General features: G+C 62.6%; 51 protein-coding genes and 1 tRNA gene (2 of these 52 only partly in view). 6 read left to right on the top strand and 46 right to left on the bottom strand.

The window, feature by feature from the left end; translation table 11 throughout:
• From BUC24_RS15280 to BUC24_RS15365, 18 genes are all read right to left on the bottom strand, one after another.
• Positions 1–1,949, bottom strand: partial view of a secretin N-terminal domain-containing protein gene (locus BUC24_RS15280; protein ID WP_073217859.1) — the 5' portion only. The gene continues 139 nt to the left of window position 1, outside the view; the window shows 1,949 of its 2,088 coding nt (coding positions 1–1,949); it begins with the start codon at positions 1,947–1,949; its stop codon lies off the left edge, out of view.
• Positions 1,949–2,521 carry a hypothetical protein gene (locus tag BUC24_RS15285; RefSeq protein ID WP_073217862.1) on the bottom strand — a complete coding sequence of 191 codons (573 nt, stop codon included), beginning with the start codon at positions 2,519–2,521 and terminating at the stop codon, positions 1,949–1,951. Before BUC24_RS15285 ends, BUC24_RS15280 begins: the two co-directional genes overlap by 1 nt.
• Positions 2,518–3,090, bottom strand: coding sequence for a hypothetical protein (locus BUC24_RS15290; RefSeq protein ID WP_073220171.1), 573 nt, complete (start codon positions 3,088–3,090; stop codon positions 2,518–2,520). The genes BUC24_RS15285 and BUC24_RS15290 overlap by 4 nt, the downstream gene beginning before the upstream one ends.
• Positions 3,087–3,632, bottom strand: coding sequence for a PilN domain-containing protein (locus tag BUC24_RS15295; protein ID WP_073217865.1), 546 nt, complete (start codon positions 3,630–3,632; stop codon positions 3,087–3,089). Before BUC24_RS15295 ends, BUC24_RS15290 begins: the two co-directional genes overlap by 4 nt.
• Complete coding sequence (locus BUC24_RS15300; protein WP_073217868.1) at positions 3,629–4,438, bottom strand: hypothetical protein; 810 nt, start codon at positions 4,436–4,438, stop codon at positions 3,629–3,631. The genes BUC24_RS15295 and BUC24_RS15300 overlap by 4 nt, the downstream gene beginning before the upstream one ends.
• Positions 4,431–6,104, bottom strand: coding sequence for a GspE/PulE family protein (locus BUC24_RS15305; protein ID WP_073217871.1), 1,674 nt, complete (start codon positions 6,102–6,104; stop codon positions 4,431–4,433). The genes BUC24_RS15300 and BUC24_RS15305 overlap by 8 nt, the downstream gene beginning before the upstream one ends.
• Before the next feature lie 8 nt (positions 6,105–6,112).
• Positions 6,113–7,294 (bottom strand): type II secretion system F family protein, encoded by a 1,182-nt coding sequence (locus BUC24_RS15310; RefSeq protein ID WP_073217874.1) that lies wholly within the window; start codon positions 7,292–7,294, stop codon positions 6,113–6,115.
• Positions 7,295–7,321: 27 nt separating this feature from the next.
• Complete coding sequence (gspG, locus tag BUC24_RS15315) at positions 7,322–7,762, bottom strand: type II secretion system major pseudopilin GspG (protein WP_073217876.1); 441 nt, start codon at positions 7,760–7,762, stop codon at positions 7,322–7,324.
• 138 nt (positions 7,763–7,900) lie between these two features.
• Positions 7,901–8,656 (bottom strand): LuxR C-terminal-related transcriptional regulator, encoded by a 756-nt coding sequence (locus BUC24_RS15320; RefSeq protein WP_073217879.1) that lies wholly within the window; start codon positions 8,654–8,656, stop codon positions 7,901–7,903.
• The gene (locus tag BUC24_RS15325; RefSeq protein WP_073217882.1) at positions 8,653–9,378 is read right to left on the bottom strand and encodes a winged helix-turn-helix domain-containing protein; all 726 of its coding nucleotides are present in this window, start codon (positions 9,376–9,378) and stop codon (positions 8,653–8,655) included. The genes BUC24_RS15320 and BUC24_RS15325 overlap by 4 nt, the downstream gene beginning before the upstream one ends.
• Before the next feature lie 188 nt (positions 9,379–9,566).
• Positions 9,567–12,575, bottom strand: a complete 3,009-nt coding sequence (locus tag BUC24_RS15330) for an ExeM/NucH family extracellular endonuclease (RefSeq protein WP_073217886.1) — start codon at positions 12,573–12,575, stop codon at positions 9,567–9,569.
• Positions 12,576–12,798: 223 nt separating this feature from the next.
• Positions 12,799–14,226, bottom strand: a complete 1,428-nt coding sequence (locus BUC24_RS15335) for a mannose-1-phosphate guanylyltransferase/mannose-6-phosphate isomerase (RefSeq protein WP_073217888.1) — start codon at positions 14,224–14,226, stop codon at positions 12,799–12,801.
• Positions 14,227–14,245: 19 nt separating this feature from the next.
• Positions 14,246–15,391, bottom strand: a complete 1,146-nt coding sequence (locus BUC24_RS15340; protein WP_073217891.1) for a nucleotidyltransferase family protein — start codon at positions 15,389–15,391, stop codon at positions 14,246–14,248.
• An 18-nt stretch (positions 15,392–15,409) separates the two neighbouring features.
• Positions 15,410–16,408: a UDP-glucose 4-epimerase GalE gene (gene galE / locus BUC24_RS15345; protein WP_073217892.1), complete on the bottom strand. Its 999-nt coding sequence runs from the start codon at positions 16,406–16,408 to the stop codon at positions 15,410–15,412.
• A gap of 77 nt (positions 16,409–16,485) precedes the next feature.
• A complete protein-coding gene (locus BUC24_RS15350) occupies positions 16,486–17,766 on the bottom strand; it encodes a nucleotide sugar dehydrogenase (RefSeq protein WP_073217895.1) in 1,281 nt (426 codons plus the stop codon).
• A gap of 83 nt (positions 17,767–17,849) precedes the next feature.
• Positions 17,850–18,959, bottom strand: coding sequence for a non-hydrolyzing UDP-N-acetylglucosamine 2-epimerase (gene wecB, locus BUC24_RS15355; protein WP_073217898.1), 1,110 nt, complete (start codon positions 18,957–18,959; stop codon positions 17,850–17,852).
• A gap of 96 nt (positions 18,960–19,055) precedes the next feature.
• Positions 19,056–19,748 (bottom strand): CAAX prenyl protease-related protein, encoded by a 693-nt coding sequence (locus BUC24_RS15360; RefSeq protein ID WP_073217901.1) that lies wholly within the window; start codon positions 19,746–19,748, stop codon positions 19,056–19,058.
• A 6-nt stretch (positions 19,749–19,754) separates the two neighbouring features.
• Positions 19,755–21,650 carry an ATP-binding cassette domain-containing protein gene (locus tag BUC24_RS15365; RefSeq protein ID WP_073217904.1) on the bottom strand — a complete coding sequence of 632 codons (1,896 nt, stop codon included), beginning with the start codon at positions 21,648–21,650 and terminating at the stop codon, positions 19,755–19,757.
• A 175-nt stretch (positions 21,651–21,825) separates the two neighbouring features.
• Here BUC24_RS15365 and BUC24_RS15370 point away from each other — a divergent pair.
• A tRNA-Arg gene (locus BUC24_RS15370) sits at positions 21,826–21,900 on the top strand.
• Between the two features lie 23 nt (positions 21,901–21,923).
• Here BUC24_RS15370 and BUC24_RS15375 read toward each other — a convergent pair.
• Positions 21,924–22,352, bottom strand: a complete 429-nt coding sequence (locus BUC24_RS15375; protein WP_073217907.1) for a hypothetical protein — start codon at positions 22,350–22,352, stop codon at positions 21,924–21,926.
• A 184-nt stretch (positions 22,353–22,536) separates the two neighbouring features.
• On the opposite strand from BUC24_RS15375, the gene BUC24_RS26670 reads away from it, so the two are divergent.
• On the top strand, positions 22,537–22,725 hold the full coding sequence (locus BUC24_RS26670; RefSeq protein WP_143167539.1) for a hypothetical protein: 189 nt from the start codon (positions 22,537–22,539) through the stop codon (positions 22,723–22,725).
• Positions 22,726–23,158: 433 nt separating this feature from the next.
• On the opposite strand, the gene BUC24_RS15385 is transcribed toward BUC24_RS26670, so the two are convergent.
• The 19 genes from BUC24_RS15385 to BUC24_RS15475 all read right to left on the bottom strand — a co-directional run bounded on the left by BUC24_RS15385 (position 23,159) and on the right by BUC24_RS15475 (position 45,734).
• Positions 23,159–23,566: a hypothetical protein gene (locus BUC24_RS15385; protein WP_073217913.1), complete on the bottom strand. Its 408-nt coding sequence runs from the start codon at positions 23,564–23,566 to the stop codon at positions 23,159–23,161.
• Positions 23,567–23,620: 54 nt separating this feature from the next.
• Positions 23,621–25,423: a glutathione-regulated potassium-efflux system protein KefC gene (kefC, locus tag BUC24_RS15390; RefSeq protein WP_073217916.1), complete on the bottom strand. Its 1,803-nt coding sequence runs from the start codon at positions 25,421–25,423 to the stop codon at positions 23,621–23,623.
• Positions 25,413–25,988: a glutathione-regulated potassium-efflux system oxidoreductase KefF gene (locus tag BUC24_RS15395; RefSeq protein WP_073217920.1), complete on the bottom strand. Its 576-nt coding sequence runs from the start codon at positions 25,986–25,988 to the stop codon at positions 25,413–25,415. Before BUC24_RS15395 ends, kefC begins: the two co-directional genes overlap by 11 nt.
• Positions 25,989–26,045: 57 nt before the next feature.
• The gene (locus BUC24_RS15400; protein WP_073217923.1) at positions 26,046–26,618 is read right to left on the bottom strand and encodes a hypothetical protein; all 573 of its coding nucleotides are present in this window, start codon (positions 26,616–26,618) and stop codon (positions 26,046–26,048) included.
• Positions 26,619–26,705: 87 nt separating this feature from the next.
• Entirely contained in the window at positions 26,706–27,092 is a 387-nt protein-coding gene (locus BUC24_RS15405; protein ID WP_143167540.1) for a hypothetical protein, read from the bottom strand.
• 82 nt (positions 27,093–27,174) lie between these two features.
• Entirely contained in the window at positions 27,175–27,570 is a 396-nt protein-coding gene (locus BUC24_RS15410) for a RidA family protein (RefSeq protein WP_073217929.1), read from the bottom strand.
• 1 nt (position 27,571) lies between these two features.
• Complete coding sequence (locus BUC24_RS15415) at positions 27,572–28,738, bottom strand: acyl-CoA dehydrogenase family protein (protein ID WP_073217932.1); 1,167 nt, start codon at positions 28,736–28,738, stop codon at positions 27,572–27,574.
• Position 28,739: 1 nt separating this feature from the next.
• The gene (locus BUC24_RS15420; RefSeq protein WP_073217934.1) at positions 28,740–29,594 is read right to left on the bottom strand and encodes an enoyl-CoA hydratase family protein; all 855 of its coding nucleotides are present in this window, start codon (positions 29,592–29,594) and stop codon (positions 28,740–28,742) included.
• Positions 29,595–29,602: 8 nt separating this feature from the next.
• Complete coding sequence (locus BUC24_RS15425; protein ID WP_073217938.1) at positions 29,603–30,115, bottom strand: MarR family winged helix-turn-helix transcriptional regulator; 513 nt, start codon at positions 30,113–30,115, stop codon at positions 29,603–29,605.
• A 9-nt stretch (positions 30,116–30,124) separates the two neighbouring features.
• Positions 30,125–30,874, bottom strand: coding sequence for an SDR family NAD(P)-dependent oxidoreductase (locus tag BUC24_RS15430; RefSeq protein WP_073217941.1), 750 nt, complete (start codon positions 30,872–30,874; stop codon positions 30,125–30,127).
• Entirely contained in the window at positions 30,874–33,246 is a 2,373-nt protein-coding gene (locus BUC24_RS15435; protein ID WP_073217943.1) for a bifunctional salicylyl-CoA 5-hydroxylase/oxidoreductase, read from the bottom strand. Before BUC24_RS15435 ends, BUC24_RS15430 begins: the two co-directional genes overlap by 1 nt.
• On the bottom strand, positions 33,243–34,922 hold the full coding sequence (locus BUC24_RS15440) for an AMP-binding protein (RefSeq protein WP_143167541.1): 1,680 nt from the start codon (positions 34,920–34,922) through the stop codon (positions 33,243–33,245). The genes BUC24_RS15435 and BUC24_RS15440 overlap by 4 nt, the downstream gene beginning before the upstream one ends.
• Positions 34,923–34,986: 64 nt before the next feature.
• Positions 34,987–35,712, bottom strand: coding sequence for a response regulator (locus BUC24_RS15445; protein ID WP_073217946.1), 726 nt, complete (start codon positions 35,710–35,712; stop codon positions 34,987–34,989).
• 75 nt (positions 35,713–35,787) lie between these two features.
• Complete coding sequence (locus tag BUC24_RS15450; protein WP_073217949.1) at positions 35,788–40,686, bottom strand: two-component regulator propeller domain-containing protein; 4,899 nt, start codon at positions 40,684–40,686, stop codon at positions 35,788–35,790.
• A complete protein-coding gene (locus BUC24_RS15455; RefSeq protein ID WP_073217952.1) occupies positions 40,683–41,396 on the bottom strand; it encodes a response regulator transcription factor in 714 nt (237 codons plus the stop codon). Before BUC24_RS15455 ends, BUC24_RS15450 begins: the two co-directional genes overlap by 4 nt.
• Positions 41,397–41,410: 14 nt before the next feature.
• Positions 41,411–42,580, bottom strand: coding sequence for a patatin-like phospholipase family protein (locus BUC24_RS15460; protein ID WP_073217954.1), 1,170 nt, complete (start codon positions 42,578–42,580; stop codon positions 41,411–41,413).
• An 85-nt stretch (positions 42,581–42,665) separates the two neighbouring features.
• Entirely contained in the window at positions 42,666–44,435 is a 1,770-nt protein-coding gene (gene ggt, locus BUC24_RS15465; protein ID WP_073217957.1) for a gamma-glutamyltransferase, read from the bottom strand.
• 52 nt (positions 44,436–44,487) lie between these two features.
• Positions 44,488–45,246 (bottom strand): 3-hydroxyacyl-CoA dehydrogenase, encoded by a 759-nt coding sequence (locus BUC24_RS15470; protein ID WP_073217960.1) that lies wholly within the window; start codon positions 45,244–45,246, stop codon positions 44,488–44,490.
• Between the two features lie 86 nt (positions 45,247–45,332).
• Complete coding sequence (locus tag BUC24_RS15475) at positions 45,333–45,734, bottom strand: hypothetical protein (RefSeq protein WP_073217964.1); 402 nt, start codon at positions 45,732–45,734, stop codon at positions 45,333–45,335.
• Positions 45,735–45,884: 150 nt separating this feature from the next.
• Here BUC24_RS15475 and BUC24_RS15480 point away from each other — a divergent pair, with 150 nt between their 5' ends.
• Positions 45,885–47,165: an acetyl-CoA hydrolase/transferase family protein gene (locus BUC24_RS15480; protein WP_218606519.1), complete on the top strand. Its 1,281-nt coding sequence runs from the start codon at positions 45,885–45,887 to the stop codon at positions 47,163–47,165.
• Positions 47,166–47,168: 3 nt separating this feature from the next.
• Positions 47,169–47,978, top strand: coding sequence for a DUF4184 family protein (locus tag BUC24_RS15485; RefSeq protein ID WP_073217970.1), 810 nt, complete (start codon positions 47,169–47,171; stop codon positions 47,976–47,978).
• Positions 47,979–48,216: 238 nt separating this feature from the next.
• Here the strand turns inward: BUC24_RS15485 and BUC24_RS15490 are convergent, their stop codons facing one another.
• Positions 48,217–49,101, bottom strand: a complete 885-nt coding sequence (locus BUC24_RS15490; protein ID WP_073217973.1) for a LysR family transcriptional regulator — start codon at positions 49,099–49,101, stop codon at positions 48,217–48,219.
• Between the two features lie 78 nt (positions 49,102–49,179).
• Here BUC24_RS15490 and BUC24_RS15495 point away from each other — a divergent pair, with 78 nt between their 5' ends.
• On the top strand, positions 49,180–49,587 hold the full coding sequence (locus BUC24_RS15495) for a DoxX family protein (RefSeq protein WP_073217976.1): 408 nt from the start codon (positions 49,180–49,182) through the stop codon (positions 49,585–49,587).
• 130 nt (positions 49,588–49,717) lie between these two features.
• On the opposite strand, the gene BUC24_RS15500 is transcribed toward BUC24_RS15495, so the two are convergent.
• From BUC24_RS15500 to BUC24_RS15530, 7 genes are all read right to left on the bottom strand, one after another.
• Positions 49,718–51,883, bottom strand: a complete 2,166-nt coding sequence (locus BUC24_RS15500) for a sodium-translocating pyrophosphatase (protein WP_073217978.1) — start codon at positions 51,881–51,883, stop codon at positions 49,718–49,720.
• A 164-nt stretch (positions 51,884–52,047) separates the two neighbouring features.
• A complete protein-coding gene (adk, locus tag BUC24_RS15505; protein WP_073217981.1) occupies positions 52,048–52,704 on the bottom strand; it encodes an adenylate kinase in 657 nt (218 codons plus the stop codon).
• Positions 52,705–53,202: 498 nt separating this feature from the next.
• Positions 53,203–53,952 carry a 3-deoxy-manno-octulosonate cytidylyltransferase gene (kdsB, locus tag BUC24_RS15510; protein WP_073217984.1) on the bottom strand — a complete coding sequence of 250 codons (750 nt, stop codon included), beginning with the start codon at positions 53,950–53,952 and terminating at the stop codon, positions 53,203–53,205.
• A 3-nt stretch (positions 53,953–53,955) separates the two neighbouring features.
• Complete coding sequence (locus tag BUC24_RS15515) at positions 53,956–54,126, bottom strand: Trm112 family protein (protein ID WP_073217986.1); 171 nt, start codon at positions 54,124–54,126, stop codon at positions 53,956–53,958.
• Positions 54,107–55,141: a tetraacyldisaccharide 4'-kinase gene (gene lpxK / locus BUC24_RS15520; protein WP_073217988.1), complete on the bottom strand. Its 1,035-nt coding sequence runs from the start codon at positions 55,139–55,141 to the stop codon at positions 54,107–54,109. The genes BUC24_RS15515 and lpxK overlap by 20 nt, the downstream gene beginning before the upstream one ends.
• 36 nt (positions 55,142–55,177) lie before the next feature.
• On the bottom strand, positions 55,178–55,630 hold the full coding sequence (locus BUC24_RS15525) for an ExbD/TolR family protein (RefSeq protein WP_073220177.1): 453 nt from the start codon (positions 55,628–55,630) through the stop codon (positions 55,178–55,180).
• Complete coding sequence (locus tag BUC24_RS15530) at positions 55,630–56,235, bottom strand: MotA/TolQ/ExbB proton channel family protein (protein WP_073217991.1); 606 nt, start codon at positions 56,233–56,235, stop codon at positions 55,630–55,632. Before BUC24_RS15530 ends, BUC24_RS15525 begins: the two co-directional genes overlap by 1 nt.
• Positions 56,236–57,398: 1,163 nt before the next feature.
• Between BUC24_RS15530 and xseA the strand changes: the two genes are divergently transcribed.
• Positions 57,399–57,671, top strand: partial view of an exodeoxyribonuclease VII large subunit gene (gene xseA, locus BUC24_RS15535; RefSeq protein WP_073217998.1) — the 5' end (the start) only. It continues 1,080 nt past the right edge of the window; only the first 273 of its 1,353 coding nucleotides appear in the window; its start codon is at positions 57,399–57,401; its stop codon lies off the right edge, out of view.

Raw genomic sequence — 57,671 nt, forward strand, 5'->3', positions numbered from 1 at the left:
GCAGGCGACGACAGTGGCAGCGGCTGCGCTGGCGGCGCCACATTCACCGGCGTGGCGGCAGGCAGCGGCGCATTCAAGGGCGCGGCCGCCGGCAGCGGCGGCATGGGGGCGCGCATGGCCGGGCTGGATGGCATCACTGCCGGCTGGCGTACGGCCGTGTCGGGACGGCGCCGGAAGCTGCTCTCGGTACCGGCCGAGAACTCGGCGGCACCGGCAGCCGGACGCTGGATGTTGCGCACCAGGTGCGGCGTGATCGACAGCACGATCTCGGTCTTGTCGCTGCTGTCGCCCTGGGAGCCGAACAGACGGCCCAGGATCGGGATGCTGCCAAAGCCAGGGACCTTGCTGCCGCTGCTGCGGTCTTCATTGCTGATCAGGCCAGCGAGCACCTGGTTTTCGCCATCTTTCAGTTGCAGCATCGTGGTCGCTTCGCGCGTGCCGATCTGATACGCCTTGGTGCCCGACTTGGTGGTCGTCGAGCTGACCAGGTTACTGACCTGCATGGCGATCCGGATCGCGATCTCGTTATTCAGATAAATGGTCGGTTCCACGTTCAAGGTCAGGCCCACGTCCAGGTAGGTCACCGATTCCGAGGCAAAGCCGTTCGCGCCAGGGGAAATCGTGGTGGTGATGTTGGGGACCTTGTCGCCAATGACCACTTTCGCTTTTTCCTTGTTGCGCACGCGGATGCGCGGATTGGCCAGGGTATTCGAATCGATGTCGGTCTTGTTGGCGTTGAGCGAAGCCGACACGCCGGTCACCCCGATATTGCGCTTGTTAAGCCCTTTCAGATTGGCCAGCGTGACCGGTTCCGGCACGCCGTCGGCATCCAGGAAGGTCAGGGGCGCGAAGCCCAGCTTTTCGGGCCAGGCGATACCCAGCTCGAGCAGGCGGTTGCGCTTGATTTCAAGGATTTCCACTTCCAGCATCACTTCCGGTTCCGAGACATCCTGCAGCGCCACCAGCTTGGTGGCCAGCTTGATCGCTTCCGGGCTGTCACGCACGATCAGCAAGTTGAGCTTTTCATCGACCACCACATCGCGTGTTTTCAGAATCGTCTTGAGGGTGTTGGCCACCGACTTGGCTTCGGCATTGGACAGGTAGAAGGTCTTGATCGTCATCTCCTGGTATTCCTTGAGCTTGGCCGCCACGTTGGGGAACACCAGGATGGTATTGCCGTCCATGACCTGCTGCTCGAGCTGGTTAGTCACCAGCAGGAAGTGGATGGCCGCTTCGACAGTGCTGTTTTTCAGGAAGATGGAGGCACGCTGGTCCGACTTGACGTCCTTGTCGAACACGAAGTTCAGGCCCGAGCGGCGCGAGATTACCTCGAAGACCTGTTTCAGCGGCGCTTCGCGGAACTCGATGCTGATCGGCTGGCGATAGGCCGCCGACAAGGCCGTTTCGGCCACCGGTGCGGCGTCAATCTTGTCAGTGGCGCGATTGGCCAGAAGGCGCGCCTGCTCGTGGTTGGGACGCTCGCTCAAAATCGCGCTGGCCTTGCTGCGCGCCGCTTCAAACTCACCTTTCTGGAACAAGGCCTCGGCTTCGTCCAGCAAACGCACATGGCGCGCGTCCGATTCCACCGCGCGCATGCCCAGACGTGCGCGTTCGTTGGCCGGATCGATGGCCAGCACGCGCTGGTAATCCTGGGCCGCCAGTTCCACTTTGCCCAGCGCCAGGGTGCGGTCGGCCTGATCCAGCAAACGCAGGGCGCTGCGGTCGCGCGCTGAAATGAAGGCACTGCGGTACTGCGGATTGCGCGGGTCGGCAGCCATGGCCTGCTGGTACTTGACCAGGCCAGCTTCGACCTGATCTTTCTCAACCAGCGAGCGGCCTTCAAGGTAAGCCATCTGGCCGCTGCAGCTGGCCAGCAGCAGCGCCGCCAACGGAACGGCAAGGCGGCGCGACAGGTGCAGGCAACGGGTGCCGAACAGGTGACTAGGCATCAGTCGAGTACTCCAATGTTGAGCTGTTGAACCTGGTTCAACGGCAGATAGGTCAAGGTCAGGTTGGGCGGGGTGATGGCATCGACACGGTAGGTCCCTTCGATCACCATCTTGTCGCGCACGATATAGGTTTTGTCGCCGCGCGCCAGGAACACTTCCCAGTTGCCGTCGGCGACGGCCTTGCCCAGGAAAGTGAACGGCAGCGGCGGCGCCATGGGGGCCGGTGGCGGTGGCGCGGCCGCGGCGGCGGCGGCCAGTGCCCGCGCGTCAGGTGCAGGCGGGGGCGGGTTCCAGTCGCGCCGGCCGAACAGATCGCCCGGTGCCCCCATTGCCTCATCCTCGCTGCCGATCAGACGCTCGCGCGGCTGCAAGCGCAAAATGGCCGGTTCGGTACTGGCAGGGGTAACTGTCCTGGCCGCTGCCGGCGCGGCGGCTTTGACTGCCGCTGGCGCTGGCGCCGGCGCGCGTTCGACCGCTTCCACCACGCCGGTGGCGGGACGGTTGTCGCCGAACAGGACCAGCGCGGCCGCCGCCGTCAGCGCCACGCCGAGCGCAATGTGGCGCGGATTCATGGTGCACCGCCAGTGCTGCCAGCGGCCAGGAACAGGGTCAGGCGCACGCGTGCCTCGACCTGCGTTTCGCCAATGTTCTCGCGCTTGAAACTGAGTTCGTCAAGCGACGCAAATGGGATCGTGCGCAGCACCATCAGGCTGAATTTGGACACATCGTTGTAACTACCCTTCACTGGCAGCGTCACCTGGTAGGTGTACACGCGCGCGTTGCGGTCAAAGCCTGCCTTGTATTCGCCCTGATTGAGCACCACGCCCGCCTTGCCAGCGAGCGCGAACAAGGTCTTGACCTGCTGTTCGGCATAGCGCTTTTCGCCGAGCGCAGCGTAAAACAGGGCCAGGTTGTCGCTGGCTGTCACGGGTGCCGCGTGCACCACATCGGTATTGCCCTGCTTGATCAGGCGCAGCGCCACTTGCTGCTCGCGCGCATGCAGCGCGCGTTGCGGCAGCAGCCAGGCCAGCGCAGCCCCGGCCGCAAGCGCGAGCACGCAGGCGCCGCACAGGACTGGCCCGCGCGCCATCAGGAACAGGCGCGCCCGCAGTGCCATCGCCGACAAAGTCATGCTGCTCATGGCGCCACCCATTCTGCTTCGATCTGGAAGCGGATCGGGCGCGCCGGATCCTGTTCGTTCACTTCATGGCGGGTCAGGGACACGCTGCCGAACAACTCCTGCTTCTTGAGCTCTTCCACGTAACCGATCATGGCGTCGCTGGACTTGGCTTCGGCGGTGATCTTCATGCTGCGTTTGCGCGCATCCGGCTCCAGCGCCAGCATGGCGATTTCGGCAGGGGTGGCATCGGCAATGGCGTCATGCAGCGCGCGCCATGGCAAATTGAGCTGCAGGATGGCGGCATTGACGGCGCTGGCCTGCACTTCCGTGACAGGGGGCGTGGCCTTGCCGACCGGCGCCGGCGCCGGCACCGCAGCGCGCAGGCGTGCCGCCGCCAGGGTGGCCTGGTCTGCCTGCTGCTGTTGCAGCAGGCGCCAGCCGGTCCAGCCGGCAGCAGCGCACAGCAACAGCGCCACGGCCACCACGGCCCAGCTCAGGGCGCCAGTGCGATGCAGCGTGCGCTGCAAGCTGGGCGAAGAAAAATCGATGTGCAGTTGCTTCATGCGCCAATTCCAGTCAGAGCCAGGCGGGCCGCGTCCGACAGCTTGGCATCGTGCCCGTGCGCGGCGTCCAGCAAGGTGCACGCGAGCGCGCCGGCGCTGTTGTGCCAGGCGGTGGGCGCGGGACCCGCCAGTTGCAGGCGGGCTGGCTGGGCCAGATTCAAACGCAGCGCTTCGCGCGCCACATGGCCGGCCAGCCAGTCGGCACTGGCGCCTTCGGGCAGCGCGACCGCGCGCACGGCCTGCAGGCGCTGGCCGTCACTGGCGCCGAGCGTGAGCACACCCGCATGGACCTGGCCGAACCAGGCATCGCTCTTGAGCGCAGCGCGCCAGCGGTTGTAGCTGGCCACAAACTGCGGCGTGATACCCACCAGTGTCAGTTGCTGCGCCCTGGCGCCCTCTTCCAGCGCCGTCAGCAGCGGCAGCGGCAGCGCCGCCGCCAGGAACGGGTGCACGGCATCCCAGCCGGCTGCCATCTTCCAGCCACTGGCCGGCTCGCCATACAGTGCCTGAAAGCGCAGCGCAGCGGCGCCTTCCAGATCCGACAGACGCGCCGCGCCGGCCGGCGGCTGCACTTGCCACAGGCGTGCCAGCTCGTCGCCCACGATCACGCTGGCAGGCCAGTTGCGCACGCCCGTGTCGGCCAGCAGCTGGCGCAGGCTGGCGCCAAGCGCACCGGCGCCGGCGGCGCTGTCAATGGCCAGTTCGGCCAGCACGGTGGGCGCAGCGCCCCAGCGCGCGCAGGCAGCCAGTGCCAGCGCGCCGGGCGCCACGCCAATGCGCAAGGTTTGTCCGAAGCGTCTACGCATGCAAGGTCACCCGTTTGATTTCCGTGAGCGTGGTGGCGCCACGGCGCACCAGTTCCAGCGCAGCCAGGCGCAGACTACGGGTGCCGTTGTCGTAGGCGGCCTGCTTGATCTGCCGGATCGGGCGCTTGTCGACGATCAGTTCGCGGATCTCGTCGTTGAGCGTGAGGATTTCGGCGATCGAGCGCCGCCCCTTGTAGCCGGTACCGCGGCAATCACCGCAGCCCTTGCCCTGCATGAACAGGTAGCCAATCACGTCCTTGCGCTCCAGGTTGGCCGAGGCCAGCTCGGCGTCGGACGGGTCGTACTGGGCCGCGCAGTGGGGGCAATTCATCCGCACCAGGCGCTGGGCCCAGATGCCGTTCAGTGCCGACACAAATGCATAAGGGTCAATCCCCATGTGGGTAAAGCGGCCAAACACGTCAAACACATTGTTGGCGTGCACCGTGGTCAGCACCAGGTGGCCCGTCAGCGCTGACTGGACCGCGATTTCCGCCGTCTCGCGGTCGCGAATTTCACCGACCATGATCTTGTCGGGGTCGTGGCGCAAAATCGAGCGCAAGCCCTTGGCAAAGGTCAGCCCCTTTTTTTCGTTGACCGGAATTTGCAGAATGCCGGGCAGCTGGTATTCCACCGGGTCTTCGATGGTGATGATTTTTTCGCGGCCGTTATGAATTTCGGTCAGCGCCGCGTACAAGGTGGTGGTTTTGCCGGAACCGGTGGGGCCGGTCACCAGCAGCATGCCATACGCTTCCTGCGCCAGCGCGCGCAGCGACACCAGCGAGGCGGCGTCAAAGCCGAGCGCTTCAAGCGTGAGCGAGCCGTAAGCTTCGATCATGGCACGCTTGTCGAGAATCCGGATCACCGCGTCTTCGCCATGAATGCTGGGCATGATCGACACCCGCAAGTCGATCTCGCGGCCGCCCGACTCGACCCGGAACGAGCCGTCTTGCGGCACGCGCCGTTCGGCGATATCGAGTTCGGCCAGTACCTTCAGGCGCGAGATAATGTGCTCGGCCACTTCGATGCCATTGACCGAGGTGGCATGATCGAGCACGCCGTCAACCCGGTACTTCACGGCCAGCCCGCCGGCCGTGCTTTCCAGGTGAATGTCGGAAGCCCCTGCCTTGAGCGCGTCGTACAAGGTCGAGTTGACCAGCTTGACGGCAGGACTGGCCGCTTCCGATACCGAAGCGAATGACAGTACCGCCGCGGTTTTGCCGTCACGGCGGCCTTCACTGCTGCCGGCCACCAGCGAATCGACGGCACGCGCCGACTCTTCCTGCTTGGACAGGTAAGCCTGAATGTCGGACGCCAGCGCCAGGCGCAGCAGCAAGGGCGCGCCTGGCCGGGCGCGGGCCCGCGTTTCCACCCAGGTTTGCAGGTCCAGGTCGAACGGATCGGCAATCACGCCGGTCAGTCCGCCTGCCTCGTCGCGCAGCAGCACGCAGTGACGGGCCAGGGCCTGGGCCAGCGGCAGCAGGTCGAAGGCAGGCGACTGGGTCAGCATTTCGGCTGTTTCCATCACGGTCAGGCCAAACGGGCGCGCGATCTCGCGCACGATCACGCGCGCATCCAGGCCCGACATGGCTTCCAGTTCGGCCAGCAGCGGTCGCTGCGATTGCACGCTCTGGGCGCGGGCGCGTGCCAGCAAGGCAGCATCGATCATGACGGTACTCAAGACATGTCTCCGGCAAGGTCGAAAATAGGCATATACAGCAGCACCACGATGGCGCCCACCACCAGGCCGATGGCGGCCATCAGGAGCGGCTCGAAGGTGCGCGTGAAACGGTCAATCCAGCGGCTGATTTCACCGTCGTAGAAGGCGGCCGACTGGGTCAGCATGGGTCCCATGTCGCCCGTGCGTTCCCCCACGCGCAGCATGCGCAGTGAAATCGGGGTGGTCAGCTGGTGCGCTTCAAAGGCGCTCGACAGCGGCAAGCCCGATTCGATGTCGGCGCGGGCGGCCAGCAGCGAGCTGCGCACCGAGGCCGAGACCATGGTCTGCACCGTGTCGATCGCATGCAAGATGGTGATGCCGCCTTCGCTGAGCATGCCCAGCGTCAGGTACAGGCGCGACAGTTCATAAATGCGCACCCGCTCGCCAATGCCCGGCAGGCGCGCCAGCAGGCGGCCCAGGCCACCGTCGCGCGTCAGGTGGCGCCAGGCCAGCACGCCGCCCACGGCCGCCAAAGCCAGGGCCGCGGCCAGCAGCTTGCCATGGGCGCCGGCAAACTGGCCCCAGTTCAGCATCAGGCGCGACATCCACGGCAGATCCCGCCCGGCCCCCTGGTAGACCTCGGCAAAACGCGGCACCACATACGTAATCAGAAACAGCGAGACCCCGGCGCCCACGGTCAGCAGAATGACCGGATAGATGGCAGCACTGACGATCTTGCTGCGCACGATATCGATGCGCTGCTGGTAGTCAATGAAGCGCGAGAGCGAACGCGGCAGGTCGCTGGTGCCTTCGGCCGCGCGCACGATACCGATGTACAAAGGGGGAAACAGGTCAGGCTGCTCAGCTAGCACGCTGGAAAAGCGCTTGCCTTCGCGCAAACCGCCCAGCAAGCGTTCCAGCACGGCGCGGGTGGCCGGATTGGCTTCCTTTTCCAGCAGTGCTTCCAGGCCTTCGACAATGCCCAGCCCCGCTGTCAGCAAGGCCAGCAATTCCTGACTGAACAGCACCAGCGAAAGCTTGCCACCGCGTGCGCGCCGCCCTGCCCGCACCGGCTCGACCGCGCTGACAAACAGGCCGCGCGCCTCCACCTGGCGGCGGGCATCGGCCGCGTCAAGTGCGTCCACTGTCAGGCTGGTAATGGACAAGTCCGGCGCAAGGGTGCGCACTGCGAACTGCATGGAGAGGGCCGTTTCTGGAGAGACTGTTTACTGGGTGACGAGATCGGCGTTGTCGCCGCTGCCGCCCGGCTGGCCGTCTTTGCCGGTCGAGATGATTTCGTATTCGCTTTTGGCGCCAGGCGCGCGGTACTGATACGGGTGGCCCCAGGGGTCAGCCGGCACGCTTTTTTTCAGGTACGGACCGTTCCACTTGGTGGCCACTGCCGGCGGGGCCGTCATCAGCGCGCCCAGGCCCTCTTCCGTGGTCGGATAGCGTCCCACGTCCAGGCGGTAGGTATCGAGCGACTTTTCGAAGGACTCCATTTGCGCCTTGGCGATCGTCACTTCCGATTTGTTCAGTTGACCAAAATACTTCGGTCCCACGTAGGCGGCCAGCAGGCCGATGATGACGATCACCACCAGCAGCTCGAGCAGTGTGAATCCGGCCTGGCGCCTGCGCTGACAATGCATAGTTTGTGCTGCAAACATCCGACCGACTCCTCAATATCCAATTTGGCGTGCAAGGCTACCATAACGGATGCAATAACTTCAACTTTTGTTTCAGACTTGCGCCTCAGTTTCGCACACGCGATTATGCCGCGAAACCGGCCTTGGCGAGCGCATCTGTTACATGCGCCGCAACAGTTGCAATGCGTGACTGCGCGCCACCGCCGCGGTCCGGTTGCGCGCCCCCAGAACCGGGTAAATGCGCTGCAGATGGTTTTTCACGGTCAGGGCGCTGATGCCCAGCAGACTAGCGATTTCGGCATTTTTCTTACCGTCATGCAAATAGTTGAGTATTTGCAACTCACGCTCGCTCAGGGACCGCGCCAGTCGCGCCTGCACCGGCATGGGGGCGGGACGCGCCAGGGCCAGCCGGCCGAGCGCCAGATGAAAATACGGCAACAACAAGTGCAGACAATGGCGCGCACGCGCACTGGCGGTGCCGGCCGGGCCGAACAACAGGACGGCGCTGGCGCCACCCGCGGCCGGGCCACTGCCGTGCAGCAGCATTTCTGCGCACCCGCTGGCGGCGAGGGCGGCATCCAGCGCGGGCCCATGGGCCGCCCCGCTGCCTGCGTCAAACGCCAGCGGCGCGCCATGCCACTGCCGCGCAAGTGCCGGCACCAGAGCCTGCTGCGGATCGGACCAGCGCGCCAGCCAGTCCGCCGGCAGCGCGGCGGGGTGGACCGTTTCCAGCACCCGCAAGGCGCCACTGGCATCGAACTGCAGGCCGATCAGCAGCGTGTGCGGCAACAGGGCTTGCAAGTGGCCCTGGCACCACAAAAAGAAATCCTCGCTGCTGTGGATCGCCACCGCCGTTTCCACAATGCCCAGCAGGTATTCCTGCTCGCGCGCATTCAGGCCGGGAAAGGCGCTCATGCCGCTGCGGCGCCGGCGCCGCGCTCGCGCATGCTTTCGCCGCTGGTAAAACGGTAGCCGCTCCCGCGCACCGTTTCAATATGGTCCTGGTGGCCGCTGGCCTGGAGCGCGCTGCGCAGGCGCCCGACATGGGCATCGACAGTACGCTCATCGAGAAACGCATCGCGGCCCCAGACGCGGTCCAGCAGTTGCGAGCGGCTGTGCACGCGCTCGGGATGGTGCATCAAAAAATGCAGCAGGCGAAATTCGACCCGTCCCAACACCAGTTGGTGGAGTCCGGCCGTGACCCGGTGCGTGTCAGGGTCGAGCCGCAGTGCGCCCATCTGCAGTGCGGCGCCGCCCAGGTGCGGGGCGCGCCGGCGCAGCAACGCATGCACGCGCGCGATCATTTCGCGCGGCCCGAAAGGCTTGGTAATGTAATCGTCAGCGCCTGCTTCGAGCGCCATGATCTTGTCAGGTTCGCCGCAGCGGGCACTGACCACAATCAGCGGCAAGTCGCGCGTACCTGCCTGCGCACGCAGCGAGCGCAGCAGCGCCATGCCGGACTGGCCCGGCAAATCCCACTCCAGCAACAGCAAATCGGGCACGCCGGTGTGCAGGCGCGACCAGGCCGTTTCAGCGTCGGCGCACACGCTCACGGCGTAGCCTGCCCGGCTCAGGTTCAGGCACATCAGATCTTGGGCAGCGCGGTCGGGATCGACCAGCAGGAGTTGGGCGGACATGGCAGCGCATCCTCAGGGCAAACAATTGCATCGGAATAAACTATGCCCCAGGGGTGGAAGTGCTGGCTAATACAATTTTTTTGCGAAATTGATTCATTCGGCGACTAATTCTGCCAGGCATAAAAAAAGACACATCTGTCGTCGCCGGACAGATGTGTCTTTGCAGGCGGGCGCTGGGCGCCCTGGATTTAGAACTCGCCGCTGTAGACTTTGTTGCTGTAGAACATGGTCGTTGCGGCTGGCTTGGTGAAGACCAGTGGCACCGTCACCCGCGCACCAGGGGCGACCGGGCCATTGATGGTGATGTAAGGCGCACCGGCATGGCTGCCGGTGGCGTTGTCCAGCACCACGCCGGCAGGCAAACCGTCAAACTGCAGTTGCAGCGGGCCGCTCTGCGCCACGCCGCTGGTGTTCGTCACCAGGATCGAACTGCTGTACTTGCCAGTGGTTTTGTTCAGCAACAGCGGTGTACGCAGCAGACCAAAGCCGGCGCTGACGTCGGCAAAGGTCGGCGTCAGGTTCAGGCTGATGACCACCGGATCGTGGTCGGACGAGCGGTAAGGATGGTCGGCAATGAGGGCGATGCCGGCCGGGCTCTTGTCGTCGAGGTTGTAATCGATCACCACCGGTTCGTCGGCATTCACATGCCACTCGGCTGCGCCCGCCACCTGCGGATCGAGCGAGCTGCTCGCCAGCGCATGGTCCAGATAGCCTGCTTCGCCATCAAACACGTACGAGTACGGAATCTCGTTCGGACGCACAAAGCGCTCGAGCTCGTTGACCAGGCCGGCCTGGTTCATGATGTAGATCGGGTCTTCGAAGCCGTGGGCATTCATGTCGCCGATGACCAGCACGTCGCTGTCATTGGCGGCACTCTTGACTTGCGGGATGAAGTACTCGACCAGACGCGTGGCTTGCTGTTTGCGGCTCAGGTTGTTGCAACCCTGGCCATCGCCCAGGTCGCCATTGCCGCCGCTGCCGCAGCCAGCTTTCGACTTCAAGTGATTGACCACCAGCGAGAACTTGGCGCCATTGGCCGCCTTGAAGGTTTGCGCCATGGGTGGGCGGTTATTGACCGCGTCGCCATCGGACAGCGCGCCGCCCACCAGCGTGACCTTGGCCGGCTTGTAGATCATGGCCACGCGAATGGCGTCGGTGCCCGTGGTGGCCGGTGCCGGTACGTACGCGTAGGCATTGCTGCCGATGGACGCATTGATTTGCTTGACCAGATAGTCCACTGCAATGTCGCCATTGTTCTGAATTTCCATCAGGCCGACCACATCGGCATCAATGGCCTTGAGCTCATTGACGATCTTGGTCGACTGGCGCTGGAATTCGGCCAGGTTGTCGGCGCCGCGGCAGTTACCCTTGGTGGTGGTGTTGCCCAGCTTGCAGCCCTGTCCGGTCTGGCCCAGCACGTCGGTGCCGTTGGTGAAGGTGGTGAAGTAGTTGAGCACGTTGGCACTGGCCACGCGCAGATTGCCCGCCGCTACCGCTGGCGCGGCCGTGCGCGGATTGGTGGCCGAGAAGTTGGGCTCGACCGTGTACTGCAGCTTGAAGCCGGCGCCGCCACCGCCAATCGAACCATAATCGATCACGCCGGTCAGACCGCTGACGGTGTCGCCTGCGCGCACCACGCGGTTGCCGCCATCGACATACGGAATCACGGTCGGCACCGAGAACAGGCTGTCGTCCAGCACCAGGGCATTGCCGGCATTGGCCGCAGCCAGGGCAATGGCTTCCGGCGTGCCCGGACGGTAGCGGTTGGTTGGCGTTTCACGGCGGCCATTGGCCAGGGTCAGTTCGCCACGGTCGCCCAGGTAGGTGGTCTGGTTGATGGTCAGTGCATTGTTAATATTAACCAGCATCGCTTCGTAACGGGCCAGATCGGTGCCGCCTTCAAAGTTGATGTTGGTCGGCGTTACGCTATTGCCGCTCGACAGAACCAGGGTCGACACCACGTCCTTCATTTCGGTGTAGGTGCGCGGCGCGCCCGTTGGACGGTACTCGGTGATGGTGCCGCGCACACGCACGCGGTCACCCACATTCACCGCACCCGGGGTGAACACGAACAGCGCGTCCGAGGTGGCCGGGTCGCCGTCACCAGCCGGGTCTTGCAGGAAGTAGCCGTTCGAGACCTTGTGGGTGACCACGCCTTCGGTCAGCACCACGCTGTTGTTGAACGGGCTGGTCGGCCCGGCGCCCTGGATTTGAGGAATGGTGGCGGCGCCCGACACGGCCACGGTGACGCTGCAGCTTTCCTGCTGTTGAGCATTGTTGGTAAAGCGGATCACCACGGGGTAGCTGCCGGCAGCCACTGCGCTGCTCGCTTGCAGCTGGACCGTGGCGACGCCGCCATTGGCCAGCGCGGGCACGAAATTGGCCAGGCTGATGCCGCTCACGGCGGCGCTGGTGATGGTGGCGCCGTCAACGATGCTGTCGCTGTCGGTGGCGGACAGGCCGATCAGGCCGCCCACGCCCTGCTCGACGGCCAGCGCTGCCGGGCAGGACAGCACGATCGGCTGCGGCTGCGGATCGACGCCGCCGCAGCTGTGACGGGCCGAGGCGCTGGTGCGCGGCGCCGGCGCACCGGTGGCAAAGTCGCTGCTGTTGTTGTCGCTATCGGTGCAGCCCTCGGCCGCGCGGAACAGCGCCAGCGTGTTCGACGGCGCCGGCGCCGCCGTGCCCTCGGCCCCATTGGCGGTGCCAAAGCCGACCAGATCGACGATATTCGCGCCTGTCGGGCTGGCGCCGCTCAGGGTCACATTGTCGCGCACCAGGGCGACCTTGCCGTTGGTGCCGGACATATTAAAGGCGCCGCTGAGCGGCACGATGACCGGGCCAGGCAAGTCAGGCTGGGTGGTGCCGCCGCCGCTTTGCTGCTGGATCAGCACATATTGGCCAGGCTCGACGGTAAATGTCGGCAAGGGCGACTTGCCGCTCCAGGCCCCCGTGCTGGTGGCCGAGCCGTACTGCACGCTCCAGCCCGTGGCCGTGACGGCGCTGCTGCCGCGGTTGAAGATTTCGATGTAGTCGTTTTTATACAGCGTGGTGCCGGTATTGCCGCCGGCGCCGTAGAGCTGGCTGATCACCAGGTCCGGCGAGGCTGCCATCAGCGGTGCACACAGGCTGGCCAGCAGCGCGGCGAGCACGGTGCGCTTGCCGGGCGCTTGATTCATGGCTACGAGCTTTTTCATCGAAAATCCTGGAGTGAGAGGAAAAGGGAAAACGGTATTGTACGGATGACCACGCAAAACGTCAGCCAGGATTATCAAAATGTATTGGTAATCGGCAAAAAGACGAGTCTAAATGGAACAAGTGACAATATGATGACGTGCGATTGGTCCGAACGGACTAATCGAGCGTGGGCTTGAACAAAAAAAAGAGAGCCGCAGCTCTCTTTTTTGGGGACCGGGGCGATCAGGCGCGCTTGTAGATATCCTCGAAACGCACGATGTCGTCTTCGCCAAGGTAGCTGCCGGACTGCACTTCGATGATGTGCAGCGGCACCTTGCCTGGATTTTCCAGGCGGTGGTTCATGCCGATCGGAATATACGTCGACTCGTTTTCCGACAGCAGGCTCACTTTTTCGCCACAGGTCACGCGCGCGGTGCCGCTGACCACGACCCAGTGCTCGGCACGGTGATGGTGCATCTGCAGGGACAGTTTTTCGCCCGGCTTGACCGTGATGCGCTTGACCTGGAAACGGTCGCCGGCGTCAATGCCTTCATAGTGGCCCCACGGACGGTAGACCTTGGTGTGGTGCAGGTGTTCGGTGCGTTCTTTGTGCTTGAGGTGGTCAACGATCTGCTTGACGCGCTGGACCTGGCCCTTGTGGGCCACCAGCACGGCATCATTGGTTTCCACCACGATCAGGTCGTCCACACCGACCAGCGCCACGATACGGCTTTCCGCCCGCACCAGCGAGTTGGTCACGCCGTCCAGATAGACGTCGCCACGCTGCACGTTGCCGTGGGCGTCGCCAGTGCTGGCTTGCTGCACTTGCCACAGGGCCGACCAGGAACCGACGTCGCTCCAGCCGATGTCCGACGGCACCACCACGGCGTGGCTGGTGTGTTCCATCACGGCATAGTCGATCGAATCGGACGGGCAAGCAGCAAACGACGCTTCATCCAGGCGGCAGAAGTCCAGGTCGGAATAACCCAGGCGCACGGCCGCTTCGGAAGCAGCGGCAATGGCGGGCGCAAAGGTCGCCAGTTCCTGCAGGTAGTTCTCTGCGCGGAACAGGAACATGCCACTGTTCCAGTAATACTTGCCATCGGCGACGAATTGTTCGGCCGTCTCGCGGTTCGGCTTTTCGACGAAACGGTCTACCTGGTAGCCGCCTTCGGCGCCTTCGGCAACGGGGCCGCGGTGGATATAGCCGTAGCCGGTTTCCGGCGCGGTCGGCACGATGCCGAAGGTGGCCAGCGAACCGCCTTCGACCAGGCGCGCTGCCGTGGCCACGGCCTGCGCAAAGGCGGCGTTGTTTTCAATCACGTGATCGGCTGGCAGCACCAGCATCACCGCTTCCGGGTCGAGCTTTTTCAGGAAGTGGGCTGCGGCAGCAACCGCTGGCGCAGTGTTGCGGCCGACATGCTCCAGCATGATGCCCAGCGGCTTGACGCCGATTTCACGCAGCTGTTCGGCCACCAGGAAACGGTGTTCATTACCACAGACCACCAAGGGTGCCATCAGCTCCGGCCAGCCCGCCACGCGCAGGACGGTATCCTGCAACATGGTCTTGTCCGTAACAAGCGGCAACAGCTGCTTCGGCATGACCGCACGCGACAGCGGCCAGAGCCGGGTGCCGGCGCCGCCGGACAGGATGACTGGGTAAATTTTCATATCGGCCTTCTAAATTTTTTTAACGACTCGGTTCAGGTAGTAATTCGGTGCGACGGCTCTGGCGCCGGTCGCGGGCATTGGCCCAGGACTCGGCCGCGACTTCGGAGATGTGCTTCATCACACCGTCGCGGCCGACATTATAATCTTTATAAACTATCATTTCATGTAAGCTTACATCGTGCAACACACGTGTATACTCGAATAATACGCTACGCACGATGGTGGCCCCCGAAAGGATGTGGCTGCCATGGCCAATCCAGGTCGGCCCCACAATGTGCACACCGGCCTCGATTTTGGCGCCGGAACCGATATACACCGGTCCTTCAATGGTGGTGCCCTCCCAGTCGATGCGCGTGTTCAGGCCCACCCACAAGCCGTCTTCCACCTGAATGCCCGGCACATTGAGCTGCGACACTTCGCCCTGCAGCACGCTTTGCAGCACTTGCCAGTAATCGGACACGGTACCGATGTCGATCCAGTTGAAGGCGCGCTGCTGGGCATAGAACGGCAAGCCCTTGCGCGCCAGCAGCGGGAACAGCTCGGAGCCAATGTCGAACGGCACCCCGCTTGGGATCAGGTCGATCACCTCGGGCTCGAAAATGTAAATACCGGTACTGATGAAATTCGACTTGGCCGCGGCCTGATCGGGTTTTTCCTGGAACTCGGTAATGCGCCCGTCGGCGTCGGCCACCACCACCCCATAGCTCGACACCTTGTCCCACGGGACTTCGCGCGTGATGACCGAGGCCAGCGCACCCTTGCGGCGGTGCTCGAACAGGGCCGACTTGAGGTCCAGGTCGATCAGGGCGTCGCCGCACAGGACGATGGTGGTCTCGTCGAAGAAGTTGCCGAACTCCTGAATTTTCTTCAAGCCGCCGGCCGAGCCGATCGGCTGCGGCACCACCTCGCCCTGGTCGTTGGTATAGCCTTCAAACGAGTAGCCGATCTGGACCCCGAACTGGTGCCCTTCGCCAAAGTATTCCTCGATCTTTTCGTGCAGGTAGCTGACGTTGACCATGATTTCGGTGACGCCGTAGCGGGCCAGGTGCTCCACCAGGTAAGCCATCACGGGCTTGCCCAGGATCGGAATCATGGGCTTGGGGAGATCGTACGTCAGGGGCCGTACACGGGTGCCTTTGCCGGCAGCCAGAATCATCGCTTTCATCAACGCAGTCCTTTCGGTTTACTTTGGCATGGTTTGCCATCGCCAGGAATCGGCACACATTTGCGCGACATCACGCTCGGCCTTCCAGCCCAGCTCGGATTGAGCGAGGGCCGGGTCGGCATAGCACGAGGCAATGTCGCCGGGACGGCGTGCCACGATCTGGAACGGCACAGCCTTGCCGCTGGCGCTTTCGAAAGCTCGCACCATTTCCAGAACACTATTGCCACGCCCGGTACCCAAATTGTACGTAACTACGCCTGGGCCTGTCGCCAGCTTGGTGAGCGTTTTGACATGACCAATGGCCAGGTCAACCACGTGGATATAATCGCGTACGCCGGTCCCGTCCGGGGTCGGATAATCGCCGCCAAACACGGACAGATTGGCGCGCCGGCCTTCGGCCACCTGGGCGATGTAAGGCAGCAGATTGTTGGGAATGCCGTTCGGTTCTTCCCCGATCAGGCCGCTTTCGTGGGCGCCCACCGGGTTGAAGTAGCGCAGCAGCGCGATGCGCCAGCTGGGGTCGGCCACGGCCAGGTCGCGCAGGATTTCTTCGATGAACAGCTTGCTGCGGCCGTAAGCATTGGTCGCCGAGAGTGGGAAGTTTTCGCGGATCGGCACCGAGGCCGGGTCGCCATACACCGTGGCCGAGGACGAAAACACCAGCGTCTTGACGTTGGCGGCCGCCATGGCCTCGAACAGCTGCACGCTGCCGGTGACGTTGTTGTCGTAGTAGCGCAGCGGCTGGCTGACGGATTCGCCGACCGCCTTCAGACCGGCGAAATGAATCACCGCATCAAACTTGTGCGCGGCAAAGGCGGCGTCCAGCGCGGCGCGGTCGCGGATGTCCGCTTCAATGAACGGCAAGGTCTTGCCGCTGATTTGTTCGACCCGCTGCTGTACGGCGCGCGTGGTGTTCGACAAATTATCGAGCGCGATCGGCTCGTGGCCTGCGGCCAGCAATTCAACGCAGGTATGCGAACCGATATAACCCAAACCACCGGTAACCAGGATTTTCATGGAGAGTCTCGCTTAGGGAATGAAGCAGAAGAAAAAAGGCAGGCCGGGCGCCAGGCTGGCGCCGGCCGGAATGCAGATTATAAGCGCCAGACCTGGATGCCCGCTTCGGTCAGCGCGGCAGCGTCAAAGCAGGCCTTGACGTCGATGAAGCAGCCACCCTTGATCAGTTTTTTCTGGAAGTCTTCCGGCGCCAGCGCGCACAATTGGTTGTGCGACACCGCTGCCACGATGGCATCGGCACGCGGCAATTCTTCCCACGACGACAGGGTCACGCCATATTCGTGCAGTGCTTCGGCTGCATCGGCAAACGGGTCGTGCACGAACACTTCAACCCCGAACGACTTCAGTTCGGTGATCACGTCGGCCACCTTGGAATTGCGCAGGTCGGCGCAGTTTTCCTTGAAGGTCAGGCCCAGCACGTTCACGCGGGCGCCCTTAACGTAGCTGCCGGCCGCGATCATGTTCTTGATCGTGGTTTCGGCAATGAATTTGGCCATGCCATCGTTGATACGGCGACCAGCCAGAATCACTTGCGGGTGGTAACCCAGCATGCCGGCCTTGTGGGTCAGGTAATACGGGTCCACGCCAATGCAGTGCCCGCCAACCAGGCCCGGCGAAAACTTGAGGAAGTTCCATTTGGTGCCGGCCGCCTTGAGCACTTCGGTGGTGTCAATGCCGATCTTGTCGAAGATGATGGCCAGCTCGTTCATCAGGGCGATGTTCAAGTCGCGCTGGGTGTTTTCAATGACTTTGCACGCTTCGGCCGCCTTGATGCTGGAGGTGCGGTGCACGCCCGGCTTGACGATTTTTTCGTACATGACCGCCACTTTTTCCAGCGTCTCGGCCGTGTCGCCGGCCACCACTTTGAGAATGGTGGTCAGGGTGTGGTCGCGGTCGCCCGGGTTGATGCGCTCGGGCGAATAGCCGACAAAGAAGTCTTCCTTCCACTTCAGGCCGGATGCTTTTTCCAGTTCGGGAATGCACACTTCTTCGGTGGCGCCTGGGTACACGGTGGACTCGTAGACCACGGTGGCGCCCTTCTTCATGAATTTGCCGACGCTGCGCGAGGCGCCGATCAGCGGGCCGAAATCCGGGTTGTGGGCAATGTCGACCGGGGTCGGCACGGCCACGATGATCATGTCGCACTCGCCCAGCAGCGTGCCGTCGCTGGTGTAGACAGCGTGCACGGCCTCGGCCATCTGGGCGTCGGACAGTTCGCGCGACGGGTCCACCCCGCGCAGGCAGGCATCGACCTTGTTTTGCGCGATATCGAAACCGATCGTGCGGCCCAGCTTGCCGAATTCGATGACCAGGGGAAGTCCGACATAGCCGAGACCAATGACGCCGATTGTGCTCATGTTCACATTACCTTTTTTTTGTTGTTGCGCCACGCGCTGCCTTTCGACAGCGCGCTGGCATGACCGGTTTGCAGTGCTTGAAATTAGCGCAGTTCTTGGGTCAGCACGGCGACGATGCGCTCGGCTGCCTTGCCGTCCCACAGATGCGGACGGCGGCCCTGCTTGCCCTCGCCGCGCAACACCTTGCGCGCTTCCAGCACGATGCGAGCAGGGTCGGTACCGACCAGCACGTTCGAGCCTTCGTCGACAGTGACGGGACGCTCGGTGTTTTCGCGAATGGTGATGCAAGGCACGCCCAGGGCGGTGGTTTCTTCCTGCAAGCCGCCGCTGTCGGTCAGTACCACGGCTGCGTCTTTCCACAGATTCAGGAAGGACATATATGCTTGCGGGCCGAGCAAGGTGATGTTCGGACCCAGGTCGATGCCGAAGGACGCCAGGTTGGCGCGGGTACGCGGATGCACCGGGAATACCAGCGGCAGCTCGGCGGCGATTTCTTTGAGGGCGCCGGCAATGCGGGTCATCATGGCGGCATCGTCCACATTGCTTGGACGGTGCAGGGTGACCACGCCATAGCGCCCGCCCTTTTCCGCCTGCGCCGCCTTGAAGGGTGCGCTGTCAAAGGCCGAGGTATCTGTGGCGCTCAGCTTGTCTGCCTGGAACAAAACGTTGTCGACCATGACGTGGCCGACATAATGAATGGCCGAGGCAGCCTTGCCTTCTTTTTCCAGATGCTGGACGGCCGACGGTTCGGTGACAAAGAACCAGTCGGTGATGCTGTCGGTAACCAGACGGTTGATTTCTTCGGGCATGGACAGGTCGCCGCTGCGCAGCCCTGCTTCCACGTGCGCCACCGGAATATTGAGTTTTTTGGCAGAGATCGAGCAGGCCAGGGTCGAATTCACGTCGCCCACGACCAGCACCGCGGCGGGACGCTCGGCAATGCACAGTTCTTCGAAGGCGACCATGATCTTGGCCGTTTGCTGAGCGTGGCTGCCGCCGCCGGCGCCCATGAAGATGTCGGGCTGGGGAATGCCCAGTTCTTCGAAGAACACCTCGTTCATGTCGCGGTCATAGTGCTGACCGGTGTGAATGATCTTGAATGTCAGGGCGCTTTGCGCCTGCAGGGCACGCACGATCGGCGCGATTTTCATGAAATTCGGGCGAGCGCCGGCGACGAGGTAGATCAGGGACATGGCGAGAAGAAATTTATCAAAAGGATAATTATAATGCCAAAAAGTTCTTTAGTGCTTTGCTAAATGCTAGCGTGCGCCGACTTTATGACCTGCTAATTACCAAAATGACCAATTTGACGTCATGACAACCCAAATCCCCAGTACGCCGTTGGTGACGGCATGGGCAATGACGGCCGTCCAGAGGGAACGCGAGCGCATGTAGAGCCAGCTGTAAGCCAGACCCGCCACGATGCCGGCCAGCCAGAGATTGTGTTCAAAACCAAACAGAACGGCGGCAATGGCCACGCTGCGCAGACTGATGCGAGCCGGTTCCACTGCCTGAAAATCGAGCTGATCTAGCCAGCGCAGCAGGAAAGAGCGCCAGAATAATTCTTCCATGACGGGCACCACCAGCGCCGCGCCGGCAATGCGCACCACCACCAGCAAGGCCTCGAGCTGGCCATTGCTGCGCGGGTCGTAGCCGCCCGGCGTGCCGATCAGCATCCAGCTGGCCGTTAAATTGATCCACAGGAAAAATACCAGCAGCCCGACTGCCACGGAGCATGCGGCCCAGGCAGCGCTTGGGCGCGGCCAGTGCAGCTCGGTATAGTGACGCCAGAACAGCGCCAGCGTCGCCAGCACCGCGACGGTCTTGACGGGGTACAGCCAGCGCAGCGATTCGGCTGCCATGCCTGCCCTGCCCAGCACTTCGGCCAGCAGCAGAAAACCCAGATACACCAGGAACGGCGCCACCCGCACCCAGCCAGCGTGGCTGAGCAAAGGCGCGCTGGCCCGTTCCTGACCGGCCATGGCGGCTTAGGCTTTCGAGCGCGCTTCGATCAATTCCCACTTCTCGAGTGCCTCGAGCAGGAGCTGATCAATTTCTTCGTAGCGCGTATTCATGCGCTTGGCGTCGGCCGGGTTGGTCTTGTAGAAGTCCGGCGCGTTCAGCTGGGCAGTGATGGCCGACTGTTCATCTTCCAGGCTGGCGATCAGCAGTGGCAGTTCTTCCAGTTCACGCTGCTCCTTGTAGGACAGCTTGGCCTTCTTTGCTGCCGGGGCCGGGGCCGCTGCTGCAGCAGGCTTGGCGGCCGCTTTTGGCGCGGCCACTGGCGCCAGCGCCTTGACGCGCTCCCAGTCCGTGTAGCCGCCCACGAATTCGCGCCAGCGGCCCTCCCCTTCGGCGACGATCACTTCGGTGACCACGTTGTCGAGGAAGGTACGGTCGTGGCTGACCAGGAAGACGGTGCCTTCATAGTTTTCCAGCAATTCCTCCAGCAGCTCCAGGGTATCGATGTCCAGATCGTTGGTGGGTTCATCAAGCACCAGGCAATTGGCTGGCTTGGCAAACAGACGCGCCAGCAGCAGGCGGTTGCGTTCGCCGCCGGAGAGCGATTTGACCGGCGAGCGCGCGCGCTCCGGCGCAAACAGGAAGTCGCTCAGGTAGCTCATCACGTGCTTGCGCTGGCCATTGACTTCCACGAAATCGCTGCCGGGCGCGATGGTGTCCATCAGGCTGGCTTCTTCGTTGAGCTGGGAGCGCATCTGGTCAAAGTAGGCCACTTCCAGCTTGGTGCCGAGCTTGACCTTGCCGCTGTCGGCCGTTTCTTCGCCCAGGATAATTTTCAGCAAAGTGGTCTTGCCGGCGCCGTTGGCACCGATCAGGCCGACCTTGTCGCCACGCAGTACGGTACCGCTGAAGTTGTCGATGATGACCTTGTCGCCGTAGGCCTTGCTGACGTTTTCCAGGTCCGCCACGATCTTGCCTGAACGCTCGCCGCCGCCCACTTCCAGCTTGACCTGGCCTTGCTGATCACGGCGTGCCACGCGCTGCAGACGCAGGTTTTCCAGGCGCTTGACGCGGCCCTCGTCGCGCACGCGGCGTGCCTTGACGCCCTTGCGGATCCACACTTCTTCCTGCGCGAGGAATTTATCGAACTTGGCGTTTTCGACTTCTTCGTTTTCCAGCAGCTCGGCCTTGCGGCTCTGGTAAGTGGTGAAGTTGCCCGGGAAGGACAGCAGCTTGCCACGGTCCAGTTCGATAATGCGAGTGGCAACGTTGTCGAGGAAGGAGCGGTCGTGGGTGATGAACAGGACCGAGCCCTTGAAGTCGCGCAGCAAGCCTTCCAGCCACATAATCGAGCGGAAGTCCAGGTGGTTGGTCGGTTCGTCGAGCAGCAGCACGTCAGGGGCCGAGACCAGCGCCACAGCCAGGGCCACGCGCTTTTGCATCCCGCCCGACAATGTACCCATCAGCATCTCGCCCGTCAGATTCAGGCGATCAAGCGTGGTGTCAACCTTGTTTTGCATGCTCCAGCCATCGGTGGCGTCGAGCTTGACCTGCAGATCGTGCATGCGGTCCATCAAGGCTTCATCGTCGCCCTGGCCGAACTGGCCGGTCAGCGCTTCGTATTCCGCCAGCATGGCGGCCTGCTCGCCCATCCCGGCTGCCACCGCGTCAAACACGGACATGGCCGGATCGAAAGTCGGTTCCTGCTCGACGTAGGCGATTTTCAAGCCTTGCTGCTGGACCAGCAGGCCATCATCGAGCTTGAAGCGGCCCGAAATGACCTTCAGCAGCGACGATTTGCCGGTGCCGTTGCGGCCGATCAGACCGACGCGCTCGCCGGTTTCCAGGGAAAATTCCGCGTGATCGAGCAGCGCGACGTGGCCGAACGCGAGTTGCGCCGACGAAAGTGAGATGACAGCCATAGTGAATTCGAGTTGCGTCGGCCCGTTGCGAGCGGCCAAATTGATGAAAGAAGGCGGTATTGTACCGATACTGGGCGGGGAGCATCCATTTTCCGCCCGGAGGTCGGCTATAATTGCGCTCGATTCACGACACCGGGTCTGGTTTGACCAACGCCGATCGCCGAATCACAGCGTCCTCTCCGTAGCACAATGGATAGTGCACATGCCTCCTAAGCGTGGGATACAGGTTCGATTCCTGTCGGAGGGACCAGTCTGCTGCCTCCCGCGCTCTCCCTATAAATTCGCCTGTGCAAGAGGACGGTTTTCGCAAGTCTCCTGGAACTGCGCGACACGCTGCTTGTTTTCGCTTGCCATTGCATCAAGCACAGCGCCCATCTGTGTATGCTTCTCGACCAGCGCATTGTTCTTGACGATCATTGCGTTGAGAGCCTGCATGGCTGCGCTGTCGCGGCGATCGACCGCCGCCTTTTCCTTGTCCAGTTCGGCGTTGCGTCGATCAATCTCGGCCGCCAGCGCTTGAATCTCGTCCACCTTTGCGTTGAAGACGCGCGCCTGCTGGTTGATTTCGGCGAGCTGGGCCTCGCACTTCGCCTTTTGCGCCGAGTTCGGCGGATTCTTTGCCAACCTGGCATCGGCACATAGCGCATGTTGGGTGAGCATGAGCGAGAATGCAAAAACGGCGGAAAGTTTGAATCGCTTCATCTTGTTTTTCCTCCAGCGCGAAGCAGCATAAACGATGAGCCTGACCAGCACCTGTTTTCTCCACCAAGCACTTCCATTGCGCTGGTCACACACTTCCATTGTACTTGACCAACAACAGGCACCGCCGCGACCGCTGCGCGCTTGCAGTACGATGGCGGGACCCAGACGAACCAGGAACGCCGCCATGATGATGACGGCGCTAGATCCAGGCAACCCTGTTGAAGTTGCCAAAGAGGCTCTTTATCCCTCGGCTGTTGTCGACTTGAAAAACAAGTACGCTTCAACTCTGCGCCAGCAAGACCAGCGGCGCAATTACGCCCCCTACCAGGACAAAAATGATCAGGAAAATGGAAGCGTACCAACGCAATGCTGACTGTGCGATTGGCGGCAAGCGTCCGATAAAACGGTTACTGGACTGAAGCGTCCCGCGGGTCGGATGGAACCAGAAGCATAGACATAAAATCGCCCACGGAACGACCAAAGTCGGGCCCACGAACGTCATAGCGAGCTGGCTCGCATTTGCTGAAACGTAGATGCTCCCGACCATTCCGAAAAATCCAGCGGCAGATAGAAGAAAAAACCACCAGCGATAGGGATACAACTTCGCAGCGAGGCGGGTAAAAAAAGATGGCAACATGGGTGAATCCCTTACGTGAGATGGGGCTGAACTGACGGCAGTGATTTCAAGGCGGCGTCGGACAAAACCTACCGCTTAGTCCTAGCCAAACAGCGAAAGGTTTGAACTGATTCATTTCTCATTCCACGCACAACGCCTTCCCATTATTGAACACCCATCACGAAATCGATCAGGCGTGATCACGCCAAAAAGAAGCATCGCGGCTGAGGACGGCGAGTAAGCACACCACGCCGCCAGTGTCGGAGAAGAGCACAAGCAAACTGGCGCACGTGATCCAGATTTGGCCCCAGGCCAGCATCACCGCTAAGGTCACGAAAATGGATGCAACAACGGGCAATCCCGAGACGCGTGCATACCCCTGCAGCGATCCGCCATGGCGCCTCGCATACAAGGCAGGTCGAACAAATGCGACGTAAAGGTTCAGACCCACAATCACCAACGCCAAGGCAACCAGGACCCAGGCTACAACGGCCGATTTGACCAGGCCAGGATTCGCCAGCGCAGAGTACAGCGAACCCAGTGAAAGCGCGATTGGAGAGGCGAGAAAAGCGACGATGGCCAGATTCCTGATAATCACTGCGTCACCCTACAGGAATTGTCAACGCGCTTCGCAGCGATGCTAGCCTCAAAATCAATCCCAGCCATTCTGCTGCTCCGCTTCCAGTGCGGCCGCATCCTGGGCAAACATATCCTCCAGCTCGTCGCGCGCCTGCTTGGCAGCGGACATGAACTGCTCCTGGTCTTTATAGAAGGGATAGATCTTTTCCAGGCCGTTCAAATTGCGCTCTCTGAACAGCATGGCGGCCTGGCGCGCGCGATAGGCGCCAAAGCCCAGCTCGCGCAGCACCTGTCGCCCCAGCATCAGGGCAGCTTCGAAGGTTTCGCGCTCGATGATGGTCACGCCACGGTCCTTCAAGTCGAACAGGTGGCTCACATTGCGCGCCCGCGCCATGATGGGCAGGTCAGGGAAGGTACGGCGCACCGCGTCCACCAGTTTCAAACTGTCGTCAATGTCATCGATTGCCACCACCAGCGCGCGCGCGCTGGCCGCGCCTGAGGCATGCAGCAGGTCGATGCGCGTCACATCGCCATAAAACACCTTGTTGCCGAACTTGCGCAGCAGGTCGATCTGGTCGGGATCGTGATCGAGCACGGTCAGCTTGATGCCGTTGGCCTTGAGCAGACGGCCAACGATCTGGCCAAAGCGCCCGAAGCCGGCAATGATCACGTGACCGTCGTTCTGTTCGATCTGATCGGCCTCGCGCCGTTTGTCGGCGCGGTGCAGCGGGGCGATGAAGCGGTCATGCGCAATCAGCAGCAGCGGCGTGCAGACCATTGACAGCGCCACCACCACGATCAGAATCGCGCCCACGCTGTCGGTGAACACGCGCGCTGCCTGCGCCGCGCCGAACACCACGAAGGCAAACTCGCCCCCTTGCGACAGCAAAAACGCAAACAGCGCCTGCTGGCTGCGCGGGATGCCAATCAGCTTGGCCAAGCCATACAGCACCGCTGTCTTGATCACCAAAAAGGCGGCAACCAGTCCCAGAATCAGCCAGGGCTGGGCCATGAAAACCCCAAAATCAATCGACATGCCCACGGCGATGAAGAACAGCCCAAGCAGCAGCCCTTTAAACGGCTCCAGATCGGTCTCCAGCGCATGGCGGTACTCAGAGTCGGCCAGCAGCACGCCGGCGATAAACGCGCCCAGCGCCATCGACAATCCCACCCACTGCATCAGGAGCGCGATGCTGATTACCAGCAGCAGCGAGAACGCGGTAAAAATTTCGCGCAGGCCGCTTTTGGCGATGGCGCGCAGCGCCGGACGGATCAGATAGCGGCCACTGAGCAGCAGCGTGGCAATCACGGCGACGATCTTGAGCGCGTCGACCATGTCCATGCCGTCGCCCCGCTCCGAAGCTGCACCCAGCAGCGGGACAATGGCGATCATGGGAATGGCGGCAATGTCCTGGAACAGCAGGATGGCAAACGAGGCATCCCCGGTGGCTGTGCCCTTCAAATTGCGCTCCTCCAGCGTGGCCAGGGCAATTGCGGTGGACGACAGCGACAGGCCGAGCGCGGCGATGATCGCCACTTTCCAGCCTATGCCAGCGAGCATGGCAGCCAGCGTCAATGCGGTAGCCACGCCCAGCACCTGGGCTGCGCCGCTGCCAAAAATAGGCCGGCGCATCGCCCACAAGCGCTTCGGCTCCAGTTCCAGTCCGATCAGGAACAGCAGCAGCACCACGCCAAATTCGGAGAAGTGCAAAATATCTTCCACTTCGCCGATAAAGCGCAGGCCCCACGGGCCAATCGCAATGCCGGCGATCAGGTAGCCGAGCACGGCGCCGAGTCCCAGCCGTTTCGCCACCGGTACGGCCACCACGGCCGCCGCCAGATAGACCAGGGCGTTGAGCAGCAGGTTATGTTCCATCGCGATTCAAATCCGATTCAGTGTAAGGGGTCGCGTGCGCCAGGGCGCTCAGGCGTTGGCGGAACGCGTCAATGTGGGCGTCGACCGCGCTATTGTCGATCTTGTGGGCGCCGTACAAAATGAGCGGGTTTTCCCACACCATGTGGCACAGTGCGACGGTCTGGCGAAATGGCGGCAGATAGTCTTCCAGCGGCCGGCCGTGGGCGCCATCGGCGCTGTAGTCGGACTCGCTGCTGCCGCAGCTAAGCACCAGCCAGTAACGCTTGCCAGCCAGGGCACTGGCGCCAGCGCCATAGGCCCAGCCGGCCTGCAGGACGCAATCGACCCATTCCTTGAGCAGCGCGGGCATGCTGTACCACTGGAAGGGATGCACGAACACGATCACGTCGGCGTCCGCCAACAGTGCCTGCTCGGCCGCCACGTCGATATGAAAATCGGGATAGGTTTCGTACAGGTCGTGCACGCGCACGCCTGGGATCGTGCGCGCCGCCTGGGCCAGGCGGCGGTTCACGCGCGACTTGTGGGTCGTGGCGTGAGCATAAATAACGAGGATTTTTTCTGACATTCCCGGGTTATAACATAGAAACTTTCAATGTTGGCCCCCGGGAATAACTTGCGGCCGTCAGAAACGCAGTACGGGATTCGGACTGTCGCTCGGCAATTCGTCGAGGAAGGCGCTGCAGCACCCTTTCAGGCGGGTTTCCACTTTCGTGATCTGGGTGGCATGCAGTACACGCGAGCCGATCACGCCGACAATGATGGCAAGTAGCAGCAGGCCGCCGCCGGAGGCGCCGAACAGGCCGGCGTTGTCATTGTCGGTCATGCCAATTGCCGTGCCAACCAACAGCATTCCGAGGACGAAGATGACCCAAGCGACGATCTGAAAATTGCGCCGCTTCGCACGATGTTCCTCACACAAGGCAAACGCGACTTTGGCCTTCTTTTGCACCAGCATGGCAATGACTGCGTACAGAATCAAATTGGCCAGGATGAAAAGGTACCAGCCCGGGTGATGCCAGGCAAATTTGCGCGGCTTTTCCATCTCGGCCGAGGCATTGCATTTGACGCAGCGTGCGGGCAGATCATGGCCGTGGGGGACAACGACGACTTTGCCTTTGCGCCAGCAGTTGCTGAGCGCCTTGTCGAAGGAAACGGCCTTGGGCGCGGCGTAGGGATTGAAGGGGGCAGGATTCAAGCGATGGCTCCATGAATTGATCTGGCCATCTTATTCAAAAATAATTACGAATAACAATTTATCTATTGCAACTGTTGTTTTCCATTCTCATTGGCGTTGTTGTCGATGACTGTCGGGAACGGATACGGCAGGGGCAGGAGGTGCGTTCGTGAGCGCTGACGCAGACAGGAGCCGCATCGCGTTCAGCATCGAGTAATGCATGCCAAACAGACCGATGACGAGCGTGATGAACATGGCGATCATCCATTTTAATTGGTGATGGATTGCCTTGTGTAACTCCACCCGCAAGCGTTCCATCTCGGCGCGCATTTCCGCGCGCAACATGTCAACATCGTGCTTCGTCGCGAGGGTGGGCAAGATGGTATCGAAGCGCGTTTCCAGAATGGTGAGCTGCCTGTCCATGTCCGCATCATAGGACGGGCCTGCTCCTCCAGCAAGCAGGCTCGGGTCATTGGGCAAAGGACTTGGACTCATCGTTTCTCCACCAGGAACAGTCACTTTACGCCAATGCAGACATGCGCACGTTTGGCGCGCATCAAATTTCGAGGCCCCTGGATTATTCCGTTTCCACAACCGCAGTCACTTCGATTTCAACCCGGGCCCGGTCTTCGATCAAGGCGGCAACCTGCACCGCGGTCATGGCCGGGTAATGGCGGCCGATCACATCGCGGTAGGCCTGCCCGACTTCCTTGCTGGCGCCCAGATACTCCTTTTTGTCGACCACGTACCAGGTCATGCGCACGATGTGTTCCGGTCTGGCGCCGGCTTCGGCCAGCACGTCGACCACGTTCTGCAGTGCCTGGCGGACCTGGCCGGCAAAGTCATCCGTGTGGAACTGGCACTGGCCATCCCAGCCGATCATGCCACTGACGTGGATGCTGCGGCCACTGGCCGCTATGCCGTTCGAATAGCCGCGGGCGCGCGCCCACCCTGGCGGTTGAAGAAAATCCATGTCAGCCTTTCTGTGATGCCGGCGCTGTCTCGCGCAGCAGTTCGCGCGCGATGATCAGCTGTTGTACTTCGGTCGCGCCCTCGTAGATGCGCAGCGAGCGGATCTCGCGGTACAGGCGTTCCACCGGATGCTCGCTGACGACACCCAGGCCGCCGAACATCTGCACAGCGGCGTCGATGACCTTTTGCGCCGTTTCGGTCGCCGTCATTTTTGCCATCGCCGCTTCCTTGGTCACCTTGTGGCCCTGGTCGCGCTGCCATGCAGCGCGGTAAGTGAGGAGTGCGGCCGCGTCGATCCCGGTCGCCATCTCGGCCAGCTTGGCCTGGGTGAGCTGGAAGTCGGCCAGGGTCTGGCCAAACATCTTGCGCGTGGTCGCATGGGCCAGCGCTTCGTCCATGGCGCGCCGGGCGAAACCAAGCGCCGCCGCGGCGACCGAGGTGCGAAACACGTCCAGCGTGGCCATCGCCACCTTGAAGCCCTGCCCTGCTTCGCCCAACCGTGCACTGGCGCTGACGCGGCAATCGTTGAACGACAGGCGCGCCAGCGGGTGCGGCGCAATCACATCAATCCGCTCGGCGATGGAAAAGCCGGGCGTGTCGGCATCGACCACAAAAGCACTGATGCCGCGCGCACCGGGCAACTCGCCGGTGCGGGCAAACACGACGTAGAAATCGGCGATGCCGCCGTTCGAGATCCAGGTTTTTTCGCCGTTCAGGATATAGCTGTCGCCATCCTGCACTGCCGCGCACTGCATGGCCGCCACATCCGAACCGGCCTGTGGTTCGGACAGGGCAAAGGCGGCAATCGCCTCGCCGCGCGCCACGCGCGGCAGATACTGCGCCTTGATGGCCGCGCTGCCAAACAGCGAAATGGTGCCGGAACCGAGGCCCTGCATGGCGAACGCGAAGTCGGCCAGGCCGTTATGGCGCGCCAGCGTCTCGCGAATCAGGCAGATGGCGCGCGTATCAATGGCGTCTGCGCCCTTGCCCACGGCATGCTCAAGCCAGCCCGCTTCACCCAGCTGGCGCACCAGCGTGCGGCAGGCCGCGTCCACGTCGTGACCGTGGGCGCCCGCCACATGCTGCGCGGCCCACGCATCCAGCGTTTGCTCCAGTGCGGCGTGGCGTTCATCGAAAAACGGCCACGCAAGATAGGTTTTGTCAGGCATGTCAGTCGCCCTCGAATTGCGGTTTTTCCTTGGCCACGAAGGCGTGGTAGGCGCGATGGAAATCGTTGGTCGCCATGCAGATGGCCTGCGCCTGGGCTTCGGCCTCAATCGCTTCGTCGACACCCATGTTCCATTCCTGCTGCAGCATTTTTTTGGTCATGCCATGTGCGAAGGTGGGGCCGTCAGCCAGCGCGCGTGCCATGGCTTGCGCTGCCGGCAGCAGCGCTTCCGGCTCGTGCAGGGCATTGAAAAAGCCCCAGCGCTCCCCTTCTGCACCCGACATCGAGCGGCCCGTGTACAGCAATTCGGCCGCCCTGCCCTGGCCTATCACGCGTGGCAGCAGCGCGCAGGCGCCCATATCGCAGCCGGCCAGCCCCACCCGCGTGAACAGAAAGGCCGTCTTGCTGCGCGCGCTACCGAGCCGCAGGTCCGACGACAAGGCCAGAATCGCACCGGCGCCGGCGCAAATGCCATCGACAGCGGCAATGACCGGTTGCGGGCAGGCGCGCATTGCCTTGACCAGGTCCCCGGTCATGCGCGTAAACGCCAGCAGTCCAGGCATGTCCAGCTGCGTCAAGGGTCCGATGATGTCGTGTACGTCGCCGCCAGAGCAGAAGTTCTCGCCTGCGCCGGTGATCACAATCGCCTTGATGTCGTCGGCATACGCGAGCGCGCGGAACAAGTCGCGCAGCTCGGCGTACGAATCGAAGGTCAGCGGATTTTTGCGCTCGGGGCGGTTGAGCGTGAGCGTGGCCACGCCGCCACTGGCCTCAAAGCGAAAGTGAGTGGCCTGGTAGCTGCCCAATTGGGCGCGGTTGCCGGGCAGTTGCTGCGCCTGGCCTGGAAGATATCGCATGGTCGTCCTTACTCTTTCTTGTCGTCGGCAGCGGTCAGGTGCTGCTTCATTTGCGACAGCAGTGTAATCAGCTGCCCTTTGTCGTCACTTGACATGTCCTGCAGCAGTTCGGCGATCCAGCCTTCATGCACCACTGCCATGTCGGCAAAGGCGCGCCGGCCAGCCTCGGTCAGCTTGACGGTGTACACGCGCCGGTCCTTCTGATCGGGCACACGCACGACCAGCTTTTCCTGCTCCAGCTGGTCGGTGATGCCGGTGATGTTCCCGCCCGTGACCATCATGCGGCGCGACAGCTCGCCCATGCGCAAGCCTTGCGGGTAGCGCTCGAGCTGCGCCATCAAGTCAAAGCGGGGCAGCGTGATGTCAAACGTGGCGCGCATGCGGCTGCGGATCTCGTTTTCGATCCGCACCGTGCACGAGAGCATGCGCAGCCACAGTTTGAGCGACTGGTGATGATCCTGCGTCAGGCGGCTGGCCAGATCCAGGTCGGCGCCTTCTTTTTGTTCCAGAGTGTCGTGCATCGTCGTTCCTTACATTACCTCGCCGCCGGCCACTGCCAGCGACTGTCCATTCATGGCGCCCGATTGCGGCAGACATAGCCACACCACCGCGTCGGCCACTTCTTTTGTTTGCACCAGGCGCTGCTGCGGATTGCCGGCGGCAAGCTGGGCGCGCGCCTCGTCTTCGCTGCGGCCGGTCTTGGCCACAATAGTGGCCACTGCCTCGCGCACGATATCGGTGTCGGTAAAGCCGGGGCAGACGGCGTTGACAGTGACACCCCTGGCGGCTACCTCCAGCGCCAGCGCGCGCGTCATGCCGATCACGCCATGCTTGGCCGCGCAGTAGGCAGCCACATAACGGTAGCCCACCAGGCCCGCGGTGGAAGCGACATTCACGATGCGTCCCCAGCCCGCGTCGAGCATGGCGGGCAGCGCGGCCTGGCTGCAGTAGAAGGTGCCCGACAGGTTCACATCGAGCATGCGCTGCCACAGCGCCCCATCGGTCTTGCCGAACGGCGCCGAGCCGGCCTGGCCGGCATTGTTGATCAGGATGTCCACCGGACCGATTTGCGCGAATGCGGCGCTCACTGCATCGGCGCTGGCCACGTCCATCACCACAGTATCGGCGCCCAGCCGCTCCGCAGCAGCGGCCAGGGCAGGCTGGTCGCGGCCACTGATGGTCACGCGCGCGCCAGCGTCCCGCAGCGCAGTCGCAATGGCCGCGCCGATGCCGCGCGTGCCGCCTGTGACCAGAGCATGTTTGCCTTCGAGTGCTTTCATCAGCCCTCCAGCAGTCTGGCCGCAATCTGCTGCGGGCTCATGCCGGCAGCACCGGCACTGAGCTGGCGTTCGCGCTCCAGATTGCGTTCGAGCTGCTGCTTGGCGGGCCGGTACTGCTTGGGCCATTCCACCGCGCTGAAGCCGATTTTGGCCGCTTCGGTCAGCGTCCAGGCCGGATTGGCCAGATGCGGCCGGCCTACAGCACACAAGTCAGCCCGGCCTGCCGCGATGATGCTGTTGGCATGGTCGGCTTCGAAAATCGATCCAACGGCGATGGTGGGAATACCCGCCTCGTTGCGTACCCGGTCGGCAAACGGGGTCTGGAACATGCGGCCGTAGACCGGCTTTTCGCGCTTGCTGACCTGGCCCGAGGAGCAGTCGATCATGTCGGCGCCAGCCGCCTTGAACAGGCGTGCGATGGCCACCGCATCGTCGGGCGTGATGCCGCCCTCGACCCAGTCGTGGGCCGAAATGCGTACGCTCATCGGTTTGTCGGCGGGCCAGGCGGCGCGCATGGCGCGGAACACCTGCAGCGGATAGCGGCAGCGGTTTTCCAGGCTGCCGCCGTAGTCATCGCTGCGCTGGTTGGTCAGCGGTGAAATAAAGGACGACAGCAGGTAGCCGTGCGCGCAGTGCAGTTCGAGCCAGTCAAAACCGGCGTCGGCCGCAGCGCGCGTGGCCCGCACGAAGTCCGCTTCAATGCGGGCCAGGTCGTCCGCTGTGGCTGCGCGCGCCTGCTGCGACACACCAGCCAGATACTGCTGGGGCGAGCTTGAGACGAGCGGCCAGTTGCCCTCGGCCAGCGGCTGATCGATCCCCTCCCACATGACGCGGGTCGATCCCTTGGCGCCGGCATGGCCAAGCTGCATGCCAATATGGGCGCTGGTGTTGGCATGCACAAAATCGGTGATGCGCTTCCAGGCGGCGGTTTGCTCCGCGGTGTACAGCCCCGGACAGGCCGGTGTGATGCGGGCATCGGCCGATACGCACGTCATTTCGGCAAACACCAGCGCGGCGCCGCCCATGGCGCGTGCGCCCAGGTGTACCAGATGATAGTCGCCGGGCACGCCGTCCACGGCCGAATACTGCGCCATGGGCGACACCACGATCCGGTTTTTCAGCGTGACACCGCGCACCTTGTACGGCGTAAGCATCGGCAGCAAGCGCGCGTGCGGCGGCGCGGCCAGGCCGGTCTGCTCACAGGCGCGGCGGGCAATCCATTCTTCGAAGCCGGCCACGTAGGCAGCGTCACGCAAGCGCAGGTTTTCGTGCGACAGGCGCTGGCTGCGCGTGAGCATGGAGTAGGCAAACTGGGGTGCTTCCATGGCGCTGTAGCGCTCGACGTTCTCGAACCATTCCATCGAATTGCGCGCCGCACTTTGAATTTTAAGGACTTCAACGGCGCGCGCTGCCTGGCAGGCATCCAGTGCGCTGCGCGTGTTGTCGTGCGCGGCAAAGCAGCGCGCCAGCTCGATTGCGTCTTCCAGCGCCAGCTTGGTGCCAGAGCCGATCGAGTAATGTGCGGAGTGGGCTGCGTCGCCCATCAGCACGACCGGCGTGGCGCCATTCCAGTGCACCCACTGTTCGCACACCACGCGCGGGAAGGTGATCCACATGGCCGAGCCGCGCAAATGGCTGGCATTGGACATCAAAGCGTGGCCGTCCAGCTGGTCGGCAAACAGCTGCTCGCAAAAGGCAATACCTTCGGCCTGGCTCATGTCGGCCAGGCCGCTGGCACGCCACACGTCTTCCGGCGTCTCGACAATAAAGGTCGAAGTGTCGCCGTCGTACTGATAGATATGGGCCTGAAACCAGCCGTGCGCCGTCTGCTTGAAGGCGAAGGTAAAGGCGTCGAACTTCTTGCGTGTGCCCAGCCACACAAAGCGGCAGTGGCGCGGTTCGACCTGGGGCACAAAGGTGTCGGCGTAGCGCTTGCGAATGCGGCTGTTCAAGCCGTCGGCCGCAATCACCAGGTCGGCCTGGTAACTGAGGGCCAGCTGCTGATCGTCCTCGACCTCGCATTCAAACACCAGTTGTACGCCCAGTTCCTCGCAGCGCGCCTGCAGAATGTTGAGCAGGCGCTTGCGCCCGATTCCACAAAAGCCGTGGCCGCCGGAGGTGATTTTTTCGCCCTTGAAGAAGACGTCGATATCATCCCAGTGATTAAACGACTGCAAAATTGCGCGCGCTGTCTGCTCGTCCGCGCCCACCAGGTTACCCAGGGTCTGGTCGGAAAACACCACGCCCCAGCCGAAGGTATCGTAAGGACGGTTGCGCTCGACGACCACGATGTCGTGGGCGGGATTGTGCTTTTTCATGAGCAGGCTGAAATACAGGCCGGCCGGGCCGCCGCCGATGCAGACGATTTTCATGTGGGAGTCTTCAGGTCCGTGGTGGATGATGCGCGCAATTTGAAGCGCTGCAGCTTGCCGGTTTCGGTGCGCGGCAGCTTGTCGAGAAATCTGACTGCGCGCGGATACTTGTATGGTGCGATGGCAGCCTTGACGTAGTCCTGCAAGGCACGCGCCATCGCCGCATCGGGTGCAAAGCCAGGGCGCAGCACCACGTGGGCTTCGACCACCTGGCCACGCTCCTCGTCGGGGCGGCCGATCACGCCACATTCCGCCACCGCAGGGTGGCGCATCAGGACATCTTCCACCTCGGCCCCGGCAATGTTGTAGCCAGCCGAGATGATCATGTCATCGGTGCGCGAGCGGTAATAGAAATAGCCATCGGCGTCCATCTCGTAGGCGTCACCCGTGAGGTTCCAGCCGTCGAGCACATACTCGCCCTGGCGCGGATCAGCCAGATAGCGGCAACCGGTCGGTCCTTTCACGGCCAGGCGCCCGATCACGCCCGGCCCTACCGGCTTGCCGTCATGGTCCAGAATGCAGGCCTGGTAGCCCGGTACCGGCTTGCCGGTGGCGCCGGGACGAATCGCGTCGCCGGCGGCGGAAATGAAAATGTGCAGCAGCTCGGTCGCGCCGATGCCGTCGATCATGCGCAAACCCGTGGCTTCCTGCCATGACTGGCGCGTGGCCAGCGGCAGCGCCTCGCCGGCAGACACGCTGCGCGTCAGGCTGGACAAGTCGTAGTTTGCTGCCAGCGGCGCCATTTGCCGGTAGAAGGTGGGCGCGGTGAAGCATACTGTTGCGCGGTACTTGGCGATTGCGGCCAGCAGCGTCTCGGGCGTGAGCTTTTCAAGCAGCACGCCGGCCGCGCCAAATCGCAGCGGGAACAGCAGCAGCCCGCCCAAGCCAAACGTGAAGGCCAGCGGCGGCGTGCCAATGAAGATGTCGGCGGCCCCTGTCCCGAGCGTATGGCGCGGGAAGCAATCGCAAATGGCCAGCACGTCGCGATGAAAGTGCATGGTCCCTTTCGGAATGCCGGTGGTGCCCGATGTGAAGCTGATCAGGCAAACGTCGTCGGCAGCACTGTCGGCCGCGTCGAAGGGCGCATCGTACCGGGCCATGCGCGCCTCGAGCGCGGCGCTGTCGGCGTCGCCATTGAAGAACAGGACCCGCGCCGGCGCCGCAGGCATGGCGTCAATTTCGGCGCGCAAGCTGGCCGCGCACAATACCGCGTCCACCTGCGCCTTGTTGGCGATGGTCCCCAGTTCGGCCGCGCGCAGCAGCGGCATGGTGGGCACGGCAATGCAGCCGGCCTTGAGCACGGCCAGGATGCAGGCCGCCATCATCGGGTTGTTGGCGCCGCGCAGAAGCACCCGGTTGCCGCTGACCAGACCCAGGTCCTCGCGCAGCACGTGGGCGATACGGTCAACTTGCTGCTGCAACTGGCGGTAGCTCCACCTGGCATGCTCGCCAATGACCGCCACCCGGTCGCCGCCGCCGGCTGCCACTTGCGCATCGAGCAGCGCGGCCACGCAATTGAGACGGGCCGGGTAGGCCAGTTCGGGCAAGTCGAAGCAGAAGTCAGGCCACAGCGGCGCCGGCGGCAGGTGCGCACGTGCAAATGGATCCTGGTAGGCCGATGGCGACAGGGCCGCAGCCGTGGGGGCGCTCGCTGGCGCGGTGGTCAATCGTGTCATGGTCGCCCCACTCAAGGGTTGAGTCATCCGAAGGTGGATACTTTAGACCTAAACTATTGAACCATCAAGTAGATTCGTGTCCGTTTTGCAAACGGCGCAGCGCTTCGCTCTGGGCCATGACGGCGCGCACCGTTTCAGCCAGCACAATCTGGACCTGGGTCGCATCCAGCGGACCATCGGGGAAGTCGCGAATGGCGCTGGCCGCACTGTTCAGGCCCAGCGTCTGGCAACCGGCATGCAAGCGGTCCAGGCGCAGGCGCGCGCCGTCGTGATCTTCGTTGGCGAGCATTTGCGCCAGTTCGCCGCTGGCACCGGCCAACTGGGTATGAAAGCCGCCCAGATACAGCTGCAGGCGCTCACCGTCGATCCCCAGACGCGCCATGGTGGCCAGTGGTGCTTCCGCTTCCGGCTCGGGCGACGGCTCGGCCGTCAGCAGCGGCGCCAGAAAGGCATTGACCTGGTTGCCGTCGAAGGGTTTGATCAGGTAGCCGTCGGCGCCCAGGCCGTTGGCGCGCTCGATGGTGGCATGGTCGCTGGCCGAGGTGACCAGCACGAAGGGCATGGCCGCCAGGCGCGCATCGCCCTTCACGCGCTGCAGCAGTTCCATGCCCGACAGGCGCGGCATGCGTAAATCGCAAAAGCAGATGGCGGGATTGGCGCCGTCCACCAGTTGCTGCCAGGCGTCCTCGCCGTCGTCGGCCTCGAGGATGTCGAACTGGCCACAGGCGTCGACCAGATGCATGAGCACCATGCGCGAGACAATATCGTCATCGACCACCATCACTTTCATGCCTATCTCCGTTCGCCAATGTCAGCTGCGCACCGCGCCCATGTTACCGCAAAAAATCCAGCCGCCGACAGCGTTTCAGGCCGTCGACACCGAGAATTGGTCAAGCAGTTCGCGCAGGCGCGGCAGGCCGTCGGTGACGAGCGCCCATTGCGACTGATCGGCCGCCATCTCCAGCTCGCTGCACAGCGCGTGCAGCTCCGTTGCTTCGAGATAGGCGGCGCTGCCCTTGATCCCGTGCAGCAAACGGCCGGCCACGTCGCTGTCGCGCGCGGCCACTGCCGCCTCCAGGTCGGCGCGCCGCGACGGCACGTCATTGGCGAACGCGGCGCGCATGCGCGCCTTGAGTTCACCATTGCGGCGGTCGGCATTCTGGGCGGCAGCCACCGCCAATGGCGTGGGACCGGTGAACACCCCGAACATGGCATCGAGTTCGATCGTGCTCGGTGGCCGCGGGCGGGCCGGCTGCATCATCGGCACCATGGCCACGCCGCGCCGCAACTGGCGTTCAATTGCGCGCGAGAGCTGCAGGTGCAGTGCCGTTTCGTCAATCGGCTTGGACAGGAAATCGTCCATGCCGCTGGCCAGATAACGGTTGCGGTCTTCTTCGCTGGCGTTGGCCGTCAGTGCCACGATCATCAGGTCTGGGTCGCGCACCGGCGCTTCGGGCGGCCCGCCAGCCCGGATCAGGCGGGTAGCGGTCGATCCATCCATCTCGGGCATGCGTCCATCCATCAGAATCAGGTCATAGCGGGTGCGGGCGCAGGCTGCCACCGCAAGGGCGCCATTATCTGCGATATCGACCTTGTGGCCAAGGTCTTCCAGCATCATGCGGATGATGATCTGATTGGTCGGGAAGTCTTCCGCACACAGCACATTCAGGCAATGGCTGTGCGGTTCAAGTGAAACATGCTGCACTTCAGGCGGCGCCACCCCGTCGGCCAGCGGCAGCAGCACGGAGAAGATGCTGCCCTCCCCCTCGCGGCTGTGGACCGTGATTTCGCCGCCCATCAGTTCCACCAGCTGGCGGCAGATCGCCAGGCCCAGGCCGGTGCCGCCGTAGCGCCGCGTGGTGGTGCTGTCGGCCTGTTCGAACTTCTGGAACAGCCGCTCCAGCGCCGCCGGCGCAATACCGATGCCGGTGTCGCGCACCGAGAAGCGCACCATGTTGATGCGCGGCCCATCATGCGGCTCGCCTGGCAGCGATTCGATCGTCACCTGCACTTCGCCTTCGTTGGTGAACTTGAAGGCGTTGCCAACCAGGTTGACCAGCACCTGGCGCAGCCGGGTCGGGTCACCGACCACAAATTGCGGCAGATTCGGCGCCAGCTCGATATCGAAGGAAATGCTGTGCGCGGCGGCCTGTTCTTCAAACAGGCTGGCCACGTTTTCCAGCATCGGGCCAAGCGCGAAGTCGATGTTCTCGATGGTCAGCTTGCCAGCCTCGATCTTGGAAAAATCGAGCAGGTCGTTGATGATGGTCAGCAGCGACTGGGCGTTGGCCTGGCCGCGCAGGATCTGCTCGCGCGTGTTGTCCTGCAAGCGCGTATCGCGCAAGGCGAAATTGAGCATGCCGATCACGCCCGCGAGCGGGGTACGCATTTCATGGCTCATGTTGGCCAAAAATTCCGACTTCTGACGGGTGGCGTCTTCCGCCTTCTGTTTGGCCAGGCGCAGGCGCTCGTCATTTTCCTGGAGCGCGCGGTTGGCCAGCGCCAGCTCCTCGGTATTGAGGCGCACCTGCTTTTCCTGTTCCAGCAGCCTGGCCTGGGTTTCTTCCAGCTCGCGGTAGGCGCGCGCGTTGTCCAGTGCGACCGCCGCGTGGGCGGCCAGGGTCTGCAGCATGTCCAGATGCACGCGCCGATACGCGTTCTTCTCGACGCTTTGCACGCACAGCACCCCCATCATGCGGTCCTTCACAATCAGTGGCACGTACATCATGGCCACTGAATTGGAGCGCGGACTGCCGTCGCGCCGCAGCACCGGCGTGGGCGGCTTGCTTTGTGGCCCGCTCAGGTAGTTATCGTATTCCGCTTCCAGGTCGTTGATGAACACCTCGCGCCGGTTGCGCAGGCACCAGACGGCAAACTGGCGCTCATCGGCCAGGGAGCGATTGTAATGTTCACTGCGCACGCCCTGATCCATCGCGAACGGGAATTCGACCACGCCTTCTTCTTCGTTGTAAAAGCCAATCCCGAAAATACGCGCGTCCATCAGGTGGTGCACGTGGCGGTACACGGTCATCATGATGGTTTCCATGTCGAGCGTGGCAGTCAGCTCGCGTCCGATTTCGGACAGCACCGAAATATTGCGGTGGGCCTGCTCCACCTTCTCCTTCTGGCGCTGTACTTCTTCTTTCTGGCGTTCGGCATCGGCACGGCGCTGTTCCGCCTCGGCGCGCTGGTCAACGGCGTCGCGGCGTTTTTCTTCGAGTTCGCTCTTCTGGTATTCGAGCAGGCGGTTCTGCTGCTCGATTTCGAGCGTACGCGCGCCCACCTGGCGCTCGAGCAGCGCCTTCTGGCGGCGCAGGCCGGACAGGCGCAGGAAGTAGGCGCCATACGCGCTGCTGAGAATGAGCAGCAGCGCGCCAGTGCGGAACCACCAGGTCTTCCACCAGGGCGGCAAAATGGTGATCGAGAGTGTGGCCGCGGCCGTGTTCCAGACGCCGTCCTTGTTGGCAGCCTTGACCCGGAATGTGTACTGGCCCGGATCGAGATTGGTGTACGTCGCGAAGCGCTTGCCCGCATCCGTGTTGACCCAGCCCTCGTCGAATCCTTCGAGCTGATAGGAAAACAGGTTGCGTTGCGGTGCGGCGTAATGCAGGGCCACGAATTCAAGCGAGAACACCGAATCGGCCGCAGCGAGCGTGAGCTCGCGGGTCGATTCAATCGGCCCCTTGAGCAGGCCCGGATGGGTAAGGTGGGCCGGCTTGTTGAAAATTTCGAAGCCGGTGATGACGGCGCGTGGTGCGATCAGATTGTCGCTGATGGCGTCGGGTCGAAACGCGGTCACCCCATTGAAACCGCCAAAATACATGGTCCCGTCGCTTGCCTTCAGGGCCGAGCCGTCGAAATAGGCACCCTCGATGGTGCCATCGACGGCACTGTAATTGCGCCAGCGGTTGTTGGCCACATCCAGCCGCGAAATACCGGTATTGGTACTGATCCACAGATTGCCGCGGGCGTCTTCCAGCATGGCGGCCACGCCGTCGTCGGACAGGCCATCGCGCACCGTGTAGCGCTTGAAACGCACATTGCCACTGGCGTCGATGCTCATGCGGTTCAAGCCGCCCGCCGTGCCCACCCAGACGGTACCGCGGCTGTCTTCCAGCAGGAAGTGGATCTCGTCGTGACTGAGACTGGCATTGTCGGCTGCGTCATGCCGATAGTGGCGGAACTTGCCGCTGGCGCGGTCCAGCATGTCCAGCCCATCGAAGGTACCGATCCACAGCCGTCCCTTGCGGTCTTCCAGCAGCGGGCGCACCACGTTGTCCGCCAGGCTGGCCGGATCGGCGGGGTCATGGCGCCAGGTGGTGACCTTGCGCGTTTGCGGATCGACCCGGTGCAGGCCGCCGCGCGAGGCCACCCACAGCATGCCGCTGCGGTCGGCCAGCAAGCCACGCACATTGTTGCTGTCAGGGTCGCCGCTGGCAAAATTGACCGGGTCGAATTTGCCGCTGACCGGATCAAGCTGGCCCATGCCGCTGTTACTGCCGACCCAAAGCGTGCCATCGCGGCTGCGCGTGAGCGCGGTGCCAGGCGCGGTGGTCTGGCGCAAGCGGTAGTAGCGGACAGCGCCTGTTTCGGTGTTGTAGTGATTGAGTCCTTCGTTGGTGGCCAGCCAAAGATGACCGGGGCCATCCTCCAGAATGGCGCGCACCTTGTTGTCCGACAGCGCAGAGGGCCGGTCGGCCTGGCGCACGATGCGGGAAAAGCCGCCGCTGTTCAAGTCGACCCGGCTCACGCCCGCGTACCAGGTGCCGATCCAGAAGGTGCCCACACGGTCGCGGTACAGGGCTGACACCTGGTTGTCGGCCATGCCGTGCTCGTCGCCGGCCAGATGGCGGAAGGAAGCGAAACGCTGCTGCGGCGGCTGCCACAGGTACATCCCGTCATTGGTGGTGCCAACCCAGATATCGGCATCGACGTCCTGGTGCAGGACGGTCACCCAGCCTGGCTTGAACCCTTGTTCCGGCCCGAAACGGCGGCGGCTGTCCGAGGCGCTGCCAATGGTCCAGGTTTCCAGACCGGCGAGCGACCCAATCCACAGCGTCTTGCCGCCTTCGACCAGCAAGGCTTGCACGCTGTTGTACTTGCTCTCGCGGCCGGGCGCCGGGTGGTGGTCGAACTTGCTGGCGCCAGGTGCCAGGCTGTCCAGGCCACTGTGGGTGCCCACCCACAGGCGCCCGCTGGCGTCGCGCGCCAGTGCATTGATCTGGTCGTGCGACAGACTGGTGCTGTCGTCCGGTACATGGTGGTACACCTGAAAGCGCCCGCTCTCGGTATCGAAATGCTGCAAGCCGTCGCTGGTGGCCACCCACAATCCATTGGCGCCATCGTCAATGATGGCGCGGATGTGGCGGTTGCCGTTACCGCGCCGCTCATGCTCGTCCGGCACGTAATGGCGAAAGCGCTGTTTCACCGGATCGTACAGATCCAGGCCGCCGTCGGTACCGACCCACAAGCGTCCCTTGCGGTCCACGAACAGGACCCGCACCCAGTTATTGGCCAGCGTGCGCACATCATTGACGGCATTGCGGTAGGTGATGAAACGGTAGCCGTCAAAGCGCGACAGGCCGCCCTGGCTGCCAAACCACATGAAGCCGTCGGTGTCTTGCGCCACCGCCAGCACTGACTCCTGCGCCAGCCCCTGGTCGACGCTCAGGTGCTCGAAGCGCAGCATGCGCGCCGGCGCCGCCACGGTGGCGGCGCCAAGGCAGCACAACAGCGCCGCCAGCAGCAGGCGCAAGAGCGTCATGTGGCGCCGGCCGCGCACGCGCGTACGCGGCGCTCCTGTTGCGCCACCGTGAGTGCCACCGCCGCCAGGTCAGCGGCAAGGACGGCGGCATCGAGCACGGCGCCCGTGCCCAGCTTGAGCGAAGCTGCCGCCTGCCAAAGGCCCAGCGTCATGCAGCCATTGTGCATCGCATCGACGCGCAGCGTCGCTTCCTGGGTCCGTCCTTGCGCGAGCATCGCGCTCAGCTGGACCTGCGTTTCACTGACTTGCGTGGCGAATGCGGCCAGATACGTGAGCAGCCGCTCTGCGCCAATATTCAAGCGCGCCATGGTTGCGGCGGGCGCCTCGGCCAGCTTGTCGATGGTGAGTTTGAAGATCTTGTCCAGATGAGCACGTGCCTCGGCCGGCAGCAGCGGCTTGAGGATATAGCCAACGGCGCCCAGGCGCACCGCCTGCAGCACCGTTTCGCGGTCAGAAGCGGACGACACCAGCACCACCGGCAGCGCGCCATGATCGGGATGGGCCTTGATCTTCTCCAGCAGCTCGATGCCCGACATGCGCGGCATGCGCACGTCACAAAAACAGATGGCCGGGGCCAGGCCGTCTTCGATCAGGGTCCAGGCCGACTGGCCATCGTCGGCTTCGACCAGATCGAAAATGTCGTACTCGCCCAGCAGGTCCATGAGCGCCATGCGGGCCACCGCATCATCGTCAACGATCAGTGCTTTCATTCGTGTTTCCTTGTCTAGTGGCCGAAAAACGCCAGCACGTCGTTCTTGCGCGCATGGGTATCACGCTGACCCAGACGGATCAGCTCACAGGTATAGCTCGATTCAAACAGCAGGTACGAGGCCAGCGCCGCGCCGCGCGTCTCGGTCGCACCGATCCCCGACAGCATGGTGCGGATCGGCGCCGGGAGACTGGCCGTGTGGCGCGCCGCAATCGCATCGAGCCGCTCGGACGGCGCAATCACCAGCAGCTCGACCGGTTTCAAAGGGGTCTTGTCAAGATACTCCTGGGGCAGCATCGACAAGGTCAGGTTGATCCGGTTCAGGCGCTCGATATCGACCGCCAGCGAATCAAGAAAAATCGACGACATCGCGTGGCCGGCGATTTGCGCCAGGCTCGGATAGCGGGCCTGTTCGGCGCCAGCCTGCGCCGGTTCGTGCAAACGGCCGGCGCCGATCACCAGCACCTTGGTCGCGCCCAGGTGAATGGCCGGCGAAATCGGCGCCAGCTGGCGCATCGAGCCGTCACCGCAATACTCGCGCCGGCTGCCCATGTACAGGGGCACCGCCGGGAAGATGAAGGGAATCGCCGACGAGGCCAGCAAATGCTCAACGCCGATCTGGTCCTGCATGGCGATGCGCTGCATGCGCACCCAGGGCGCAATGTCGGCGGCGGTCTGGTAGAAGGTGACGTGGCTACCGGCCGTGTAGCTCGATGCCGTCACGGCCAGCGCATGCAGCAAGCCTTCGGACATGACGCTGTCGAGGCGGGGCAGATCGAGCATGCGGTGCAGCAGGCCGGCCAGCGGCGTGTTGTCCAGCAGCGAAGCCGGTGGCGCGGCGCGCCATTTGCGCAGCAGCCAGCCAAACGAGAGCAGCGACAGCCAGCGCGCGCCGGACCGCAGCACGCCAAGCGAATCGGCGCGGTAGACCTGGTCGACGGTGAAGTTCTCCCACACGTCGAGCAGCTTTTGCACGCCCTCGCCAAAATTATCGGCGCGGCAGGCCAGCGCGACGGCGTTGATGGCGCCGGCCGAGGTGCCGCAAATGATGTCAAACGGGTTGCGTGCGGGGCGCCAGCCCTCTTCCCACAGGATCTGCGAAATGGCTTGCAGCACGCCGACCTGGTAGGCCGCGCGCGCGCCGCCGCCAGACAGAATCAGCCCTGTTTTTTGTTCTATTCCCATACAGCAAGGGTATCAGGGTCCGGCCCGTTTGCGAAGGAAAAACCTTGCAGATTTTGCATTTTTTGACGGGTGTGGGCTGGCAGCCTCAGTCGCCTTTGCCCACGCCCTCGCGGCGGGGATCGGCGCCGCCAAACCACCACGGCTGGCCATGAATCAGGATCCGCTGCGCCCCCTGCGAGCCGGAATTCATTTCGTAGCTGCGCAGCTGGTGGCCACGCGCCTTGAGGGCGTCTTGCTGGGCCGGCGAAAAGCGCCCCGTTTCCAGTTCGGTGGGCCCATTGCGGCTGCCAAAATTGGGCAGGCTGATTGCCTGCTGCATGTTCAAGCCCCAGTCCAGCGTGCCCACCAGCGCCTTGGCCACATAATTGATGATGGTCGGCCCGCCTGCCGAGCCGACCGCCAGAATCGGCTTGCCACTGGCGCGGTCAAACACGATGGTGGGCGACATGGCACTGCGCGGGCGTTTGCCAGCCTGGACCCGGTTGGCCACCGGCCCATTCGCATCGCGCGAGTCAAACGAAAAATCGGTCAGCTGGTTATTCAGGATGAAGCCGCCCACCATCTGGCGCGAGCCGAAGGCGTCCTCGATCGAGGTGGTCATCGACAGGCCTGCGCCCTTGGCGTCGAATACCACCACGTGCGAGGTGGACGGGGTTTCAATCGCATTGTCGCTGCCCCAGGCCACTTCGGTGGCAAACGGCATGCCGGCTGGCGCCAGGCCCAGCGATTTTTCACCGATCATCCCGGCGCGCCGTGCCAGGTAAGCTTTGTCGATCAAGGCATCGATGCCGCCTTTGGGCAAAGGCACGAAATCGGTGTCGGCCACATAGCGGTTACGGTCGGCAAAGGCGAGCCGCCCCGCTTCCGAGAACACGTGGATCGCTTCGGTCCCGAGCACGCCGTCGACCGGGGCCAGCGCCGCCATATCGCGCGAAGCGAGTATGCCCAGCATCTGGGCAATGGCAATGCCGCCCGACGACGGTGGCGGCATGCCGCATACGCGGTAGGCGCGGTAATCGCTGCAGACAGGTTCGCGCAGTTGGGCGCGATAGGCGCCCAGGTCGGCAGCCGTCAGCAGGCCCGGATTGTCAGGATGGGTGGCAACCTTGCGCGCAATGGCGTCGGCCATCTCGCCTTTGTAGAAGGCATCGGCGCCGCCCTTGGCGATGGCGCGCAGCGTGCGCGCCAGATCTGGATTCTTGAGGATGTGGCCCCCTGGCCAGGGCTTGCCGTCGTGGTAAAAATAGGCGTTGGCGGCCGGGTCGCGGCGCAGGTGCTGCTCGCCATTGAGCAGCCGGTACAGACGCGGGCTGACGGCAAAGCCATTTTCCGCCAGCGCGATGGCAGGCGCAAACAGGGTTTTCCAAGGCAGCTTGCCGTGCTGGCGCTGCGCCATTTCCAGCATGCGCAGCACACCAGGCGCGCCCACCGAGCGGCCGCCCACCACACCGGTCACGCGCGAAACGGGACTGCCATCCGGGTTCTGGAACAAGGCTTCGGTGGCAGCAGCAGGCGCGGTCTCGCGCCCATCGTAAGCTTGCAGCTTTTTGCCATCGAAATACATCAGGAAAGCGCCGCCGCCAATGCCCGACGACTGCGGTTCCACCAGGGTGAGCACCATTTGCGCTGCCACGGCAGCGTCAATGGCGGTGCCGCCCTGGCGCAGCATCTTGTAGCCTGCCTCGACCGCATGCGGATTGGCAGCCGCCACCATGAAGGACTTGGCCGCCCAGCCGGATTTTTCGGCATAGCCGGTGGCCGCTTCCGGCGCCACCGCACCCGCGTCTTGTGCAAACGCGGGCGCCATGGCGCAGGCACTGGCCAACGCAAGCGCCAGCAACGTCTTCTTGGTCATGCTTTTCTCCCGCTCTTCCTTGCGAACAAGCGGGTATCGTACAGGAAAGCGCTTACTTCGGCTGCATGCGGATCGCGCCATCGAGGCGGATCGTTTCACCGTTGAGCATGGTGTTTTCGATGATGCACTTGGCCAGGTGCGCGTATTCGGTCGGACGGCCGAGGCGCGGCGGGAACGGCACCATGTTGCCCAGCGCAGTGCGCACTTCTTCCGGCATGCCCATCAGCATTGGCGTTTCAAAAATGCCAGGGGCGATCGTCATCACGCGGATACCGCTGCGGGCCAGGTCGCGTGCCATGGGCAGCGTCATGCCGGCCACGGCAGCTTTGGAAGACGCATACGCAGCTTGCCCGATCTGGCCGTCAAACGCGGCAACCGAGGCGGTGTTGATGATAATGCCGCGCTCGCCCGACTCGCCTGCGTCGAGCTTGCCCATGGCATCGGCCGCCAGACGCGCCATGTTGAAGGTGCCGACCAGGTTGATGTTGACGGTGCGCTGGAATACCTCAAGCGGGTGCGGGCCATCCTTGCCCACCGTTTTGACCGCAGGCGCCACGCCCGCGCAATTGATCAGGCCACGCACGTTGCCCAGGGCAGCAGCTGCGGCAACAACGGCCTGGCCGTCTGCTTCGGAGGTGACGTCGCACTTGACGAAAGTGCCCTTCAGTTCGGCAGCCAGCGCCTGCCCGGCTTCGACTTGCACGTCGGCCAGCACGACCTTGGCGCCCGCTTCGGCCAGCATGCGCGCAGTGGCTGCGCCCAGGCCCGAAGCGCCGCCGGTGATGATGAAGACATTGTTCTGGATTTGCATGGTGGGTCCCTTAAAGTTCTTTTATGACGTTTACGTAAACGTCAAGTAGCGCCATTGTAGCGAACTTTGGAAGGGAAAAACCAGCATTAAAAACATTGCACCGTGATGCCATTGTTGCTGCATAACTGGCCCTGGGGACCGATCAAGGCATTGCCGACACCGCCCTTGTAACTGCCGTCCTGGGCTTGCGGCGACGGGATCGGTTGCGGCAAGGCAGGCTGCGGGACGGTGTGCGCCGGCGGCACAATGCCCATCGCAGGCGGTGCAGGACGCACTGGCATGCCATCGACAATTTGCCGTACGGCACGCCGCTTGGGCGGGGTGTTACGCGGTGTCAGCTTGGGGCCGTACGGTTCGTTCTTGGCTTTGTCCTTGGGGGGCGGCTTTTCCGCGCCCACCCGCGGGGGCGGTTCAGTTGCCCAAGCATAATTGCAAACCAGCGTCGTGCTGAGGATCACCAGAATCAGTACAGGTTTCAGGATGCTCATGATCGGCCTTTCGTCAGCTACCAGCCTGTATTATTGTCCCCGGCGGCGCTTTGCGATAGGGTGACACGGCGAATTCAGTAAGCGCACGGTCAGCTTGGGCACTTACCATGGAAAAAAAGACCAGGAGACAGCATGCAAGCAGCCCAGCAAATGTACGAGGACAAATTATGTGATCCGTTTGCCGCCATTGCGCTCTTGCGCGATGGCGATACCATTGTGGTCCCCACAGGCGTGGGTGAACCGCCGTCCCTGCTGGGCGCGCTGTCCGAAGCGCGGCGCCAGTTTCAGGGCATCCGCGTCGCGCAGATTCTTGCCATGCGCAAATTCGGCTACTTCGACCAGGAAACGGCGCATCACGTGCGTCACGCCGCATTGTTTTTCGGCGGCGCCTCGCGCGCATCGGGCCAGGGCGGCTGGTGCGATTTCATTCCCAATTATTTCTCCGAAATTCCGACCCTGATCGAGCGCGGCCTGATGCCATCCGACGTGGTGTTTGCCCTCGCCTCGCCGATGAATGAGCAAGGCTTCTTTGCGCTGAGCCTGGGGGCGGATTACACCATGGCCGCCGTGGCCAAGGCGCGCGTGGTGGTGCTGGAATGCAACCCCAACGTGCCGTTCGCGCATGGACAGTGCCACGTGCATATTTCGCAGGTCAGCGCCGTAGTCGAAAGCAACGAGCAAGTGCTGGAAGTGGGCTTGCCCACCATCGGCCCGGTGCAGGAAGCCATTGGCAAATACGTGGCTGACATGATTGACGATGGCTCGACCTTGCAGATCGGCTATGGCGGCATTCCCGACGCCGTGGTGATGCAACTGAGCGAGAAACGCGACCTGGGCATCCACACCGAAATGCTGGGCGACGGCATTTTGACGCTGGTGGAATCGGGCGCCGTCACCAATCGCAAGAAGACTCTGCTGCCTGGCAAGATGGTGGCGACGTTCGCGCTGGGCTCATCCAAGCTGTACCGCTTCATGCATCACAACCCCATGATCGAGATGCATCCGTCCAACTTCACCAACGATCCTTATATCGCAGGGCAGAATGACAAACTGATGTCAATCAACGCCAGCCTGCAGGTGGACCTGCTGGGCCAGTGCGGGTCCGAAAGCATCGGTCACCTGCCCTATTCCGGCACCGGTGGCCAGGTCGACTTTGTGCGCGCAGCCAATCGTTCGCGCGGGGGCAAGTCCTTCATCGTGCTGCCGGCGACCGCGAAAGATGGGACCATCTCGCGCATTGTGCCAACGCTGGCGCCGGGCACGCACGCCACCACCAGCAAGAACGATGTGAATTATGTGGTGACGGAATTTGGCGTGGCGCAGTTGCGCGGCAAGTCGGCCAAGGAACGCGCGCAGGCCTTGATTGCGATTGCGCATCCGGACTTCCGCGCGGAGCTGAGGGCGGCGGCTAACAAGATGTGCGTGTTCTAGACGGTGCCGTTCACGTTTTCGCACCCGGCAGCGGTGCTGCCATTGCTGCGACCACTGGGGCGCTTTGGATCGCTGTCGGCGCTGGTGATTGGCAGCACGGCCCCGGATCTGTCCTTCATTGTGCCGATGGGTTTATCGCGGGCGCAGACGCATGCACCGGCAGCCCTGCTGACGTACTGCTTGCCGGCTGGCTTGCTGGCGTATCTGGCGTTTCATCTGATACTCAAGCTGCCCTTGCTGCGACTGAGTTCCGGTAGCTTGCACGACCGGCTGTGCCAGGTTGCCGCAGCGCCGCTGGCTACGTGGCGCGCGGTGGTGGCATCGCTGCTGTGCGGCGCTCTCACCCACTTGCTGTGGGATGGGTTCACCCACCAGGGCACGGTGATCGTCGCGGCCCTGCCGTTTCTGCGGCTGCCTTTGTGGGCCGGTGATGGCTACACATTTTACGTTTTCAGTGCCCTGCAGCAGCTAAGTTCCGTATTGGGATTGATCGTGCTTGCGGTCTGGCTGAAGCGCCGTTACGGCAACTCAACTGGACATGGCAGCGGCGCCCGCGATACAGAGATCGCGTTCGCCAGCCGGACGGCCGCGCCGCTGCGGCCACGGCTGCGCATGGCCATCCTGGCCGGGTTTGTCGTCATCCCCTTCATTGCCGGATTGCTCGTCGCATTCGCCGAGAACCCGGCGCCAGTCACCGCGAGCGATTTCAGGTTCTTTTTCGCATCGTTTATATTTACCGCCTTGCCAGCACTGGCAACGACGCTGTTCGCCTATGCGCTCGCGTGCCAGGTGTGGCGCCGTGCCGCGCCTTGAATACCACTTCGAGAACTTCTCACCCCAATTGATAGGCGGTATGAAGTCAATAAAACATTGCTGCTCGTCATCGGATAAAAAACACCATTCCTTGTAGCCGAAGTCGTAGTCGGTTTTGGCCAGCCAATGGGCTCAGCCACCTTCCTTGATGGTCATGTTGTGTTTATTCATTGCAGGTTCTATATTCATTCTCAACCTTTCATCGCGATCGTCGCTTTCGTGCGCATGGCGCCGTCATCTATTCCAGCGACAAATTGGCCGCCAAATATCCGAACACGGCCGACACGCGCCGCAGATGGCGCGACTCGGCGTGCGTCAGCAGCCATAACTCGGTCTGGCATTCATCGAGCACCTCGCTCAGTTGGGTCAGATCTTTGCGGCCGCGCGCCAGAAACATGGGCAGGACACCGATGCCCAGCCCGTTGCCGATCAATTCGGCGACGGTCAGAATGCTGCCGACCCGATAGGCTGGCTGCACTTTTGGATAATGCTTCTTGCGCCACAGGACCGAGGGATGCTCGGGCAAGCCATCGTCGGGCGCAATCCAGGTGGCACTTTCAAGGCGCTCGCGGCTGCCTGCCACAGCCTCTTGCGTTCGCGGGCCATACAGTGCCACGCGCACCGGTCCAATATGTTTGCCGACCAGGTGCGGCGGCGGACGACGTGTCGCGCGCAAGGCGATGTCGGCGTCGTGCCGCGTCAGATTGGCCAGCTCATTGCCGGCGTGCAGTTCAAAACCAAGCAATGGATGCAGCTTCTGCAGGCCGAGCAGACTGGGGCCAATCAGCGCGTGCAAAAACGTGTCCGTGGTCGTGATGCGGACTGTGCCGGCCACCTGCTCCGGCGCGCTCTGTGCAGCCGAACGTGCCAATTCCAGGCGCGCTTCCATCTGCTCCGCGTGAGCGGCCAGTTCCAGCGCCAGTTCAGACGGCAGGTAGCCCAGACGCGAACGCTCGAACAAGCGCTGGCCCAAGCCTTTTTCTACCCGCTGGATGGTGCGGAACACGGTGGACGCATCAACGCCCAGCCGCTCACCCGCCTCGGCCAGGGTCCCGCTGCGCACCAGGGCAAGCGCGACTTCCAGATCCAGTGCGCTGAGTTGGTATTGCGTTTTTGCATTCATAGTTTGCAGGGCCGCCTATTTTCATTGCGTTTTCGAAATACTATAGTGATTCCACTTGAACCTCAATGGAGAAACACAATGAAGACATCGAACCAGTCCGGCCTGACCCTGCTGCGTGTCAGCCTGGGCATCATGTGGATCGCTCACGCTTTGCTCAAGCTGCTGGTATTCACGCTGCCGGGGACGGCAGCTTACTTCGATAGCATTGGCTTGCCGGGCTTTCTGGCCTACCCGGTGTTTGCTGCCGAATTTATTGGCGGGGTGGCACTCGTGGTGGGACTGTATGCGCGCCAGGTGGCGCTGATGCTGGTGCCGGTCATGGGCGTGGCGGCGACGGTGCATCTGCACAATGGCTGGGTGCATACCAGCGCCGGCGGCGGCTGGGAGTATCCGGTGTTTTTGATTGCGGCATCGATTGCGCTCTGGTTGTCGGGCGACGGCGCGTGGAGCATTCGGCGCAGCGGCCGGTTTGTGCCGGGGGTGTAAACAGCAAGCTCCAAACAACATCGTCCCCGCGCAGGCGGGGACCTATTCCATACTAAGACTTCGGTAGCGTGGGATAGGGCCGGCGCACGCGCCGGCGCCTTCGCGAGGACGATGTTTGATGCGCTGCGTGTTAGTTGACTGGCGCAGGCTCCGCATTATCCTTCGGCACCAGCATCTCCGGCGACGAAGGCGTTGGCATGACTGCCGGCGGCATCACGGCCGCTGGCGCATGCACCGCAGCCGGCTGCGTCACGGCGATCCAGCCCACCGCGGGCAGCAGCGGCACCAAGAGCAGCGCCACAATGTTGATGATCTTGATCAGCGGGTTGACTGCCGGGCCGGCCGTGTCCTTGTACGGATCACCCACGGTGTCGCCGGTAACGGCCGCCTTGTGCGCTTCGGATCCTTTGCCGCCGAAATTGCCATCCTCGATGTACTTCTTGGCGTTGTCCCAGGCACCGCCGCCCGTGGTCATGGAAATGGCCACGAACAAACCTGTGATGATGGTCCCCATCAGCAAGCCGCCCAGTGCCGCAGGCCCCAGCAGCATGCCAACCACCACCGGCACCACCACTGGCAGCAGCGACGGCAGGATCATTTCATTGATGGCCGAGGCAGTGAGCATGTCCACCGCCTTGTCGTATTCCGGCTTGCCGCTGCCATCCATGATGCCCTTGATGTCGCGGAACTGGCGCCGCACTTCCACCACCACGGCACCCGCCGCGCGCCCGACCGCTTCCATCGCCATGGCGCCGAACAGGTAAGGAATCAGGCCGCCAATGATCAGACCCACAATCACCATCGGGTTGGACAGGTCGAACGACACCGTCTTGCCTACCGATTCCAGCGCGTGCGTGTAATCGGCAAACAGCACCAGCGCCGCAAGACCGGCAGAACCGATGGCGTAACCCTTGGTCACGGCCTTGGTGGTGTTACCGACGGCGTCGAGCGGATCGGTAATGGCGCGCACCGATTCCGGCATGCCCGACATTTCGGCGATGCCGCCGGCGTTATCGGTAATGGGACCGTAAGCGTCCAGCGCGACGATAATGCCGGCCATCGACAGCATCGAGGTGGCGGCAATCGCAATGCCGTACAGCTGCGCCATTTCGTAGGACGCCAGAATGGCCGCACACACGGCCAGTACTGGATATGCGGTCGACTTCATCGACACGCCCAGACCGGCAATGATGTTGGTGCCGTGACCGGTGGTCGAGGCTTCGGCGATATGGCGCACCGGCTTGAATTCGGTCCCGGTATAGTACTCGGTGATGTACACCATCAGCCCGGTCAGAACAATGCCGACCACCGCGCAGCCCATCATCTTCATGCGCATTGCTTCGTCGCCCCACATCAGCCAGGTGACGGCCGCAAAGCCGATCAGCGACAGGCCGGCAGCCCACCACAGCCCCGTGTACAGAGCCGACATGATTTTTTTGCCCGGCTTGGCCTTGACCAGCGAGCACCCCACGATGGAGCCGATGATCGAGACGGCGCCCAGCAGCAGCGGGTAGATGACCGGGGTGCTGCCAGCATTGGTGATCATCAGTGCGCCCAGCAGCATGGTGGCGATCAGCGTGACGACGTAGGTTTCGAACAGGTCGGCGGCCATGCCGGCGCAGTCGCCCACATTGTCGCCCACGTTATCGGCAATCACGGCCGGGTTGCGCGGATCGTCCTCGGGGATGCCCGCTTCAACCTTGCCCACCAGGTCGGCGCCAACGTCGGCGCCCTTGGTGAAAATGCCGCCGCCCAGACGGGCGAAAATGGAGATGAGCGAGGCGCCGAAGGCCAGGCCGATCAGCGGCTTGATCACATCATGCGCATTGGCGTTGGCCGGCGCCTGGGCGATGAGCATCCAGTAGAACAGCGTGACACCCAGCAGGCCCAGGCCGACCACCAGCATGCCGGTGATGGCGCCGCCCTTGAAGGCGACATCGAGCGCTTCATTCATGCCCTTGGTGGCTGCCTGCGCGGTGCGCACGTTGGCGCGCACCGACACGTTCATGCCGATGAACCCACAGGCCCCCGACAGGATCGCGCCAATGGCGAAACCAATCGCGGTGTTCATATCGAGGAGGAAGAAAATGGCAACCAGCAGCACCACGCCGACAATGCCGATGGTGCGGTACTGGCGCCCCAGATAGGCCGCGGCACCTTCCTGGATGGCTTGCGCGATTTGCTGCATCCTGGCGTTGCCAGGGTCCTGCTTGAGAATCCAACTGCGCGTGATCAGCCCATAGATCACGGCGATGAGGCCACATCCGATTGCGAATAGTAGAAACTTTGCTGCCATGTCGTCCCCTTAGCTTTTTTAATCAAGTAACACAACCACACATTCGAAAGACCGGATAGGTCAACCTTACTGCGTACTGCAAAACATTGAATCGAAAACTGGTGCGACGGATGGCAGCCATCCGCAATGAAAAAGCGGACCAGGAGGTCCGCTTCTTGCGATACTTATTCGGCCAGGGCCGCGAATGCCGCCTCGCGGACCGCGTCAACAGGTCCGACACCGGAAATGCGGCGGTATTTTGGCGCGCCAGGCTGGCCCGATTGCGCCCACTCGTTGTAGTAGCCGAGCAGGACTTCGGTCTGGTTGTGGTACACCGCCAGGCGTTTCTGGACGGTTTCCGCCTTGTCGTCTTCGCGCTGGATCAGCGGTTCGCCGGTGACATCGTCGATGCCTTCCACTTTTGGTGGGTTGTTGCGGATATGGTAGACGCGCCCCGATGCCGGATGCGAACGGCGCCCGTCCATGCGGTCGACGATGGATTCGTCAGGCACGGCGATTTCGAGCACGTAGTCGACATTGATGCCGGCTTCTTTCATGGCGTCGGCCTGCGCGATGGTGCGCGGGAAGCCGTCGAACAGGTAGCCGTTTTGGCAGTCAGCGTCTTTGAGGCGATTTTTGACCAGGCCGATCATGATGTCGTCCGAGACCAGGCCACCTGCGTCCATTACTTTTTTTGCCGCCATGCCCAGTTCAGTGCCGGCTTTGATTGCAGCACGCAGCATGTCACCTGTGGAGATTTGCGGGATATTGTATTTTTCCTTGATGAAGTTAGCCTGGGTGCCCTTGCCGGCGCCAGGCGCTCCTAACAGAATGAGACGCATGAAAATTCCTAAAGCAGATTTTAAAATTGGTGGTGATGCATATGCTGAACCTTGGTACGAAACTTACCACAAAAGTATGTGAAAACGCCAATTCCGACCCGATTTGCCCCATTTTTGCTTGATCCAGCGCAGAACAAGCTGTTTTTGTTATTCGGTAAGACTGCAGTAAGTACATTGCATAAAATTGCTGCTACATCGCGCTCGCGCAGGCGGGCGGCCATGCCACTTTACCGAATTCGGACAAGTGGTATGGGCCCCCGCCTGCGAGCCCGCCTTCGCGAGCTGCTACATCGCGCTCGCGCAGGCGGGCGGCCATGCCACTTTACCGAATTCGGACAAGTGGTATGGGCCCCCGCCTGCGGGCCCGCCTTCGCGAGCTGCTACATCGCGCTCGCGCAGGCGGGCGGCCATGCCACTTTACCGAATTCGGACAAGTGGTATGGGCCCCCGCCTGCGCGGGGGCGATGTTTTCGGGCCTCGTGCCAGCGCACGCGCTGTTTATGCGTAGTGCTTGCGGACCCGTTCCAGGTCTTCGGGCGTATCCACCCCTGCCGCTGGCGCGCTGTCCGTGATATGCACCGCGATCGGGTAGCCATGCCACAGCACGCGCAACTGCTCCAGCGCTTCGATCGATTCCAGCGGTGCCGGCTCAAGACCGGGATAGGTCTGCAAAAACGCATTCGAATACGCGTACAAACCAATGTGCCGCAGCGGCTGATACCCGGCCGGCAGCACCGCGCGCGAGGCGGCAAAGCCATCGCGGTCCCACGGGATGGTGGCACGCGAGAAGTACAGCGCGCGCTGCTGTTTGTCCAGCACCACCTTGACCACGTTGGGATTGAAGGCGTCGGCCGCCTCCGTGATCGGATGAGCGCAGGTGGCCATCGGCACACCGGCACCAATCCGGCTGGCGGTGGCCGCCAGCAAAGCGGGATCGATCAGCGGCTCATCGCCCTGCAGATTGACCACCACGTCTTCCGGCGCCAGGTTGAGCGTGCGCGCCACCTCGGCAATGCGGTCGGTGCCGGACGGATGGTCGGCGCGCGTCATGCACACTTCCACCCCGTGCGCCGTGCAGGCAGCGGCAATGTCAGCATGGTCGGTCGCCACGATAATGCGGCTGGCGCCCGACAGCACTGCCCGTTCGGCCACCCGCACCACCATGGGTTTGCCACCCAGGTCGGCCAGCGGCTTGTTCGGCAGTCGCGTTGACGCCAGACGCGCCGGAATGATGACGATGAATCCCATCGTTTACACCGGCTCGATCTTGCGCGCCTCGTCCGCCCACATGATGGGAATGCCATCGCGGATCGGGAACGCCAGCCGGTCAGGGCGGCAGGTCAGTTCCTGGGCCTTTTTATCGTAGTCGAGCGGGCCCTTGCACACCGGGCAGACCAGAATATCAAGCAGTCGAGCATCCACGACATTTCTCCACAATGAGTTCGGCCAGCGGCGCATCAAGCGTCGCCGTCACCGGAACGACCCACAAGCGCGGGTCATTTCTGAGTTGTTCAATTTGCCCACATTTTACTGCATCCTTCTCGGTGATCAGGATGATGTCGGCGTCGACCTGCGCGAACGGGTCGTCGAGAAAATCGTGGTGGTCCGGCAGCGCCAACTCGCCGATCTCCAGACCCGCTGCGCGCAGCATCGCAAAAAAGCGGCCCGGGTTACCGATGCCTGCGGCAGCGACCAGGCGTTTGCCTGCCAGCGCCGCCAGTGGCAGCTGCCGCGCCGGTTCCAGCAAGGGCGCGGCAGCCAGCCCGTCGAGCTGCATCCGAAACGGCGTGCCGCCCACTTGCGCGCGCAAGGCCGGCGTAATGACGGGCGCATTGATGATCGTGAAATCGCGCCGGCGCGAGGCCGGTTCGCGCAGCGGTCCGGCTGGCAGCAGCCAGCCATTGCCCGCACCGCGGCCATCAAACAGCACGATCTCGACGTCGCGCGCCAGCGCGTAGTGCTGCAGGCCGTCGTCGGAAATAAGAATGTCGACCTGGGGATGGGCCGCCAGCAGCGCGCGTCCGGCGGCGGCGCGGTCGCGCCCCACCACTACCGGACAGCCGCTGCGGCGCGCGATCAGCAGCGGTTCGTCACCTGCGTCCTGCGCATTTGATGAAGGCGTCACGGCCAGTGGCGCGTCGCCACTGCGGCCATGGCCGCGCGAGATCACGCCGGGCGTAAAACCGGCTGCGCGCAGCACCTCGGCCAGCCAGATCGTCAGCGGCGTCTTGCCGGTCCCGCCAATGAAGATGTTACCCACCACCACCACCGGCACCGGCAAGCGCGCTGATTGCTTGATGCCGACGCGGTACATCAGCGCGCGCACGCTGGACAGCGCGCGAAACAGCAGCGACAAGGGCCACAGCGCGCAAGCAAGCGCGCCGCGCGCGAGCCAGGCCCGCGTCAGCGTCGATTCGAGGGATGAGGGGGAAGGCATCAGGAAAAACGGGCGCAGCCTTGCCGCGCCCGCCGCTTACTTCTTGCCGCCGGTCTGGGCGGCGAAGGTCAGCTTGTCGTAACCGGCAATGCGCGCCGCTTCCAGCACGTTGATGACCATCTGGTGCATCGCGAACTGGTCGGCGTTGACGATCACGACCGGGCTTTGCGCCCCGCCGGCTGGCGCCTGGCCATTGCTGGCATTGGCAGCGGCCTGCTTGAGGTCCTGGGCCAGGTCGTCCACGGTGCGGAAGGCCACCGGCACATTGTTGACGGTGTAGTTGCCCTTGGCGTCAACGGTGACGTTGATCTCGAGCGGCTTGTCGAGCGCTTTTTCAGCGTCGGCCGTCGGCAGCGTGATCTGCAGCTCGGTGAACTTGCTGTAGGTCGTGGTGACCATCATGAAAATCAGGATCACCAGCAGCACGTCGATGAACGGGATCAGATTGATCTCCGGATCCTCGCGCTTCTGGCCACGGCGGAAGTCCATCATTTGCGCGCACCATGGACGATGTCGACGAATTTGACCGCCTGCAGTTCCATATCGATGATGAAGGAATCCACCAGCGCGCGGAAGTGGCGGTAAGCGATCAGGGCCGGCATGGCGATGGCCAGACCAAAGCCGGTGTTATACAGCGCCACCGAAATACCGTGCGCCAGAACGGCCGGGTTGGTGCCGGTGGCGTTTTGCGCGCCGAAAATTTCGATCATGCCGACGATGGTGCCGAACAGACCCATGAGCGGCGCCAGCGACGCGATGGTGCCAAGCGTGGTCAGGAAGCGCTCGAGCAGGTGGGCAACGCCACGGCCGGCTTCTTCAATCGATTCCTTCATCACTTCGCGCGGCGCTTCCACGTTGCGCAAGGCGGCAGCGAGAACGGTGCCAAGCGGCGAATTGTTCTTCAGCTTCTCGATGATGTCCGGGGTGATTTTGCCGTTGTGATAAACGCGGATGACTTCGTCGAGCAGAGCGCGCGGCAGCAGCTTGGAGCGGCGCAGATAAATGGCGCGTTCAATGATCAGGGCGACTGCGACGATCGAGGCAATCAGCAAAAGATAGATAGGCCAGCCTGCAGCTTGAAAAATGGCGAACAAAACGAACTCCTGAGTAAGGGGAAAAGCGGATCGAAGCGAACCCCGGCAATGTAACGTGTTGCCAGCGAGACGGCAAGTACAGTTCTGCACATCCAATGTGGATAAGATTGTGCGCAAGAATCATTAAGCCCACCCATGCCCTTGATTCTTAAGGAAAAATCGTCATTGCATAAAAACAAGGCAGGTAAAAAATTAAAATTGCTCAAAGAGTTCTGAACAGCTTCTGTGGATAAAACTGTGCGCAATGGCTGGGCCATGAGGGGAAGCACTTGATTCCAAACGACATTCTCCAGCTGCGCACTTTTGCATCAATAGCCCTGAAACCAGGGTCAGATCACTTTTGCCGCGCATCTTTATCCCCGAAAACAGGGTTCGCAGTGCATTTTCGGAGTTGTCCCCGCTTTTGCACACTTTATGTGGACAACATTGTGCGCAAGCGCAAGCCGTGTTCATCAAGTGCTTGTTTCCATTGGATATTCTCTCTGTGCGCAAAAGGAAGGCAGCACTCGACAGGCAAGGCTGTGCACAAATTATGTGGACAACTTTGTGTGCAAACAACGGGGCACTACGGTAAGTCATTGAATACAAAGTAAATTCTGAAGCCGCTAAAAAATAGAGCAGCACGCGCGTGCGCTTTTTTGCACAAGTTCTGTGGATAATACTGTGCGCAAGGGTGGTCAAGGCCCGTCAAGCGTCTGATTCTAAAAGGAAAAGTTTTCCTGCCCAAAAATCATGCAGCGCCACCGCCAGCGGCGCCACAGCTGTTCTTCAGATCTCTTTCTAGCGCACGGTTCCAACTTGGGCGCCGCCTAACTTTATCCGCGTTTTCTGCACACTTTATGTGGACAAGATTGTTAACAATCTTTGCAGCACCCATCTAAGCGCTTGATTTGACTCGATTAATTTCCACTGCTCAACTTTGATGCGCCAGTGCACAGGACCAGCAGCGTGCACTTCCCCACACATTCTGTGGATAACTTTGTGAGCAAGTCCCACCACCTTGCGCAAAGTCCTTGATCTGTAAGGCTTTTCACGCCGTGCCACTAAAACACGCACGCGCGTTTTTCTTTTATAATCAGATACTTAGATAAATTCCTTGTTGTTTCGCGCGATATGTGACATAAGCATGACCGCCGATTTTTTTTGTGGACAGATTCCAAAGCATGATTGAATCCGACAGCAGCTATACCGCGCCGCCCGTACTGACGGTCACGGCACTCAACGCCCAGGTCGCACGCCTGCTGGAGCGCTCTTTTCCCCTGACCTGGATTGGCGGGGAAATTTCCAATTTCACGCGCGCCAGTTCCGGGCACTGGTATTTCACGCTCAAGGATGACGCCGCCCAAGTCCGTGCTGTCATGTTCCGCGGCAAATCGCAGTACGCCAACTTCATCCCGCGCGAAGGCGACAAGGTCGAAGTGCGAGCCCTGGTCACC

Origin of the sequence: Massilia sp. CF038 (assembly GCF_900129765.1) — a bacterium.
Lineage (GTDB): Bacteria > Pseudomonadota > Gammaproteobacteria > Burkholderiales > Burkholderiaceae_D > Telluria_A.

Excerpts from the sequence above, each read along its gene's own strand:
- BUC24_RS26670 (WP_143167539.1), top strand. The coding sequence starts at position 22,537 with ATGATGATGACGGCGCTAGATCCAGGCAACCCTGTTGAAGTTGCCAAA.
- BUC24_RS15490 (WP_073217973.1), bottom strand. The coding sequence starts at position 49,101 with ATGAATGCAAAAACGCAATACCAACTCAGCGCACTGGATCTGGAAGTC.
- BUC24_RS15450 (WP_073217949.1), bottom strand. The coding sequence starts at position 40,686 with ATGACGCTCTTGCGCCTGCTGCTGGCGGCGCTGTTGTGCTGCCTTGGC.
- BUC24_RS15320 (WP_073217879.1), bottom strand. The coding sequence starts at position 8,656 with ATGAGCGCCTTTCCCGGCCTGAATGCGCGCGAGCAGGAATACCTGCTG.
- adk (WP_073217981.1), bottom strand. The coding sequence starts at position 52,704 with ATGCGTCTCATTCTGTTAGGAGCGCCTGGCGCCGGCAAGGGCACCCAG.
- BUC24_RS15430 (WP_073217941.1), bottom strand. The coding sequence starts at position 30,874 with ATGAAAGCACTCGAAGGCAAACATGCTCTGGTCACAGGCGGCACGCGC.
- BUC24_RS15395 (WP_073217920.1), bottom strand. The coding sequence starts at position 25,988 with ATGTCAGAAAAAATCCTCGTTATTTATGCTCACGCCACGACCCACAAG.
- BUC24_RS15340 (WP_073217891.1), bottom strand. The coding sequence starts at position 15,391 with ATGAAAGCGATGATTCTGGCTGCCGGCAAAGGCACCCGTGTACGGCCC.
- ggt (WP_073217957.1), bottom strand. The coding sequence starts at position 44,435 with ATGACCAAGAAGACGTTGCTGGCGCTTGCGTTGGCCAGTGCCTGCGCC.
- BUC24_RS15440 (WP_143167541.1), bottom strand. The coding sequence starts at position 34,922 with ATGACACGATTGACCACCGCGCCAGCGAGCGCCCCCACGGCTGCGGCC.
- BUC24_RS15455 (WP_073217952.1), bottom strand. The coding sequence starts at position 41,396 with ATGAAAGCACTGATCGTTGACGATGATGCGGTGGCCCGCATGGCGCTC.
- BUC24_RS15310 (WP_073217874.1), bottom strand. The coding sequence starts at position 7,294 with ATGCAGTTCGCAGTGCGCACCCTTGCGCCGGACTTGTCCATTACCAGC.
- BUC24_RS15300 (WP_073217868.1), bottom strand. The coding sequence starts at position 4,438 with ATGCGTAGACGCTTCGGACAAACCTTGCGCATTGGCGTGGCGCCCGGC.
- BUC24_RS15325 (WP_073217882.1), bottom strand. The coding sequence starts at position 9,378 with ATGTCCGCCCAACTCCTGCTGGTCGATCCCGACCGCGCTGCCCAAGAT.
- BUC24_RS15285 (WP_073217862.1), bottom strand. The coding sequence starts at position 2,521 with ATGAATCCGCGCCACATTGCGCTCGGCGTGGCGCTGACGGCGGCGGCC.
- gspG (WP_073217876.1), bottom strand. The coding sequence starts at position 7,762 with ATGTTTGCAGCACAAACTATGCATTGTCAGCGCAGGCGCCAGGCCGGA.
- BUC24_RS15365 (WP_073217904.1), bottom strand. The coding sequence starts at position 21,650 with ATGGCTGTCATCTCACTTTCGTCGGCGCAACTCGCGTTCGGCCACGTC.
- BUC24_RS15435 (WP_073217943.1), bottom strand. The coding sequence starts at position 33,246 with ATGAAAATCGTCTGCATCGGCGGCGGCCCGGCCGGCCTGTATTTCAGC.
- BUC24_RS15360 (WP_073217901.1), bottom strand. The coding sequence starts at position 19,748 with ATGGCCGGTCAGGAACGGGCCAGCGCGCCTTTGCTCAGCCACGCTGGC.
- BUC24_RS15470 (WP_073217960.1), bottom strand. The coding sequence starts at position 45,246 with ATGCAAATCCAGAACAATGTCTTCATCATCACCGGCGGCGCTTCGGGC.
- BUC24_RS15330 (WP_073217886.1), bottom strand. The coding sequence starts at position 12,575 with ATGAAAAAGCTCGTAGCCATGAATCAAGCGCCCGGCAAGCGCACCGTG.
- kdsB (WP_073217984.1), bottom strand. The coding sequence starts at position 53,952 with ATGGGATTCATCGTCATCATTCCGGCGCGTCTGGCGTCAACGCGACTG.
- BUC24_RS15460 (WP_073217954.1), bottom strand. The coding sequence starts at position 42,580 with ATGGGAATAGAACAAAAAACAGGGCTGATTCTGTCTGGCGGCGGCGCG.
- BUC24_RS15350 (WP_073217895.1), bottom strand. The coding sequence starts at position 17,766 with ATGAGCACAATCGGCGTCATTGGTCTCGGCTATGTCGGACTTCCCCTG.
- BUC24_RS15290 (WP_073220171.1), bottom strand. The coding sequence starts at position 3,090 with ATGAGCAGCATGACTTTGTCGGCGATGGCACTGCGGGCGCGCCTGTTC.
- galE (WP_073217892.1), bottom strand. The coding sequence starts at position 16,408 with ATGAAAATCCTGGTTACCGGTGGTTTGGGTTATATCGGTTCGCATACC.
- BUC24_RS15420 (WP_073217934.1), bottom strand. The coding sequence starts at position 29,594 with ATGCGATATCTTCCAGGCCAGGCGCAGCAACTGCCCGGCAACCGCGCC.
- BUC24_RS15375 (WP_073217907.1), bottom strand. The coding sequence starts at position 22,352 with ATGAAGCGATTCAAACTTTCCGCCGTTTTTGCATTCTCGCTCATGCTC.
- BUC24_RS15425 (WP_073217938.1), bottom strand. The coding sequence starts at position 30,115 with ATGCACGACACTCTGGAACAAAAAGAAGGCGCCGACCTGGATCTGGCC.
- BUC24_RS15525 (WP_073220177.1), bottom strand. The coding sequence starts at position 55,630 with ATGGACTTCCGCCGTGGCCAGAAGCGCGAGGATCCGGAGATCAATCTG.
- BUC24_RS15445 (WP_073217946.1), bottom strand. The coding sequence starts at position 35,712 with ATGAAAGTGATGGTGGTCGATGACGATATTGTCTCGCGCATGGTGCTC.
- BUC24_RS15410 (WP_073217929.1), bottom strand. The coding sequence starts at position 27,570 with ATGGATTTTCTTCAACCGCCAGGGTGGGCGCGCGCCCGCGGCTATTCG.
- BUC24_RS15335 (WP_073217888.1), bottom strand. The coding sequence starts at position 14,226 with ATGAAAATTTACCCAGTCATCCTGTCCGGCGGCGCCGGCACCCGGCTC.
- BUC24_RS15500 (WP_073217978.1), bottom strand. The coding sequence starts at position 51,883 with ATGGCAGCAAAGTTTCTACTATTCGCAATCGGATGTGGCCTCATCGCC.
- BUC24_RS15295 (WP_073217865.1), bottom strand. The coding sequence starts at position 3,632 with ATGAAGCAACTGCACATCGATTTTTCTTCGCCCAGCTTGCAGCGCACG.
- kefC (WP_073217916.1), bottom strand. The coding sequence starts at position 25,423 with ATGGAACATAACCTGCTGCTCAACGCCCTGGTCTATCTGGCGGCGGCC.
- BUC24_RS15415 (WP_073217932.1), bottom strand. The coding sequence starts at position 28,738 with ATGCCTGACAAAACCTATCTTGCGTGGCCGTTTTTCGATGAACGCCAC.
- BUC24_RS15480 (WP_218606519.1), top strand. The coding sequence starts at position 45,885 with ATGTACGAGGACAAATTATGTGATCCGTTTGCCGCCATTGCGCTCTTG.
- BUC24_RS15495 (WP_073217976.1), top strand. The coding sequence starts at position 49,180 with ATGAAGACATCGAACCAGTCCGGCCTGACCCTGCTGCGTGTCAGCCTG.
- BUC24_RS15405 (WP_143167540.1), bottom strand. The coding sequence starts at position 27,092 with ATGAGTCCAAGTCCTTTGCCCAATGACCCGAGCCTGCTTGCTGGAGGA.
- BUC24_RS15305 (WP_073217871.1), bottom strand. The coding sequence starts at position 6,104 with ATGATCGATGCTGCCTTGCTGGCACGCGCCCGCGCCCAGAGCGTGCAA.
- BUC24_RS15475 (WP_073217964.1), bottom strand. The coding sequence starts at position 45,734 with ATGAGCATCCTGAAACCTGTACTGATTCTGGTGATCCTCAGCACGACG.
- wecB (WP_073217898.1), bottom strand. The coding sequence starts at position 18,959 with ATGTCCCTGATCTACCTCGTCGCCGGCGCTCGCCCGAATTTCATGAAA.
- lpxK (WP_073217988.1), bottom strand. The coding sequence starts at position 55,141 with ATGCCTTCCCCCTCATCCCTCGAATCGACGCTGACGCGGGCCTGGCTC.